The organism is Microbacterium sp. MYb54 (genome assembly GCF_002979515.1).
In the GTDB taxonomy this organism is placed as follows: Bacteria; Actinomycetota; Actinomycetes; order Actinomycetales; family Microbacteriaceae; genus Microbacterium.
The window spans coordinates 1-56,240 of record NZ_PCPA01000016.1 but is presented as its reverse complement, the minus strand read 5'-3'; the positions used below and the strand labels follow the sequence as shown (position 1 = coordinate 56,240).

55 protein-coding genes and 3 tRNA genes (1 of these 58 running past the window's edge) are annotated in these 56,240 nt (G+C 67.5%); 21 read left to right on the top strand and 37 right to left on the bottom strand.

Annotated features, from left to right (window positions below; genetic code table 11):
• The 5 genes from CQ040_RS15600 to CQ040_RS15580 form a co-directional block, all read right to left on the bottom strand.
• A protein-coding gene (locus tag CQ040_RS15600) for an NAD(P)-dependent oxidoreductase (protein ID WP_105528056.1) crosses the window boundary here: on the bottom strand, window positions 1-251 show its start. 391 nt of this gene lie to the left of the window's left edge; the window shows 251 of its 642 coding nt (coding positions 1-251); its start codon is at window positions 249-251; the stop codon falls past the left edge of the window.
• A gap of 21 nt (window positions 252-272) precedes the next feature.
• Window positions 273-1,280, bottom strand: coding sequence for a 23S rRNA (guanosine(2251)-2'-O)-methyltransferase RlmB (rlmB, locus tag CQ040_RS15595; RefSeq protein ID WP_028503336.1), 1,008 nt, complete (start codon window positions 1,278-1,280; stop codon window positions 273-275).
• Window positions 1,273-2,676: a cysteine--tRNA ligase gene (gene cysS, locus CQ040_RS15590; RefSeq protein WP_105528055.1), complete on the bottom strand. Its 1,404-nt coding sequence runs from the start codon at window positions 2,674-2,676 to the stop codon at window positions 1,273-1,275. The genes rlmB and cysS overlap by 8 nt, the downstream gene beginning before the upstream one ends.
• A 9-nt stretch (window positions 2,677-2,685) precedes the next feature.
• Window positions 2,686-3,912, bottom strand: coding sequence for a 2-C-methyl-D-erythritol 4-phosphate cytidylyltransferase (gene ispD, locus CQ040_RS15585; RefSeq protein ID WP_105528054.1), 1,227 nt, complete (start codon window positions 3,910-3,912; stop codon window positions 2,686-2,688).
• A gap of 69 nt (window positions 3,913-3,981) precedes the next feature.
• On the bottom strand, window positions 3,982-4,464 hold the full coding sequence (locus CQ040_RS15580; protein WP_028503338.1) for a CarD family transcriptional regulator: 483 nt from the start codon (window positions 4,462-4,464) through the stop codon (window positions 3,982-3,984).
• 136 nt (window positions 4,465-4,600) lie between these two features.
• On the opposite strand from CQ040_RS15580, the gene CQ040_RS15575 reads away from it, so the two are divergent.
• Window positions 4,601-5,134 carry a DNA modification methylase gene (locus CQ040_RS15575; protein WP_105528053.1) on the top strand — a complete coding sequence of 178 codons (534 nt, stop codon included), beginning with the start codon at window positions 4,601-4,603 and terminating at the stop codon, window positions 5,132-5,134.
• A 77-nt stretch (window positions 5,135-5,211) separates the two neighbouring features.
• Here CQ040_RS15575 and CQ040_RS15570 read toward each other — a convergent pair whose 3' ends face one another.
• Together CQ040_RS15570 and CQ040_RS15565 are read right to left on the bottom strand one after the other, a co-directional pair.
• Window positions 5,212-5,895 carry a response regulator transcription factor gene (locus tag CQ040_RS15570; RefSeq protein WP_028503340.1) on the bottom strand — a complete coding sequence of 228 codons (684 nt, stop codon included), beginning with the start codon at window positions 5,893-5,895 and terminating at the stop codon, window positions 5,212-5,214.
• Window positions 5,892-7,115, bottom strand: a complete 1,224-nt coding sequence (locus CQ040_RS15565) for a cell wall metabolism sensor histidine kinase WalK (RefSeq protein ID WP_105528052.1) — start codon at window positions 7,113-7,115, stop codon at window positions 5,892-5,894. Before CQ040_RS15565 ends, CQ040_RS15570 begins: the two co-directional genes overlap by 4 nt.
• 216 nt (window positions 7,116-7,331) lie before the next feature.
• On the opposite strand from CQ040_RS15565, the gene phoU reads away from it, so the two are divergent.
• Window positions 7,332-8,042, top strand: a complete 711-nt coding sequence (gene phoU, locus CQ040_RS15560) for a phosphate signaling complex protein PhoU (protein ID WP_028503342.1) — start codon at window positions 7,332-7,334, stop codon at window positions 8,040-8,042.
• A gap of 68 nt (window positions 8,043-8,110) precedes the next feature.
• Here phoU and CQ040_RS15555 read toward each other — a convergent pair whose 3' ends face one another.
• Window positions 8,111-8,860, bottom strand: coding sequence for a phosphoglyceromutase (locus CQ040_RS15555; protein ID WP_028503343.1), 750 nt, complete (start codon window positions 8,858-8,860; stop codon window positions 8,111-8,113).
• A gap of 59 nt (window positions 8,861-8,919) precedes the next feature.
• Between CQ040_RS15555 and CQ040_RS15550 the strand changes: the two genes are divergently transcribed.
• Window positions 8,920-9,747, top strand: coding sequence for a class I SAM-dependent methyltransferase (locus CQ040_RS15550; RefSeq protein WP_105528051.1), 828 nt, complete (start codon window positions 8,920-8,922; stop codon window positions 9,745-9,747).
• Window positions 9,748-9,782: 35 nt separating this feature from the next.
• Here the strand turns inward: CQ040_RS15550 and CQ040_RS15545 are convergent, their stop codons facing one another.
• The 3 genes from CQ040_RS15545 to CQ040_RS15535 all read right to left on the bottom strand — a co-directional run bounded on the left by CQ040_RS15545 (window position 9,783) and on the right by CQ040_RS15535 (window position 11,952).
• Window positions 9,783-10,907: a folate-binding protein YgfZ gene (locus tag CQ040_RS15545; protein WP_105528050.1), complete on the bottom strand. Its 1,125-nt coding sequence runs from the start codon at window positions 10,905-10,907 to the stop codon at window positions 9,783-9,785.
• 1 nt (window position 10,908) lies between these two features.
• On the bottom strand, window positions 10,909-11,511 hold the full coding sequence (locus CQ040_RS15540) for an FABP family protein (RefSeq protein ID WP_105528049.1): 603 nt from the start codon (window positions 11,509-11,511) through the stop codon (window positions 10,909-10,911).
• 150 nt (window positions 11,512-11,661) lie between these two features.
• Window positions 11,662-11,952 (bottom strand): hypothetical protein, encoded by a 291-nt coding sequence (locus CQ040_RS15535; protein ID WP_028503348.1) that lies wholly within the window; start codon window positions 11,950-11,952, stop codon window positions 11,662-11,664.
• A gap of 72 nt (window positions 11,953-12,024) precedes the next feature.
• Here CQ040_RS15535 and CQ040_RS15530 point away from each other — a divergent pair, with 72 nt between their 5' ends.
• The 7 genes from CQ040_RS15530 (at window position 12,025) to pstB (ending at window position 20,126) form a co-directional block, all read left to right on the top strand.
• Window positions 12,025-12,708 carry a response regulator transcription factor gene (locus tag CQ040_RS15530; protein WP_028503349.1) on the top strand — a complete coding sequence of 228 codons (684 nt, stop codon included), beginning with the start codon at window positions 12,025-12,027 and terminating at the stop codon, window positions 12,706-12,708.
• 51 nt (window positions 12,709-12,759) lie between these two features.
• Window positions 12,760-14,925: an RNA degradosome polyphosphate kinase gene (locus tag CQ040_RS15525; protein ID WP_105528074.1), complete on the top strand. Its 2,166-nt coding sequence runs from the start codon at window positions 12,760-12,762 to the stop codon at window positions 14,923-14,925.
• Complete coding sequence (locus CQ040_RS15520) at window positions 14,922-15,911, top strand: NUDIX hydrolase (protein WP_105528048.1); 990 nt, start codon at window positions 14,922-14,924, stop codon at window positions 15,909-15,911. The genes CQ040_RS15525 and CQ040_RS15520 overlap by 4 nt, the downstream gene beginning before the upstream one ends.
• A gap of 151 nt (window positions 15,912-16,062) precedes the next feature.
• Window positions 16,063-17,169, top strand: coding sequence for a phosphate ABC transporter substrate-binding protein PstS (gene pstS / locus CQ040_RS15515; protein WP_028503352.1), 1,107 nt, complete (start codon window positions 16,063-16,065; stop codon window positions 17,167-17,169).
• 92 nt (window positions 17,170-17,261) lie between these two features.
• Entirely contained in the window at window positions 17,262-18,212 is a 951-nt protein-coding gene (pstC, locus tag CQ040_RS15510) for a phosphate ABC transporter permease subunit PstC (RefSeq protein WP_028503353.1), read from the top strand.
• Between the two features lies 1 nt (window position 18,213).
• Window positions 18,214-19,317, top strand: coding sequence for a phosphate ABC transporter permease PstA (pstA, locus tag CQ040_RS15505; RefSeq protein WP_105528047.1), 1,104 nt, complete (start codon window positions 18,214-18,216; stop codon window positions 19,315-19,317).
• Window positions 19,318-19,346: 29 nt separating this feature from the next.
• Window positions 19,347-20,126, top strand: coding sequence for a phosphate ABC transporter ATP-binding protein PstB (gene pstB, locus CQ040_RS15500; RefSeq protein ID WP_028503355.1), 780 nt, complete (start codon window positions 19,347-19,349; stop codon window positions 20,124-20,126).
• A gap of 74 nt (window positions 20,127-20,200) precedes the next feature.
• On the opposite strand, the gene CQ040_RS15495 is transcribed toward pstB, so the two are convergent.
• From CQ040_RS15495 to CQ040_RS15475, 5 genes are all read right to left on the bottom strand, one after another.
• On the bottom strand, window positions 20,201-21,085 hold the full coding sequence (locus CQ040_RS15495) for an aminodeoxychorismate lyase (RefSeq protein WP_105528046.1): 885 nt from the start codon (window positions 21,083-21,085) through the stop codon (window positions 20,201-20,203).
• Window positions 21,086-21,257: 172 nt separating this feature from the next.
• The gene (locus CQ040_RS15490; protein WP_105528045.1) at window positions 21,258-21,887 is read right to left on the bottom strand and encodes a DNA-directed RNA polymerase subunit beta; all 630 of its coding nucleotides are present in this window, start codon (window positions 21,885-21,887) and stop codon (window positions 21,258-21,260) included.
• A 29-nt stretch (window positions 21,888-21,916) separates the two neighbouring features.
• The gene (locus tag CQ040_RS15485) at window positions 21,917-22,711 is read right to left on the bottom strand and encodes an anti-sigma factor domain-containing protein (protein ID WP_105528044.1); all 795 of its coding nucleotides are present in this window, start codon (window positions 22,709-22,711) and stop codon (window positions 21,917-21,919) included.
• A complete protein-coding gene (gene sigK / locus CQ040_RS15480; protein WP_181156998.1) occupies window positions 22,708-23,307 on the bottom strand; it encodes an ECF RNA polymerase sigma factor SigK in 600 nt (199 codons plus the stop codon). Before sigK ends, CQ040_RS15485 begins: the two co-directional genes overlap by 4 nt.
• A gap of 31 nt (window positions 23,308-23,338) precedes the next feature.
• A complete protein-coding gene (locus CQ040_RS15475) occupies window positions 23,339-25,051 on the bottom strand; it encodes a cytochrome c biogenesis protein DipZ (protein ID WP_105528043.1) in 1,713 nt (570 codons plus the stop codon).
• Between the two features lie 163 nt (window positions 25,052-25,214).
• Between CQ040_RS15475 and CQ040_RS15470 the strand changes: the two genes are divergently transcribed.
• The 3 genes from CQ040_RS15470 (at window position 25,215) to CQ040_RS15460 (ending at window position 26,837) form a co-directional block, all read left to right on the top strand.
• Window positions 25,215-25,871: a fasciclin domain-containing protein gene (locus tag CQ040_RS15470; RefSeq protein ID WP_105528042.1), complete on the top strand. Its 657-nt coding sequence runs from the start codon at window positions 25,215-25,217 to the stop codon at window positions 25,869-25,871.
• A 134-nt stretch (window positions 25,872-26,005) separates the two neighbouring features.
• Window positions 26,006-26,078 (top strand) — tRNA-Lys (locus CQ040_RS15465).
• A 213-nt stretch (window positions 26,079-26,291) separates the two neighbouring features.
• The gene (locus CQ040_RS15460; RefSeq protein WP_105528041.1) at window positions 26,292-26,837 is read left to right on the top strand and encodes a type 1 glutamine amidotransferase domain-containing protein; all 546 of its coding nucleotides are present in this window, start codon (window positions 26,292-26,294) and stop codon (window positions 26,835-26,837) included.
• Between the two features lie 9 nt (window positions 26,838-26,846).
• Here the strand turns inward: CQ040_RS15460 and CQ040_RS15455 are convergent, their stop codons facing one another.
• The 13 genes from CQ040_RS15455 to CQ040_RS15390 all read right to left on the bottom strand — a co-directional run bounded on the left by CQ040_RS15455 (window position 26,847) and on the right by CQ040_RS15390 (window position 38,167).
• Window positions 26,847-27,362 (bottom strand): CGNR zinc finger domain-containing protein, encoded by a 516-nt coding sequence (locus CQ040_RS15455; protein ID WP_105528040.1) that lies wholly within the window; start codon window positions 27,360-27,362, stop codon window positions 26,847-26,849.
• Window positions 27,363-27,592: 230 nt separating this feature from the next.
• The gene (locus CQ040_RS15445; protein WP_105528038.1) at window positions 27,593-28,126 is read right to left on the bottom strand and encodes a DUF1697 domain-containing protein; all 534 of its coding nucleotides are present in this window, start codon (window positions 28,124-28,126) and stop codon (window positions 27,593-27,595) included.
• Window positions 28,123-28,704 (bottom strand): isochorismatase family protein, encoded by a 582-nt coding sequence (locus CQ040_RS15440; RefSeq protein WP_105528037.1) that lies wholly within the window; start codon window positions 28,702-28,704, stop codon window positions 28,123-28,125. Before CQ040_RS15440 ends, CQ040_RS15445 begins: the two co-directional genes overlap by 4 nt.
• A gap of 67 nt (window positions 28,705-28,771) precedes the next feature.
• Window positions 28,772-28,844, bottom strand: a tRNA-Thr gene (locus CQ040_RS15435).
• A 69-nt stretch (window positions 28,845-28,913) separates the two neighbouring features.
• Window positions 28,914-30,467 carry an alpha/beta hydrolase gene (locus CQ040_RS15430; RefSeq protein WP_105528036.1) on the bottom strand — a complete coding sequence of 518 codons (1,554 nt, stop codon included), beginning with the start codon at window positions 30,465-30,467 and terminating at the stop codon, window positions 28,914-28,916.
• On the bottom strand, window positions 30,464-31,621 hold the full coding sequence (locus CQ040_RS15425) for a DNA polymerase III subunit delta' (RefSeq protein WP_105528035.1): 1,158 nt from the start codon (window positions 31,619-31,621) through the stop codon (window positions 30,464-30,466). The genes CQ040_RS15430 and CQ040_RS15425 overlap by 4 nt, the downstream gene beginning before the upstream one ends.
• Window positions 31,622-31,693: 72 nt before the next feature.
• On the bottom strand, window positions 31,694-32,323 hold the full coding sequence (gene tmk, locus CQ040_RS15420) for a dTMP kinase (protein WP_105528034.1): 630 nt from the start codon (window positions 32,321-32,323) through the stop codon (window positions 31,694-31,696).
• Window positions 32,320-35,190, bottom strand: coding sequence for a type I DNA topoisomerase (gene topA / locus CQ040_RS15415; RefSeq protein WP_105528033.1), 2,871 nt, complete (start codon window positions 35,188-35,190; stop codon window positions 32,320-32,322). The genes tmk and topA overlap by 4 nt, the downstream gene beginning before the upstream one ends.
• Before the next feature lie 78 nt (window positions 35,191-35,268).
• Window positions 35,269-35,598: a hypothetical protein gene (locus CQ040_RS15410; RefSeq protein WP_028503371.1), complete on the bottom strand. Its 330-nt coding sequence runs from the start codon at window positions 35,596-35,598 to the stop codon at window positions 35,269-35,271.
• Window positions 35,598-35,993 carry a TadE family type IV pilus minor pilin gene (locus CQ040_RS15405; protein WP_258131544.1) on the bottom strand — a complete coding sequence of 132 codons (396 nt, stop codon included), beginning with the start codon at window positions 35,991-35,993 and terminating at the stop codon, window positions 35,598-35,600. Before CQ040_RS15405 ends, CQ040_RS15410 begins: the two co-directional genes overlap by 1 nt.
• A complete protein-coding gene (locus CQ040_RS15400; protein ID WP_028503373.1) occupies window positions 35,993-36,190 on the bottom strand; it encodes a DUF4244 domain-containing protein in 198 nt (65 codons plus the stop codon). The genes CQ040_RS15405 and CQ040_RS15400 overlap by 1 nt, the downstream gene beginning before the upstream one ends.
• 73 nt (window positions 36,191-36,263) lie before the next feature.
• A complete protein-coding gene (locus CQ040_RS15395; protein ID WP_105528032.1) occupies window positions 36,264-37,166 on the bottom strand; it encodes a type II secretion system F family protein in 903 nt (300 codons plus the stop codon).
• Window positions 37,160-38,167: a TadA family conjugal transfer-associated ATPase gene (locus CQ040_RS15390; protein ID WP_105528031.1), complete on the bottom strand. Its 1,008-nt coding sequence runs from the start codon at window positions 38,165-38,167 to the stop codon at window positions 37,160-37,162. Before CQ040_RS15390 ends, CQ040_RS15395 begins: the two co-directional genes overlap by 7 nt.
• 404 nt (window positions 38,168-38,571) lie before the next feature.
• On the opposite strand from CQ040_RS15390, the gene acs reads away from it, so the two are divergent.
• A complete protein-coding gene (acs, locus tag CQ040_RS15385) occupies window positions 38,572-40,539 on the top strand; it encodes an acetate--CoA ligase (protein WP_105528030.1) in 1,968 nt (655 codons plus the stop codon).
• A gap of 164 nt (window positions 40,540-40,703) precedes the next feature.
• A complete protein-coding gene (locus CQ040_RS20740; RefSeq protein WP_181157663.1) occupies window positions 40,704-42,458 on the top strand; it encodes a hypothetical protein in 1,755 nt (584 codons plus the stop codon).
• 91 nt (window positions 42,459-42,549) lie between these two features.
• On the opposite strand, the gene CQ040_RS15375 is transcribed toward CQ040_RS20740, so the two are convergent.
• Together CQ040_RS15375 and CQ040_RS15370 are read right to left on the bottom strand one after the other, a co-directional pair.
• Window positions 42,550-43,008, bottom strand: coding sequence for a RidA family protein (locus tag CQ040_RS15375; RefSeq protein WP_105528661.1), 459 nt, complete (start codon window positions 43,006-43,008; stop codon window positions 42,550-42,552).
• Window positions 43,005-43,229 carry a hypothetical protein gene (locus CQ040_RS15370; protein ID WP_028503378.1) on the bottom strand — a complete coding sequence of 75 codons (225 nt, stop codon included), beginning with the start codon at window positions 43,227-43,229 and terminating at the stop codon, window positions 43,005-43,007. Before CQ040_RS15370 ends, CQ040_RS15375 begins: the two co-directional genes overlap by 4 nt.
• Before the next feature lie 89 nt (window positions 43,230-43,318).
• On the opposite strand from CQ040_RS15370, the gene CQ040_RS15365 reads away from it, so the two are divergent.
• From CQ040_RS15365 to CQ040_RS15340, 6 genes are all read left to right on the top strand, one after another.
• The gene (locus tag CQ040_RS15365) at window positions 43,319-45,883 is read left to right on the top strand and encodes a transglycosylase domain-containing protein (protein WP_258131728.1); all 2,565 of its coding nucleotides are present in this window, start codon (window positions 43,319-43,321) and stop codon (window positions 45,881-45,883) included.
• Window positions 45,884-45,927: 44 nt separating this feature from the next.
• Window positions 45,928-46,815, top strand: a complete 888-nt coding sequence (locus tag CQ040_RS15360; protein ID WP_105528670.1) for a metallophosphoesterase — start codon at window positions 45,928-45,930, stop codon at window positions 46,813-46,815.
• A gap of 68 nt (window positions 46,816-46,883) precedes the next feature.
• Window positions 46,884-46,960, top strand: a tRNA-Pro gene (locus tag CQ040_RS15355).
• Between the two features lie 66 nt (window positions 46,961-47,026).
• Entirely contained in the window at window positions 47,027-47,503 is a 477-nt protein-coding gene (locus tag CQ040_RS15350) for a VanZ family protein (RefSeq protein WP_105528663.1), read from the top strand.
• Entirely contained in the window at window positions 47,500-48,255 is a 756-nt protein-coding gene (locus CQ040_RS15345; protein ID WP_105528664.1) for an HAD-IIB family hydrolase, read from the top strand. The genes CQ040_RS15350 and CQ040_RS15345 overlap by 4 nt, the downstream gene beginning before the upstream one ends.
• A 52-nt stretch (window positions 48,256-48,307) precedes the next feature.
• Entirely contained in the window at window positions 48,308-49,150 is an 843-nt protein-coding gene (locus tag CQ040_RS15340; RefSeq protein WP_105528665.1) for a DUF1295 domain-containing protein, read from the top strand.
• Between the two features lie 36 nt (window positions 49,151-49,186).
• Here the strand turns inward: CQ040_RS15340 and CQ040_RS15335 are convergent, their stop codons facing one another.
• The 6 genes from CQ040_RS15335 to CQ040_RS15310 all read right to left on the bottom strand — a co-directional run bounded on the left by CQ040_RS15335 (window position 49,187) and on the right by CQ040_RS15310 (window position 56,148).
• Window positions 49,187-50,446, bottom strand: a complete 1,260-nt coding sequence (locus CQ040_RS15335) for an alpha-hydroxy acid oxidase (RefSeq protein WP_105528666.1) — start codon at window positions 50,444-50,446, stop codon at window positions 49,187-49,189.
• Window positions 50,447-50,456: 10 nt separating this feature from the next.
• Window positions 50,457-51,179: a FadR/GntR family transcriptional regulator gene (locus CQ040_RS15330; protein ID WP_105528667.1), complete on the bottom strand. Its 723-nt coding sequence runs from the start codon at window positions 51,177-51,179 to the stop codon at window positions 50,457-50,459.
• 129 nt (window positions 51,180-51,308) lie between these two features.
• A complete protein-coding gene (locus CQ040_RS15325) occupies window positions 51,309-51,962 on the bottom strand; it encodes a thymidine kinase (RefSeq protein ID WP_105528668.1) in 654 nt (217 codons plus the stop codon).
• Between the two features lie 9 nt (window positions 51,963-51,971).
• Complete coding sequence (locus CQ040_RS15320) at window positions 51,972-53,444, bottom strand: malate:quinone oxidoreductase (protein ID WP_105528669.1); 1,473 nt, start codon at window positions 53,442-53,444, stop codon at window positions 51,972-51,974.
• Between the two features lie 83 nt (window positions 53,445-53,527).
• A complete protein-coding gene (locus CQ040_RS15315) occupies window positions 53,528-54,598 on the bottom strand; it encodes an aspartate-semialdehyde dehydrogenase (protein WP_028503387.1) in 1,071 nt (356 codons plus the stop codon).
• 269 nt (window positions 54,599-54,867) lie between these two features.
• On the bottom strand, window positions 54,868-56,148 hold the full coding sequence (locus CQ040_RS15310; protein WP_028503388.1) for an aspartate kinase: 1,281 nt from the start codon (window positions 56,146-56,148) through the stop codon (window positions 54,868-54,870).
• Window positions 56,149-56,240 lie beyond the last annotated feature (92 nt).

Here is a 56,240-nt window from a genome sequence, read left to right as displayed (position 1 = left end):
AGCGCTTCGAGCGCCCGGTCCTCCATGTCACCACGCGGCGAGAGGGCTGAGACCACGGCATCCGTCCCGACGAACGCTTCCGCGAGCGGCGCGAGGTCGAGAGCAGAGCCCTGCAGGTACGCGGCTCCCGCCACCGGATCGGTCGGCGCCGAACGCGAGATCGCGATCACCGCATGATCTCGGCTCACCGCCTCCGCGACGATGTGGCGTCCGGCATAGCCGGTCCCTCCGAGCACGATGATGCGAGCCATGGTCTGCCTTCTCTCCGTGTGCTACTTCTTCGCGGCGCGGAGCGAAGCGACCTGGTAGAGCGCGACAGAAGTCGCGATGCCGGCGTTCAGCGACTCGGTGGCCGCAGAGATCGGGATCGAGACGATCTGGTCGCAGGTCTCGGAGACCAGACGTGACAGGCCCTTGCCCTCAGAGCCGACCACGATCACGACGGGACGATCGGCCAGCTGCAGCTCGGGAAGCGACACGTCGCCGTCGCCGTCGAGGCCGAGCACGAACACACCCTGCTTCTTGAACTCCTTGAGTTGCGTGGTGAGGTTGGTCGCCAGTGCCACGGGGGTGCGGGCGACGGCTCCGGCGCTGGTCTTCCAGGCGGCGGAGTTGACACCTGCAGAGCGACGCTGGGGAAGGATGATGCCGTGGCCGCCGAACGCCGCGGTGGAGCGGATGATCGCGCCCAGGTTACGGGGGTCGGTGATCCCGTCGAGCGCCACGAACAGCGGCACCTCGCCACGGTCGATGACCTGCTCGAGCAGATCCTGCGGGTGCGCGTACTCGTACGGCGGCACCTTGATCGCGACGCCCTGGTGCACGCCGTCGAAGCCGGCCATGCGGTCGAGCTCCGGACGGGTGACCTCCATCACGGGGATGCCGCGATTCGTGGCGATCGCGAGCATCTCCTTGACACGGTCATCCATCTCGACGCGCTGCGCGATGTAGAACGCCGTCGCGGGGATCTTCGCCCGCAGCGCCTCGAGCACGGAGTTGCGACCCGTGACGTTCTCGGTGTCGTCCCCAGCCTTGGCCTTGGGCGCTCGGTTCGAACCGCCGCCGGATCCCGGACGGCTGCCGCCGGGACGCCCCTTGCCGCCGGACGCCGCGTAACGCTCGGCAGCGGCCTTGCGCTTGCCTGCGGGGTGCCAGGCGCGGTCCTCCGCCTTAGGCGTCGGTCCACGGCCTTCGAGCGCCTTGCGCCCGAGTCCGCCGGTGCCCTTGGTCGGGCCCTTCTTGTTTCCCTTGTTCGCGCCGGGGCGCTGTGGCTTAACCATCGATACTCCAATGAGTTCCGGCCGGAGTGTCCTCCAGCGTGATTCCTGCAGCGGCGATCGCGTCTCGGATGCGATCCGCCGCCGCCCAGTCCTTGTCAGCGCGTGCCTGAGCGCGCTGGGTGATCATCGTCTGGACGAGGGCGTCCAGAGTCCGGTGCTCAGCGAGGTCTCCCCCACTGGACATGAGGTCGTCGAACCCGAGGAGACGGATCATCGCGTCCACCTGGACGAACGCATCCCAGGCCTCCTCGTCCGCTCCGGTGTCGATCGCGGTGTTCCCTCGTCGCACCGTCTCGTGCAGCACGGCGAGCGCCTGGGGTACGCCGAGGTCGTCATCCATCGCGACCGCGAACGCCTCGGGGATCTCGCCGATCCGGGCCTCGTCCGGCGCGCCGGGGAGCGAGCGGCGAACTCGGGCGATGAACGTGCCGATGCGCCCGAGCGCAGCCTCCGCCTCTATCCACGACGACTCGCCGAGGTCGAGGCTGGAGCGGTAGTGTGCGGCGGCGAGCGCGTATCGGACGACCAGCGGATCGTGCGCGGCGAGCACATCGACAGCGAGGGTGAAGTTGCCGAGCGACTTCGACATCTTCTGCCCGTCGACGGTCACCAGCCCGTTGTGCACCCAGTATCGGGCGAATCCGTCGCCGGCCGCGGTCGACTGCGCGAGCTCGTTCTCGTGGTGCGGGAAGCGCAGGTCGAGCCCACCGCCGTGGATGTCGAACTCGGCGCCGAGATAGCGCTTCGACATGGCGGAGCACTCGATGTGCCATCCAGGACGCCCGGCACCCCAAGGCGACGCCCAGGTCGCATCGGCCGGCTCCTCGGGCTTGGCACCCTTCCAGAGAGCGAAGTCCTGCGGGTTGCGCTTGCCTCGGGGGTCGGCGTCCTCCGCCGCCTCCATGGCATCGAGCGACTGATGGGTGAGCGATCCGTACTCGGACCAGGAGCGCACATCGAAGTAGACGTCGCCTGACGCGTCGGGCGCGGGGTACGCGTGACCACGCTCGATCAGCAACGCGATGAGTTCCTGCATCTGCGGCACGGAGGCCGTGGCTCGGGGTTCGTACGTCGGTGCGAGGATGCCGACCCCGGCGTACGCCGCGGTGAACTCCTGCTCCATCCGGTAGGCGAGCGCCCACCACGGCTCGGATTCCGTCGCGTTGGCGAGCACCTTGTCGTCGATGTCCGTGACGTTGCGCACGAAGGTGACACGACCGTAGCGGTGCTCCAACCATCGGCGCAGCAGGTCGAAGCTCAGGGCGGCCCTGACGTGCCCGATGTGGGGGCCGGACTGCACCGTGGGTCCACACACGTACATCGTGATGCTCTCGGGATCGAGAGGCACGAAGTCGCGCAGCGAAGCAGCGCGGGTGTCGTAGAGGCGGAGTGTCACCGCTCAAGCCTACTCGGCGACTGCTGAGCGCCCGCCCCCTGGTGACGATTCCCGATCACGCGGTACCACCGATGCGACCGCGGTCACCGCGATGCCCTCTCCCCGACCGGGGAAACCGAGCCCGTCCGTCGTCGTCGCCGTCACGGATACGGGGGCGGCGAGGACCGCCGACAGGGCCGCCTCCGCCTCCGCGCGCCGAGGGCTGAACCGCGGACGGTTGCCCTGCAGCTGCACCGACACGTTTCCGATCTCGAACCCGGCCTCGGCGAGCAACTCACGGGTACGAGCGAGGAAGACGTCGGCGTGCGCACCCGCATACTCGGGATGAGAGGTACCGAAGTGCTCTCCGATGTCGCCGAGCCCTGCGGCCCCCAACAGGGCGTCGACGATCGCGTGAGCGACCGCATCTCCGTCCGAATGGCCCGACAGCGGCTGCTCCCCCGGCCATTCGAGTCCGGCGAGCCAGAGGTTTCCCTCGCCCCCGAAAGCGTGGACGTCGGTGCCGATGCCCACCCGCGGGATGCCGACACGGTGGGCGGATGGGGCGAGCAGATTTCTGGCGCGCTCGAGGTCTGCCGGAGTCGTGATCTTGAAGGCCCGCTCCGACCCGGCGATGTGCCGCACGGGATGGCCGGCTGCTGCGAACAGAGCCGCGTCATCGGTGTATTCGATCCCACTGGCCAAGGCCGTCGAATATGCGGCTTCGAGCAGTGGCCGCGGAAAGCCCTGCGGTGTCTGGGCCGCGGCGAGCACCGAGCGGTCGACGGCGTCGATCACAGCGCCGTCGGCCACCTTCTTGAGCGTGTCGACGACGGGGAGCGCGGGGATGACGCCGGTCTGCGCCGTCACGGCAACAGCTACGGCATCGATCTGCGACGGAGGCGTGAGCGCACGGGCGGCATCATGGACGAGGACCGTCTCGACGTCACCCCAGAGCGCTGCGAGCCCTGCGGCCACCGACTGCTGCCTGGTCACGCCGCCGGTCACCACACGGCCGAGATCGACTCGGTCACCTGCCGCCGCACGCAGCTCGGTCTCGGCATCTCCCTCGAGGCCTGCCGGCGCGACGACGACGACCTGGGCCGGGGCAGCGGCGAACACGCCGTCGAGCGCATGGCGGAGGACGGAGCGGGCGTCGATGCCGACGAAGGCCTTCGGAGCACCGGCTGCCAGGCGGGTGCCGGAGCCTGCGGCCACGACGATGATCGCTGTGTGCGGGACGGGGAGGATGGTCACAGCATCACGTTACCGGCGAAGACGACGAAAGGCGGATGCCGAAGCACCCGCCTTTCGTCGTGAAAGAACTCAGGAAGCGAGGACCTCGTCGAGCATTGCGCCCGCCTTGTCCTCGTCGGTCTTCTCAGCGAGAGCGAGCTCGGAGATCAGGATCTGACGGGCCTTCGCGAGCATCCGCTTCTCGCCGGCGGAGAGGCCGCGGTCCTGATCGCGACGCCACAGGTCGCGGACGACCTCGCTCACCTTGATCACATCGCCGGAGGCGAGCTTCTCGAGGTTCGCCTTGTACCGGCGCGACCAGTTCGTCGGCTCTTCCGTGAAGGGGGCTCGCAGCACCTCGAACACATTGTCGAGGCCCTCTTTGCCGATGACATCACGAACGCCGACCAAGTCGACATTCTCTGCGGGAACCTCGATGATCAGGTCACCCTGAGTGACATTGAGCTTCAGGTATTTCTTCGCCTCACCCTTGATGATGCGCTCCTTGACCTCGATGATGGTCGCAGCGCCATGGTGGGGATAGACGACGGTCTCGCCAACCTCAAAAAGCATAAAAACGTGTCCTTTCGGCAACCTCAAGGATACCACAGGGGGGATGCGCTAAGGTTCGCGCTCCTCGGGCCACGGGCACCGTCACGACTTACCCATAGAATGGATGCGGATATCCCGCCGGACCTCAGGAGGACCCGTGAAATCGCGCCTTGTTGCGTCTGCAGCCCTCAGCGCCCTCGTTCTGCTCGGCGCCACCGGGTGCACGTTCATCACCCCGCAGTCGACGAAGATCGAGTACGCCGCCTCTGACGGCGTGAACATCTCTGATGCCGACGGTCCGATCGACGTTCGCAACGCGCTCGTCATCGCCAACGAAGACGGCTCCGTCGGCAACTTCATCGCGGCGATCGTGAACCCCACCGACGAGAAGGCGACTCTGACGATCACGGTCGAGGGCCTCGAGCCGTTCGCCGTCACGGTCCCCGCAGAGGGCAGGGTCAGCCTGGGCGCCGACGAGGAGCCGCTGCGCATCGTCGGCCTCGACACCAAGCCGGGCGCGACCGTCGAGATCCACTTCCAGTCGGGCGACTCCACCGGGGTCAAGAGCGAGGTTCCCGTCCTCGACGGGTCGCTCCCCTACTACGCCGACCTGGTTCCTTCCGAGAAGGTCGAAACGCCCCGGCCGACGCCGCTGCCGACCGACACGGCGGCTCCGGCCCCCTCGAACTGACACCACACCACACCGCACCACCGAGAAGAGGCCGGCTCCCCGCGGGGAGCCGGCCTCTTCCGTGTTCGGACCGAGCGTCAGCCCTCGAAGCGGTATCCCAGACCGCGCACGGTGACGAGCATCACCGGCTCGCTCGGGTTCTCCTCGATGCGCGAGCGGATGCGCTTGATGTGGACGTCGAGCGTCTTCGTGTCACCGAAGTAGTCGCTCCCCCATACCCGATCGATGAGCTGACCACGGGTGAGGACTCGTCCGGAGTTGCGCATCAGGACCTCGAGCAGCTCGAACTCCTTCAGCGGCATGTTGATCTGGTCCCCGGCGACCGAAACCGTGTGCCGGTCGATGTCGAGCGACACGCGTCCGCCGTCGAGCACGCGCTCGTCGAGCTCGCTGTCGGCCTGCACGACTCGGCGCAGCACAGCGCGCATGCGGGCGAGCAGCTCACGCGACGAATACGGCTTCGTGATGTAATCGTCGGCGCCGAGCTCGAGCCCCACGACGATGTCCACCTCGGAGTCCTTGGCCGTGAGCATGATGATCGGCACCGCCGAGGTCGAACGGATCTGCCGGCACACCTCGGTGCCCGGCATCCCCGGCAGCATCAGGTCGAGCAGCACGATGTCGGCGCCGCGCTCCCGGAACGCTGCGAGCGCCCCAGGGCCGTCTTCGGCGATCTCCACCTCGTACCCCTCGCGTCGCAGCAGGTATGCGAGGGGATCGGCGAGGTCGGGCTCGTCTTCGACGAGAAGGATACGGGTCATGCTCTCTCTCCGTTTCGAACGCGTGCAGAGGCTGCGGCCTTGGCCGCCTTGCGCACACGCTTCTTCTTGCTCTTCTTGCCCGTGTCGACGTTGTCAGGGGCATCGATCCGAGGAAGCCGGATCGTGAACGTAGAGCCGCGCCCAGGACGGGACCACAGCCGCACCTCACCACCATGACGCTGGGTGGCGTGCTTGACGATCGAAAGTCCGAGTCCCGTGCCCCCTGTGCGTCGGGAACGAGCCTCGTCGGCCCGGTAGAACCTCTCGAAGATGCGCTCACGGTCGGCCTCTGCGATGCCGATGCCCTGGTCGGACACCGCGATCTCGACGACGCCGTCCTCCGCTCGCACACCGACTCCGACGCGGGAGCCCTTGGACGAGTACACGATCGCGTTGGCGATGAGGTTGCCGACCGCCTCGATCAGGATCTGCGCGTCTCCGCGCACCCAGACACCGCGGTCACCACCCCTGGCGAGCTCGACGCCCGCGGAATCGGCCTGCACGACATGGGCTTCGATGGACGAGGCGATCACCTCGTCGATCGAGACGGGACCGACCTTGGTCAGCCCGTCCTCTGCCTGGAGCCGGGACAGACTCATGATGCGACCGGTGAGCTGCCCGAGCCGCCCCGCCTCCGCAGAGATGCGCGCCGCGAAGATGCGCACCTGGGCTGGGTCGTCGGCGGCGGACTCGATGGCTTCGGCGAGAAGACTCACCGCCCCGACCGGAGTCTTCAGCTCGTGACTCGTGTTCGCCACGAAGTCCCGCCGCATCTGGTCGAGGCGCTCCTGCTCGGTGACGTCGCGGATGATCAGCAGCACCAACCGGGCGCCGATCACGCTCGCCCTGGCCGACACCAGACGCGGGTCGAGACTCAGTCCGCCACGGGTGATGCGCATCGATTCGGTGACGGAACCGCCGGCTTCCCTGACGCCACGCACGAGTTGGCGCAGCTCCGGGTTGTCGAGAGTCGAGCCGACCTCGATTCCGAAGCGGGTGGCGGCCTGCGATGCTGCCAGCACCTGACCGGAGGTGTCGACGATCGCGGCGGCGTCATCCATGCTGCGAAGGACATCGGTGATACCGGCCGGAATCGCCAGCGAGGTCTCTTCCTGCACGCGTGCCCTCGCCCGATACGCCCACACCACCAGCAGGGACAGGCCGACGCCGATCACCAGCCCGATGGCGAGCGAAGACAGCGCGAGCTGCGGCAAGGTCATAACCTAAGCGTAGAGTGCGTTCACCGTCTGTCCGGCGGGTTTCCGCGCCCTGGCGGCAACGGGAGAAGTACTATTCACGTGCTGGGCACCGTTCGTTAACCTTCGAAGCAGACAATCGCTTCGGGCTTGTGCGGGAGCACAGACCTGCTCTCGTGCGGACGACCCGCCGTCTCGTGCTGACACAGCCGAGATCCGAATGAAAGGTTGCGCCCCAACATGCGCGAAGTCTTCCACCAGTCCCTCGAGGACCTGCAGTCCCGCCTCGTCGAGATCGCCGACCTCGTCACGGTCTCGATCGACAAGGCGACCAGAGCTTTCGCGACCAGCGACGTCGCCCTGGCCGAAGAGGTCATCGCCGACGACGCGAAGATCGACGAACTGGCCGTCGCACTCGACGAGCAGGCCATCGAGATCCTCGCCCGCCAGCAGCCGGTCGCCCGCGACCTGCGCATCGTCGTCTCAGCGCTGCGCGTCAGCGCGTCTCTGGAGCGCATGGGCGACATGTCGGAGCACATCGCCCAGCTCGCCCGCCTCCGCTTCCCCGAGCGCGCCATCCCGAAGGGCCTCAAGGGCACCTTCGTGAAGATGGGCGAGCTCGACGTCGAGGTGGCTCGCACGCTCTCCGAGCTGCTGCGGACCCAGGACCTGCGCTACGCCGACGCGATCCGCAACGCGGATGACGACGTCGACGAGCTGCACGCCACGGTCTTCGAGAAGGTGCTCAGCGACAACTGGAAGGGCGAGGCGACGGCGACCGTCGACGCCACGCTCGCCAGCCGTTACCACGAGCGCTTCGCCGACCACGCGGTGGCCGTCGCCAAGAAGGTCGTCTACCTCGCGACCGGCGACTGGGCTGTCGGCGAAGACGACATCCCCCTCGCCGTCGAGCAGCAGGAGCTCGAGCAGCAGGAGCTCGGTCACGCCTGACCCGCAGCACGAATGCAGAAGCCCCCGATGCGAGCGCATCGGGGGCTTCTCCGTTCGAGCGGAAGCTCTTACTTCTTGCCCTGGGCAGCGACTGCGGCGGCGCCGGCAGCAGCGGCCTCCGGGTCGAGGTAGCGGCCGGGGCCGGTGGGCACGTTGTTCTCATCCAGCTCGTAGATCAGCGGGATGCCCGTGGGGATGTTGAGCTCGGCGATGTCGTCGTCGCTGATGCCCTCGAGGTGCTTCACGAGACCGCGCAGCGAGTTGCCGTGCGCCGTGACGAGGACCGTCTTGCCGGCATCGAGGTCGGGAACGATCGCGCTCTCCCAGTAGGGCAGCAGGCGGTCGATGACGAGCTTGAGGGACTCGGTGCGCGGCACCTCGCCGTCGATGTCCGCGTAACGGACGTCGTTCACCTGGCTGAACTCGCTCTCATCGTCGAGCACGGGCGGCGGCACGTCGAACGAGCGACGCCAGAGCTGGAACTGCTCCGGACCGAACTCCTCGAGCGTCTGCGCCTTGTCCTTGCCCTGGAGCGCACCGTAGTGACGCTCGTTGAGCCGCCAGGAGCGGGTCACCGGAATCCACAGCCGGTCGGCGGCGTCCAGGGCGATGTTCGCCGTCTGGATCGCGCGGCTCAGCAGCGAGGTGTGCAGCACGTCGGGCAGGATGCCGGACTCTGCCAGCAGCTCGCCACCACGGCGGGCCTCCTTCTCGCCCTGCTCGTTGAGGCGGACGTCCACCCAACCGGTGAACAGGTTCAGTTCGTTCCACTCGCTCCGGCCGTGGCGGAGCAGGATGAGGGTGCGCGTCGCAGTCATGCCGTCAGTTTATCCGCCCAGGGCACGGAGCCAGAGTCGGATGCTGGGAGGATGGAGACATGGCGTCATCTCCCCTCGGTCGGCCGACCCGCGGCACCACGGGGACGAACCGGCTGCGGCGCAACGATCGCTGGATCGCCGCGAGCGATGCCCTGCGCCGAGCATCCGATCCCCTGGTCATCGACCTCGGATACGGGGCGAGCGGTGTGACCGCCTTCGAGCTCGCGACACGACTTGTACGGGTGCGCGGCGACGTCGAGGTGCGCGGTCTGGAGATCGACCCGGCGCGCGTCACAACCGCCGACACCCAACTGGCTGAGGTGCGTGCGGGGCGAACGTCCTTCGCTTCCGACCTTCCGGTCTCGTTCGCCCGCGGAGGATTCGAGGTGCCGCTCCCCGACGGGCGGCGGGCCGCGGTGATCCGCGCGATGAACGTGCTGCGCCAGTATGACGAGAAGGACGTTCCGGATGCCTGGTCGCGCATGGCCGCCCGGCTGGCACCGGGTGGCCTGCTGTTCGAGGGGACCTGCGACGAGATCGGTCGGGTCGCGAGCTGGATCGACGTCGATGCGCAGGCCTCGCCGCTGCGCTTCACCATCTCGCTCCGCCTCGCCGATCTCGAGCGTCCGAGCATCGTCGCGGAACGCCTGCCGAAAGCGCTGATCCATCGGAACGTCGCCGGCGAGCGTATCCACGCGCTGCTGGTCGACTTCGACCGCGAGTGGGATCGTGCGGCGCCGCTGTCGACGTTCGGTGCCACTCAGCGCTTCCTGGCCGCAGTGGCGGCTCTTCGCGATCAGGGGTGGCCGGTGCTCGGCGGACGCACTCGCTGGCGTCTGGGTGAGGTCACGCTTCCCTGGGCGGCTGTCGCGCCCCGCACCGATTGAGCTCAGCTGCCGATCGAGCTCAGCGGCCGATTGCCTCAGTTGCCGGCGCTGCGGGGGTCTGGCGCCGAGGGACGCCGCGAAAGACGCGTGAGGCGCGGGATATCGGCGGTGGCACCGGCATCTGCCGGCACGATCACCTGCTGGGATGCGGCGATGTCGATGCCGTCGGCGCGCACCACGAGGTCGCCGATCGGAGCGCGTCGGGAGAGGATCGCGAGGGCGATCGGACCATCTTCATGATGACGCGCCACCGAGGTGAGGTGTCCGACCTCGTCGTCGCCGGCGAAGACCGGAGCACCGGGCTCCGGCAGGACCGCATCGCTGCCGTCGAGGTGGAGCGCGGCGAGACGGCGCGGAGGGTGCCCGAGGTTGTGCACCTTGGCGACGGTCTCCTGCCCGCGGTAGCACCCCTTGTTCAGGTGCACCGCGCTGCGGATCCAGTCGGACTCGTGCGGCAGGGAGCGCTCATCGACCTCTGTCGTCCAACGAGGGCGCCAGGCGGCCACGCGCAGCGCCTCGGCGGCGAGCAGACCCGCCAGCGCATCGCGATCGAGCGAAGCGGCGAGCGCATCCGCCGCTTCATCGGTCAGGATCGCGACCCGCCAGGCGAAGTCAGCGGCAGGATGCTCGGCGACCTCGGAGTACTGGTGTCCTCCGACGCTGATCCGCTGCCAGGGGTCGGCCCAGACGAGGGGCAGGCCGTTCGGTGCGAAGGGCGCAGCGGATGCTGCTGACGCGACGGTTCCGCCATCGATGTAACCGACCAGCATGAGGTCTGATCGAATGCCGACCGTGGCCTGGGTGCGGAACTTCATCCGGGTCAGCCAACCGGCGAGCGCCTCGGCGTCGCCGGCGTCTGCGATGAGCCAGGTCGACGCACCGTCGTCGAGGACACCGGCTGCGTGTTCGACGCGGCCCTGTGGGTCGAGCACCAGGAGTTCGGTGCTCTCTCCGGGAGCCAGATGCCCCACCGCCTGCGAGGTGATCGAGTCGAGCCAGGTCAGTCGCTCGGGGCCCGCGACCTCGATCACGGTGCGATCGCCGAGGGGGGCGAGAGCTGCGCCATCGGCGAGACGTCGCTGCTCGCGGAAGGCGTCGCCGAAGTGCATGATCAGGTCGCCGTCGGAGACGACGCCGTCGATCTGGCTGAAGCGGGTCATGTCAGACCTTTGCCAGCCGCGCCGAGGCGTGCGAGCGCAGCGGGGTGCCGAGGGCGGCGATGTCCCACGCCCACAGCAGGTGACCGTCGACGAGCCCGTACATGCGCGACGAAGCCGTGTGCACCTTGGCGCCGGCGCTGCGCACGACGGCGTCGGAGCCGATATCGATGCGCGGACCGTTGATCTCGCCGATGTAGAGCTCGAGGGCACCGTCGGAGTGCGCGAGCGAGACCTCGATCGGGAATCCGCCACTCGGAGCGCGGAGCTCCTCGACATCGTCGACCGTGCGCGCGACTGCAGGCCCGGTGGGCGGGAGCAGTGCCGGACCGGGATCCGCTTGCGTCGCCGGGCGCGCGAGCCGCCAGAAGCCGGTCTCGGCGAGCAGCGCCGCAGCCGGGGCACCGTCTTCGGAGAGGAACGTCGCGGTGCCCGAGTAGTTCAGGAAGGGGCCGCCGTCATGGCTGAAGCTGACCCGGTGCGTGAACTCGCCCTGCAGGCGCTCATCGCCGACGGGATAGTCGATGACGCCGGTGCCCTCCCAGACGCCGATCAGCCAGGCGAAGGGGACGAGATCGGCCGGAAGGTCGACGGGCAGTTCGAGCACGATCGCGTCAGCGCTGGCCGCGGAAGAGGTTGCGCAGCACCACTGCCGAGACGAAGACGATAGCGAGGCTCGCGAGGCCCAGCAGGCCGATGAAGAACATTTCGAGCGCCATGAGGTCCATGTGCTCCACCTTACCGCGCCATGCCGCACTCAGGTCGGGATCAGCGCCGCGAGGCCGAAACCGATCGAGACGAGCCCCATCAGCAGCAGGGCGCCGATCACGCTGCCGGCCACCCGGAAGATGAAGCCCTGCGTGCGCCCGTACCGGAGCTGCACGGCGAACGACAGCAGCACCGCACCCCCGAAGCCCACCAGCAGCCACGGAACGCGCCATTCCTCCGGAACGAAGATGCCGATCGCGACGGTCGCGACGAACGCCGCGACCCACACGCCGGCCACACCGACGAACGCGTTGCGTGGTGCGAGTGCTGGATCCGTCATGTCACCATTGTTGCGCATCCGCTCCCGGTATCATGGCGGCACGGCGTCGATCCGCGTCGGTGAGGAGTGCGCGTGGCCCAGGTGCTGGTACTTACCAACGCTTCGCTCTCGGAGCAGGTGCTGCCCGCCCTTGAGTTGCTGAGCCATCGTGCTCGCCAGATCCCGGCGGAGCCGGCACAGCTGGTCAGCGCCCCGGACTACGACGTCGTGATCGTCGACGGCCGTCATGACCTCGTCGCTGCGAAGTCGCTGTGCCGCCTGCTGCGAACGGCCGGCCAGGACGCACCTCTGCTGCTGGTGGTCACAGAAGGCGGCATGAGTGCACTGTCCGGCGACTGGGGGATCGATGACGTCCTCCTCGCCACCGCGGGACCGGCCGAGATCGATGCCCGGCTCCGCCTCGCACTGGCCCGCCGCGACGAGGTCGCCGAACCCGCGCGGGTGCAGGCGTCCGGCGTCACGATCGACGAGCAGTCGTACTCGGCGAAGTTGCGCGGCAGAGCCCTGGATCTCACCTATAAGGAATTCCAGCTGCTGCATTTCCTGGCCACCCACCCTGCTCGCGTGTTCACGCGCGAGCAGCTGCTCAGCGAGGTCTGGGGTTACGACTACTTCGGTGGCACCCGCACCGTCGACGTGCATGTGCGAAGGCTCAGAGCGAAGCTCGGCGACCAGGAGCAGATCATCGGCACGGTGCGCAACGTCGGCTACCGCTTCAACGTCAACGAGGACGAGAGTCTCGTCAACGCCGGGTGACGATCGTCTCCGTTCACACACGCGTCACCTCACGGTGATTAGATGTACCCCATGATCGATCCCGCACTCGCCGACGCCGGCCTCGGTGACGCCGAAGACGACGACTTCGACGCCATCGAGTCGCCCGACTCCCTGCTCCCCGACCACCGCTACCTGGATCGCGAGCTCAGCTGGCTCGCTTTCAACCAGCGTGTGCTGGAGCTCGCGGAGGATCCGTCACTGCCCGAACTCGAACGCGCCAACTTCCTGGCGATCTTCGCGAGCAACCTCGACGAGTTCTTCATGGTGCGCGTCGCCGGCCTCAAACGTCGCATCATGACCGGGCTCGCGGTGCCGACCAACATCGGCCGCTCCCCCGTCGACGCGCTCGCCGACATCTCCCGCGAGGCCCACGCGCTGCAACTGCGCCACGCGGATGCCTGGATCTCGCTGGTGCGTCCCGCCCTGGCAGAGTCGGGCGTCGAGATCACCGACTGGTCCGAGCTCACCGACGGCGAGCGCTCGGCGCTCTCCGAGTACTTCCAAGCTCAGGTCTTCCCTGTGCTCATGCCGCTCGCGGTCGACCCGGCACACCCGTTCCCCTACATCTCGGGCCTGTCGCTGAACCTCGCGATCCGCATCCGCAATGCCCGCACCGGTCGCCAGGAGTTCGCACGCCTCAAGGTGCCGCCCATGCTCCCGCGGTTCGTCGAGGTGCCGGGAGGCGGCGAGATCAAGCGCTTCCTGCGGCTGGAAGAGCTCATCGCCAACCATCTGGGCGATCTGTTCCCGGGCATGGAGGTGCTCGACCACCACGCCTTCCGCCTCACCCGCAACGAAGACGTCGAGATCGAGGAAGACGAGAGCGAGAACCTCATCCAGGCGCTCGAGGCCGAGCTCCTGCGCCGACGTTTCGGGCCGCCGATCCGCCTCGAGATCACCGACGACATGGACGACGTCACGATGGACCTGCTGGTCCGCGAACTCGACATCACCGACCTGGAGGTCTACCGCCTCCCCGGGCCGCTCGACCTGCGGGGCCTGTTCGATCTGTCGCGCATCGACCGCCCCGACCTGCGCTACCCGCCGCATCTGCCGACCACCGCCGTGGCCTTCCAGCCGGCAGGATCGAGCACTCGAGCCGACATCTTCAAGGCGATCCGCAAGTCGGATGTGCTCGTGCACCACCCGTACGAGTCGTTCACCACGAGCGTGCAGGCCTTCCTCGAGCAGGCCGCGCGCGACCCGCACGTGCTCGCCATCAAGCAGACCCTGTACCGCACCTCCGGCGACAGCCCCATCGTGCAGGCTCTGATCGACGCGGCGGAGGCGGGCAAGCAGGTACTGGCCCTCGTCGAGGTCAAGGCCCGCTTCGACGAGGCCAACAACATCGTCTGGGCGCGCAAGCTCGAGAAGGCCGGCGTGCACGTGGTCTATGGCCTCGTCGGCCTGAAGACCCACTGCAAGCTCGCACTCGTGATCCGCGAAGAGGACGGCAAGCTGCAGCATTACTCCCACGTTGGTACCGGCAACTACAACCCGAAGACCAGCCGCATCTACGAGGACTTCGGGCTGTTCACCGCCGACGCGCAGGTCGGCAAGGACCTGACGCGACTCTTCAACGAACTCAGCGGCTACGCGATCGAGAAGAAGTTCAAGCGCCTCCTGGTCGCACCCCTGCACCTGCGCAAGGGCCTCGTCCGACAGATCGACGCCGAACGCAAGAATGCCGAGGCCGGGATCCCCGCGCACATCCGCATCAAGGTGAACTCGATGGTCGACGAGGAGATCATCGACGCGCTCTATCGTGCGAGTGCGGCCGGAGTGAAGGTCGACGTCTGGGTGCGGGGCATCTGCAGCCTTCGCACCGACCTCGACGGCATCAGCGACAACATCACGGTGCGCAGCATCCTCGGTCGATACCTGGAGCACTCGCGCATCTTCGCCTTCGAGAACGGCGGCGACCCGCAGGTGTACATCGGCAGCGCCGACATGATGCACCGCAACCTCGACCGCCGTGTCGAGGCCCTGGTGCGCGTCACCGACCCCGCACACCTCAAGGAGCTCGAGGCCTTCTTCGACCTGGCGATGGATGCCGGAACCACCTCGTGGCATCTCGGCGCCGGCGGTGTCTGGGAGCGCCACGCCGTCGATGCGGAAGGCAAGCCACTGATCGACCTGCAGGATAAGACCATGGGGTTGATCCAGCGGCGCCGTCGCGCACGGGCCGTTCGATGAACACTCGGCAGCTGCAGCTCCCCGCCGACACGACGACGAACTCGAAGTGGACGGACAAGGCGGTGTACGCGGCGGGGGCCGTCGTGTGGCGCCTCGTGGAGGGCAAGCTGCGGATCCTGCTGATCCACCGCACCAAGTACCGCGACATCACCCTCCCCAAGGGCAAGGTCGACCCCGGCGAGATGCTCGCGGAGACGGCCGTGCGGGAGGTGCACGAGGAGACCGGCATCCGGGTCTCGCTCGGAGTGTCGGTGGGCGTGAGCCGCTATCACCTCGCCTCGCAGAAGCAGAAGGTCGTGCACTACTGGGCGGCTGAGGCCACCGATGCCGCGATCCGGGAGTCGACGTTCGTCCCCAACCGCGAGATCGCCGCGCTCGAATGGGTCAGCGTGAAGAAGGCACGTTCGCGTCTGAGCTACCCCGTCGACCTCGAGATCCTCGACTTCTTCTCCAACCTCGTCGACGACGGCGTGCTGCGCACCTTCCCGGTGATCGCGCTGCGGCATGCGAAGGCCACGCCCCGTTCGGAGTGGGACGGGTCGGATGCCTCCCGGCCACTCACCGAACGCGGACGGAAGCAGGCGAAGTCGATCGTCGGACCGCTGCGTGCCTTCGGTGTGCGCCGGATCGTGACGAGTGACGCCGTGCGCTGCGTCGAGACGATCACTCCTCTCGCGCGCGCGCTGGATCGCAAACCCGTGAAGACCGAGAAGATCAGTCAGGACGCGTGGGAGGACGGCGAGTCCGACCTGCGATCGGTCGTCGGCCGCCGCATCCGCGCCGGCAAGCCGACCGTGCTGTGCAGCCACGGCCCGGTACTGCCCGGCCTGCTCTCGGAGATCGCGCTGGCCACCGGGACCATCCAGGGGTCGTATCTCAGCAGTGCGTCGGACCTCGAACCGGCGGCGTTCTCGGTCGTGCATCTCTCTGCCACCAACCCCGGATCCGGCATCATCGCGATCGAGACGCACATCCCCAAGGTCTGACGCACCCTTGATTTCTCGCGGGAGCACCCCAGAGAGTCGCCCGTCGTTCACCTGCCGTTCACCTGCTCGGGAGAGTCTCGTTAACCGTCGCCCATAGCGTCACTGTGTGCCCTGCACCGGGCCCCACCCATTCCAGATCGAAGGATCCACAGTGAAGATCTCCCGAATCGCACGAATCGGCGCCATCGGCGCCGTCGCCGCTCTCGCCCTCGCCGGCTGTGCCGCGAACGAAGGCGGCACCGGTTCCACCGACGAGCCCACCTCCAGCTCCACGGCCGTCAGCGGCTCCCTGGTCGGCGCCGGCGCCTCCTCGCAGCAGGTCGCCATCCAGGCATGGACCGCCGAGTTCCAGAAGACCAACCCCGACGCCCAGGTCGAGTACGACCCGCAGGGCTCGGGCGGCGGCCGCGAGTCGTTCCAGCAGGGCGCAGTCAACTTCGCCGGCTCCGACCGCGCGTTCAAGACCGACGAGATCGCAGCCGGCGGCTTCGGCGCGTGCGTCGACGGCTCCGACCTCATCGAGATCCCGGCCTACGTCTCGCCCATCGCCATCGTCTTCTCGCTCGACGGCGTGGACGAGCTGAACCTCGACGCCGAGACGGTCGCATCGATCTTCGCCGGCAAGATCAGCAACTGGAACGACCCGGCGATCGCCAAGGACAACCCCGACGCCAAGCTCCCCGACCTCGCCATCACGCCGGTGCACCGCTCCGACAAGTCGGGCACCACGGGCAACTTCACCGACTACCTCGCGCAGACCGCGGGTGACGTGTGGACCGCCGGCAGCGTCGAGGAGTGGCCGGCCGACCTCGCCGGCGAGTCCGCCGAGAAGACTTCGGGCGTCGCCAACGCCGTCAAGGGCGGACAGGGCCTCATCGGCTACATCGACTCCTCGCAGGCCGCCGACTTCTCGGCCGTCAACGTCAAGGTCGGCGACAAGTTCGTGCCGCACTCGGCCGAGGGCGCTGCGGCAACGCTCGACGCGTCGAAGATCGAGGAAGGCCGCACCGACGGCGACCTCGCCTTCGCGATCGACCGCACCACGACCGCCGACGGCGCGTACCCCGTGCTGCTCGTCAGCTACCTCATCGGCTGCGCCGAGTACGAGGACGAGAACGTCGCCGCACTGACCAAGGCGTTCTTCACCACCGCGATCAGCGCAGAGGGCCAGGACGTCGCCGCGACCAACGCCGGCAGCGCTCCGATCTCGGACGACCTGCGCACGCAGGCCCAGGCTGCGATCGACCTCATCAAGTGAGCCAGTGACGGTCTCCGGGATGCCTCGCGGCATCCCGGAGACCGTCTGCTCGCGTCAGACACCCGATCTCCACTGAGCAGGAAGCAGCTCCCATGACAGCCACGACCTCGCCGGCGTCGACGCGCATCGTCGCGAAGAAGCGCGCCGGTGACCTCTGGTTCTCCGGAACGGCGGTCGCCGCCGGATCCATGATCATGATCACGCTGGCCGCGGTCGCGATCTTCCTCATCGTGCAGTCGGTCCCGGCTTTCACCGCCACGGCCGAGGATGCCTCGCTCCTCAAGACGAACTTCTGGGATTACGTCGGCCCCCTCCTCTTCGGCACCGTCTGGGCGGCCTTCCTGGCTCTCCTCCTGGCCGTGCCGCTGTCGCTCGGCGTGGCGCTGTTCATCACGCACTACGCGCCGCGGCGCCTCGCCCAGGGCCTCGGGTATGTCGTCGACCTGCTCGCCGCCGTCCCCTCGGTCGTGTTCGGCCTCTGGGGCATCCTGGTCCTCGCCCCCGCTGTTCAGCCCATCTACGTCTGGCTGAACACGAACGCCGGCTGGATCCCCTTCTTCGGCGGTGTCGTCTCGCCGACCGGGCGCACGATCCTCACCGCCGCCATGGTGCTCGCGGTCATGGTCGTCCCGATCATCACCGCCATCTGCCGCGAGATCTTCCTGCAGACCCCCCGCCTCCACGAAGAGGCCGCCCTCGCACTCGGTGCCACCCGTTGGGAGATGGTGCGGATGGCCGTACTGCCCTTCGGCCGCTCCGGCATCGTCTCCGCCTCCATGCTCGGCCTCGGCCGCGCGCTCGGTGAGACCATGGCCGTCGCGATGGTGCTGTCGGTGAGCAAGGCCGTCACGTTCGAGCTGCTCACCTCCACGAACCCCTCCACGATCGCGGCGAACATCGCGCTGACGTTCCCCGAGGCGTACCAGGTCAACATCAACATCCTCATCGCGACCGGTCTGATCCTGTTCGTCGTGACGTTCGTGGTGAACGCTCTCGCACGCTGGTTCGTGAACCGCCGCAAGGAATTCTCGGGAGCGAACTGACATGACCGTTACCGCCCCTGAATCCGCTCGCACGGCGAGCGCGGCTCCTTCCAGCCTCTCGCTCAGCTCGGGACACCTCCCCCGCTGGTCGCCCTGGGCTCTTCTCGGCCTCTCTCTCCTCATCGGATTCACGCCTTTCGCCATCACGGCGCTCGCCAGCGGCTCCGACCTCAACATCGCCGGCTCCGTCGTCTTCGGGGCCATCATCTACCTCGTGCTCATCTACGTGATGTCACGCATCATCGAGAGCCCCCGCAAGGCGCTCGACCGCCTGATCACCGGAATCGTCACCTCGGCGTTCGCGATCGCGATGGTGCCGCTGGTCTCCGTCGCGGTCACCGTGGTCGCCAACGGCCTGGCCCGCTTCGACGGACTCTTCTTCTCGTCATCGATGCGCGGAGTGCTCGGCGAAGGCGGCGGCGCACTGCACGCCATCATCGGCACACTCCTGGTCACCCTCGCCGCAGCGGTCATCTCCATCCCGATCGGCCTGATGACCGCCGTCTACCTGGTCGAGTACGGCAAGGGCGGGCGCATGGCCCGCACCATCACCTTCCTCGTCGACGTGATGACGGGGATCCCCTCGATCGTCGCCGGCCTGTTCGCCTACGCCGTGTTCGCACTGATCTTCGGCCCGGGCGTGCGGATGGGCATCGCAGGCTCCGTGGCCCTGGCTGTTCTCATGATCCCGGTCGTCGTGCGCTCCACCGAGGAGATGCTGCGCCTCGTGCCCAACGAGCTGCGCGAAGCGGCTTACGCGCTCGGGGTGCCGAAGTGGCTCACGATCGTCAAGGTGGTCCTTCCCACCTCCATCGCCGGAATCACGACGGGCGTGATGCTCGCCATCTCCCGCGTGATCGGCGAGACGGCGCCACTGCTTCTCACGGCGGGATTCACCGACGCCATGAACTACAACCTGTTCAGCGGACGCATGCAGACCCTCCCGGTGTTCACCTACTCTCAGTACGCGTACCAGGGCATCCCCGCTGAGGCGTACGTGGAACGGGCCTGGGCCGCCGCCCTGACACTCATCATCATCGTCATGCTGCTCAACCTGATCGCGCGGCTCGTCGCGAAGATCTTCGCCCCCAAGTCCGGCCGCTGAGCCCTCGATCCGACAAGCAAGGAACTGCAGTGTCCAAGAGCATTGAAGTCAACGACCTGAACGTCTACTACAGCGACTTCCTCGCAGTGGAGGGCGTCTCCCTCGACATCCAGCCGCGCAGCGTCACCGCGTTCATCGGCCCCTCCGGCTGCGGCAAGTCCACGTTCCTGCGCACGCTCAACCGCATGCACGAGGTCATCCCCGGCGCCCGCGTCGAGGGAGAGGTGCTGCTCGACGGCAAGGACCTCTACGGCCCCGGCATCGACCCCGTGCTCGTGCGCCGCCAGGTGGGCATGGTGTTCCAGCGCCCGAACCCGTTCCCCACGATGTCGATCAAGGAGAACGTCCTCGCGGGCGTGAAGCTCAACAACAGCCGCATGTCCAAGAGCGATCAGGACGCCCTCGTCGAGAAGTCGCTCACCGGCGCGAACCTGTGGAACGAGGTCAAGGACCGTCTCGACAAGCCGGGCTCCGGTCTCTCCGGCGGCCAGCAGCAGCGTCTGTGCATCGCCCGCGCCATCGCCGTGTCGCCCCAGGTGCTGCTGATGGACGAGCCGTGCTCCGCCCTCGACCCCATCTCGACCTATGCGATCGAGGAGCTGATCGGCGAGCTCAAGAACGAGTTCACCATCGTGATCGTGACGCACAACATGCAGCAGGCGAGCCGCGTGTCCGACAAGACCGCGTTCTTCAACATCGCAGGCACCGGCAAGCCTGGCAAGCTCATCGAGTACGACGACACGACCTCGATCTTCACCACGCCTTCCGTGCAGGCCACTGAGGACTACGTCTCCGGCCGCTTCGGTTGATCTGAAGCGCACGAGGAGCGGGCCCGGGAACTTCGGTTCCCGGGCCCGCTTCGCGTGTCGGCGGCGTCGAGGCCTCAGTCGCGGGGTGAGAGCAGGTAGCGGTTCAGGTCGGCCGTGAGGGTGTGGTCGACCGGGAGGGAGACACCGTCGAGGGCGGTGATCGCCGCGGCGAGGCGGACACTCGACACCAGCCAGGCCGCATCCGCGCGGGCAAGATCCGTCGCCGGGATTCGGTCGTAGCCCACCTCGAAACCCCGGGCGGCGAGGTGTTCGTACACGCTGAGCTGCGTCGTGCCGTGCAGGATGCCGCCGTTCGGTGCCGGTGTGACGAAACGGTCGCCGAAGCGGAGGATCAGCGATGCCGTCGGCGCCTCCAACACGAAGCCGTCGCTCGAGAGGAAGATCGCGTCGTCCGCCCCACGGCGGTGCGCCTCGCGCAGCGCGGCCATGTTCACGGCATACGACAGGGTCTTCGCCCCCAGCAGCAGCCACGGTGCCCGCTCGGCCGCACCCAGGTCGTACCCCCTGTCGAGGGTGACGACGCGCACCCCGTTTTCGCGAACTGCCGAGAAGTCGGATGCCGGTGCCGCCGTCACCCACGCGGTCGGGGTGGGCCCGTGCTCGACGCCACGGCTGAGGATGAGCTTGATCACGGACTCGCCCGCACCGAGCTGCTCTGCCGCCCGATCGACAGCCTGACGCCACTGCACGAGATTAGGAGCCGGCAGGTCGCAGAGCCGAGCCGAGTGCGCGAGCCGTTCGAGGTGCGCGACGACCTCCTGCGCGTGTGCGTCGACCACGCCGATCGATTCGAACACCCCGTCGCCGCGCTGCGTGCTCAACTCGCCGACACTGAGCGCCGGGGCCGCCGCATCCACCTGCGTGAAGGTGTCGCCGTAGTCGGTGCGCTGCTCGTCGGCAGCGACAGGATCGATCATCAGGGCAAAGCGCCGGGTCATGATCCGAGCCTAGAGGGCGGGAATACCCACGGCCGCATCGCGTTACAATTGAACGGCCGGGCCGCATAACCCCGGGCTCCATTTTTTGCCGCTTTGAGCGGCCTTCCGCCGTGAGGCGTTTTTGCGGCCCGGTCTTCTCATGCTCGGGCGATACCCACGACGGCCCGCAGGCTCAGGACAGGGCGTCCGTCCGCCAGAGCACGGCAGCGGCCGCGAGGTCTTGCCCGTAGCTGCTCAGTCGCAGCGCCCTCGTCGTCAGCTCGCTGGCTCGCGCGGGTTCGGTCAACTCGTAGTCGTCAGCGGTGTGAGTCGCCCCCGAAGCCTGCACGCGGCAGAATGCGGCGGCCCGGTCGAGCGCCACGGCGAAGTCACCGCGGAAAGCACCGCGCAGGATCGTGTCGATGAGCGCGACGAGTTCGTCCGGGCTCGCGGGCACAGGTGCCCCGGCGATGACCGCATCCGCCGACCTCAACTCGACGCGCCCCCGGTCGTACAACAGCGCGGCCGTGTGCGGATCACCATGGATCGCGAGCTGCAGCACGTAGAGGCGCCAGAGTGCACCGGGCAGCGTGCGCGAGGGCGCCTTCGACCACAGCTCGGCGATCTCGTCGATCCCGTGCTCGGAGGTGAAGGCCACGAGCCGCTCGGCACTCGCTCCGCTCTCGTCGGCGCGGACGCGAGCGAGCAGGGCGGATGCTGTCGCATGCGCGATACGCGTCTCCTCGGCAGGATCATGCGATCCCACGATGTTGTCGAAGGCACTCGTCGGACGGCGCACAGGTCGGTGGTACTGCTCGGGCATCACACCAGGCTACGCGCGATCCGTGACGCTCACGCCGTGGGGATGACGATGACCGGATCGGAGGTGGGCTGTCCCGTCGGGGATCCGCCGGCCTGCTCGACGGTCACCGCGATCGCGTCACCGGCCTGCATGTCGCCGGCGAGCAGCGCGGTCGCGTCTCCCCCATCGACGTCGAAGACGCCTGCAGAGACCGGGGTGTCTCCCCGCACGAACCAGAGTTCATAGGTCTCGCCCTCACCCGGGCTCGGGATGCCGTCGGCGACCAGTACGACCTTGCCTGTCGAAGGAGACCAGTGCGCCGTAGCCGTTCCTCCGTCGAGAGCGACAGTTGCCTGTGCAGCATCTCCCGCTGCTTCGATCTCCTGCAGGGCGACCACGCTCGCGGGACGATTCAGCTGTTGGTTCAGGGCGACGGCACCGATTCCGACACCGACCAGCACGGCCAGGCATGCCGCGAGGGCGAAGACGGTGCGCGCCCAACGGCGCTGCTTCGGCTTCGGAGTGGATTCGGGCTCGGAGTGGCTCGAGACGGCCTGGCTCTCGTCGACCGAAGAAGCCTCCGCCCCGGCGATGCCATCGGTGCCCTCGCTGCCATCCTGAGGCGTGCCGGCGATCTGCGCGAGCAGTGCGGAACGGATGTGCGCCGGAGCGACCACGGGCTCGATCGGATCGGCGAGCAGCGCTGCCGCGGCCGCATCCGTCTCGATCACGGTCTGCCACTGCGGATGCGCGGCGAGGGCCGCACGATAGCGGCGCTCGTCTTCTGCGGAGAGCGAGTTCAGCGCGGCACCTGCCGCGAGCTCCGCGAACTCCTTCTCGTTCATGCCGTCACCCCCATCGCCGTGCGCAGACGGGTGAGCCCGTCTCGCATCCGTGTCTTGATAGTCCCCAGCGGCGCTCCCACGAGGGCCGCGATCTCGTTCTGACTGTAACCGCCGTAGTACGCGAGGACGAGTGCTTCGCGCTGCGCCTCGGGAAGCCCCGAGAGCGCTTGCACGACCTTCCCTCCCTCGATCCCCAATTCGACCTGTTCCGCGACACTGTCGTGCGCGACGCCGATGTCCTTGAAGCCTGCTCTCACGTCTCGGTCAGCGCTCGACTGCGATGCTCGCACCCGATCGATGGCCCGGCGATGAGCGATCGTCATGATCCACGCTCGTCCCTGACCTCTGTTCGGAGCGAAGCGCGAAGCGGATTGCCAGATCTCGAGAAAGACCTCCTGGAGCACCTCTTCGCTCTGGGCACGGTTGACCAGCACCCGGAGGATGAGGCCGAACACCCGGGAGGAGAGGGTGTCGTAGAGCGCCGCGAAGGCAACCTGATCACCGGAGGCGACGCGGACGAGGAGGTCGGCGACAGCATCCTGCGTCGCCCCGTCCTCTGGAACGTCAAACCCATCGATGACCATCTCCACCAGCATGCCGCATCTCCTCCCCGATCACGTGCAGACGTCACCCGAATGTGAAGGAATAGACCTCGACGCCGGCGGGCACCTCGATGTCGAGAGCGCCTTCTGCGATGTCGCCCTGTTTGAGGAGCTCGTAGGAGCGGGGCGTGCCGTCGATCGCGATGGTCTCCGTAGACCCGTCATCGCGTCGCACCACGATGTCGCCCGACCCTGCGACCACCACCCGGACCTCCGCCGCGTGATATTCGAGGTTGATCCTCCCCTTGTCGCCGTCGGGCGTCGCGAACTGCGTCTCGATCTTCCAGTCGCCGTCGAGCGCGAAGCTGTCGGCCGGCTGGTCCTTCGGGAGCGCGTAGGTGCTCGTCCCCTTACGGTATTCGCCGTCTCCGCCGTAGTTCACGTCCTTGGAGGACCCGAGGAACGTCTCCCGTGTGGTCGATCCCACGTCGGGTGTGTCATCTTCGACATCCGTCGCAGCAGGCAGCTTCACCGACGGGTCCGCGTCCTTCAACAGCTCGCGGATCATGGACTCGGTGGCGGCGTAGTTGCCCTCGCCGAACGAGATGTGACGCACAGTGCCCTCGGCGTCGATCAGATAGTGGGCCGGCCAGTAGCGGTTCCGGTAGTTCGTCCACGTCGACAGGTTGTTGTCGAGTGCGACGGGGTAATCGATACCGAAGTCGCGGGCTCCTGCCGCCACATTGCCGGGATCCTTCTCGAACGCGTACTCCGGAGAATGAATGCCGATCACATCGAGACCCGCGTCACGGTAAGCCTTGTCCCAGGCGACGACATGGGGAAGAGATCGCTGGCAGTTGATGCACGAGTAGGCCCAGAAGTCGATCAACACCACCTGGCCCCGTAGGTCCTTCAGGTCGATGGCCTCGCCGTTCGGGGTGTTGAGCCACTCCTGGATGCCCTTGATCGAAGGCGCGGTGCCGCACGATTCGAGTTGCTCCGCACCGTTCGTGCATTTGTCGAGGTCCTTGTTCTCGTCATTGACCAGCCCACCGAGGTCGAGCGCGTCCTGCACCTGGTCGGAGTCTGCGATCTGCTCCTGCAGCGGCGCCGTGTAGTCGGGCAGCAGCCGCTGCAGGGTCTGCGGCACGTTGAAGACCAGCCCGACGGCGAGCGCGATCATGGCGATGCCTGCAGCGATGCGCAGCCCTCGCTCCTTCGACCGGAACGAGCGGATGCGCTCCACGACGCTGCGCCCGGCGAGCGCGAAGATCAGCAGCGGCACGGCGACGCCGATCGAGAACGAGACCGTGAGCAGTACAGTGCCGACGCCGATCTGTCCGGTGGACCCGGCGACGATGATCGCGGCCAGCACAGGACCTGCACACGGAACGAACACCGCGCCGAGTGCGAGACCGACGCCGAAGCCGCTCCCGCGGTTCTTCACCTCGCGCTGCCCGAACCTCTGGAAGGGACGTTCGAGGATGTGCTGGAAGCGCGGCACGATGAGGCCGACGCCGATGATGATCAGCACCGCGATGCCGACCCAGCGGATGATGTCCTGCGGCAGGTTCAGCAATCCGAGCAGCAGCGAGCCGCCCAGCGTCACGAGCGTGAAGCTCAGCACCAGACCCGCGATCACGAAGTAGGGCCTGCTGCGTCGTGCCGGCACCACTTCGTCTTCGTACCTCGCGGACTGCGCGCCTCCGGTGAGGAAGATCACGGGCAGGACGGGCAGGATGCACGGCGAGATGCCCGTGATGAGCCCGCCGAGCAGGCCGATGATGATCAGGTCCATGAGGTCCCCACTTCTGTCAGGAACTGTTCGCTCCACCCTCGTCATCGGATTGGATCGACCCGTCCGGAAGATTTCTCAGATTCCTTCCATCCGATCCCGGGAGTGCTCCGAACAGATGTCGACGCCACGGAGAGGCCGTGGCTCAGTTCTGAAGGAGCTCGACATGTTCAGCACCAAGAAGAAGGTCACCGCGGCAATCACCCTCGGCCTGGCGAGCGCATTCCTGCTCTCCGCCTGTTCCATGGGCAGCACCACTGCGGACGAGTCGACCGAGCCCAAGGCTCCGGAGACGTCGGAGTCGACGCCCACGGAGATGGACCCGGCGGCCAACCTCGTCGGCCCCGGCTGCGCGGCATACGCCGACGCCGTGCCGGACGGCGCAGGATCCGTCCAGGGCATGTCCCAGGACCCGGTGGCGGTCGCCGCATCGAACAACCCGCTGCTGACCACGCTGGTCGCGGCAGTGAGCGGAAAGCTCAACCCCGACGTCGACCTGGTCGACACGCTCAACGGCAGCGAGTTCACCGTCTTCGCACCGGTGGATGACGCCTTCGCGAAGATCGACCCCGCGACCATCGAGGCGCTCAAGACCGACAGCGCCACGCTGAGCTCGATCCTGACGTACCACGTGGTCCCCGGCCAGATCGAGCCCGCTGACATCGACGGCATGCACACGACCGTGCAGGGTGCCGACCTCGAGGTCACCGGCAGCGGCGACGACCTGAAGGTCAACGGCGCCAGCGTCATCTGCGGTGGAGTCCAGACCGCGAACGCGACCGTGTACCTGATCGACTCGGTCCTGATGCCCCCGGCATCCTAAGCCGGGACTGCCGGGTGGAGGACCCGGCACACGCCCTTCTCGGAGGCAGGGGGAGGAACTCCGGGAAGGATTGGGGCCGTCGGCGGTGCTGTGTCGCCGACGGCCCCTCGTCGTGCGCACTAGACTTTGATGAGGGGCCTCTAGCTCAGTTGGCAGAGCATCGGACTTTTAATCCGCGGGTCGTGGGTTCGAGCCCCACGGGGCCCACCGCATAGGCAGCATCTCGTCAGCCATGGCAGGGGCGCAGCGGACCCACCTGCTGGCGTTCGGCACCAGGTTTCGGGTCTTCTCTCCTGTCCCACCGGCTCGTCCCTGTACCACCGGCGCCTCGCATCGGCCACCCCCTTCACACCCGGCACGGCTCGGGAGAGTGTCGAGTCACCCCCGCACAGCGGGCGACTCTCCACGAAAGGACGAACGATGGCTCTCACCGGAAACCGAGTGGCATTCCTGGCGACGGACGGATTCGAGGACAGCGAGCTCACCAGCCCCTGGGAAGCTGTGACCGCCCAGGGTGCGAGCGCCACCATGATCGCCCCGGCCGGCGCGGCCATCACGGGCAAGAACGGCCACGAGCAGGCCGTCGATCTGTTGGCCTCCGACACGACGGCTGACCAGTTCGACGCGTTGGTGCTTCCGGGCGGCGTCGTCAACGCGGATCATCTGCGCCTCGACAAGGCATCCATAGTCTTCGCTCGCGCCTTCTTCGAACAGCACAAGCCCGTCGGTGTGATCTGCCACGGTGCCTGGATCCTCATCGAGGCCGACGTCGTCGACGGACGCACGCTCACCAGTTATCCGAGCCTGACCACCGACCTGCGCAATGCGGGCGCGACCTGGGTGGATGAAGAGGTCGTCGTCGATGACGGCCTCGTGTCCAGCCGCACACCAGACGATCTGCCCGCGTTCAACGCGAAACTCGTCGAGGAGATCGGCGAGGGGAAGCACTCCGGTCAGACCGCCTGAGATCGATGCTCAGGCACGCGCCCGGTGCCGACGGACTGCCGCGCGATTGGCGCAGCGCACGGAGCAGAAGCGCTGGCGACCGTTGCGGGTCACATCTGCGACGACGTTCGTGCACGGCGCGGCCTGGCAGCGTCCGAGCCTGCTCATCCCCCGCGTGACGAGGTGCAATGACGTGCCGAGGCTGATGATCGCCCTGAGCACATAGGGCAGCGACGGGACGTCGTCGCGATAGTGCAGGTGCCAGCCTTCGCCGTCGTGGTTGGTCAGGCGCGGGTAGGCGGCCGCACCGGCGAGCTGCGCGTTCAGAAGCTGCGCCCTCGCGTCGGGGTCGGCCTCGTCGACGATCAGGAGCCAGTCGTCGATGACGGCCCTGACCTTCTCGTGGTCGTCAGCGGCCGGCGGGAAGGTCTGCGTCATGCCGAGTTCGAGGGTGCGCTCCTCGATTCCGGCGCGGTCTCCCGGCCAATCGTTGGCCAGCGATGCGGCGAGCAGCACCGCATATTCACCGTAAGGGTTGAGATGCATAAGACCATTACATCACGCTGGACACATGACATCGTCGAACACGCTTCCGATCCCCCGCGTCCGCCCCGCCACGAAGACGCACGAGCACGCTTGGCTCGTGGAGTCGCGGCATCCGACGAGCGAGGGCATCGTGCTCTATGTGCAGTGCTCGGGCTGCAGCACCCGTCGTGTCGATCTGCAGCCGCACCCGAACATGCCGCCTCGGGCACTGAGCGCCGAGTCGGGAGGCGTCACTTCGTCAGTTCGATGAGTTTGCGGGTCGTGCGGAGGTTGCGAGCAGTGCCCGCGACCCCCAGTGCACGGTCCAGCACGGCCTTGGTGAGCTTGGTCGAGTGCACGCCGCCGCTGCCGTAGTCGATCCACAGATCATTCCCGACGAGGGCGAGACGCTCTTCCGGGAGGAGTCGCTGCTCCAGCGCCTCCAGCGCGCCGGCCGACGGTGTTCCTGCCAGGAACATCGCGTGCACGAACTTCACATCCCCTTCGGGGAACGGCTGTGCGGACTCGGACGCGACCAGCTGCGCATGGGCCCGGTGGATGACCGGGGTGTCGACGCCGAACTCCTCATGGATCGCGGTGCGAACACCGGCGCACGCGACTTCCGGATGCTTCGGCGTCTCGCAGATGATGTTGCCGCTGGCGATATACGTGGAAACGCCGGCCACAACGGTCTCGGACGCGAGCACCTCGCGGAGCCGTGCCATCGGCACGCTGTTGCGCCCGCTGACGTTCACGGCCCGCAGCAGCAGCACGCTGCGAGTCATGCGCCTGCACTCTCGGCAAGCTCCGCTCCCGCATGGACGAGCTCCGCCAGCGCCGCCTCACTCGGATCCTTCGCGACGCCTGCCACGAGGTCGGTCAAGATGCGGACGTGGACTCCGTGCGCGATGGCGTCGAGTGCAGAGGCACGGACACAGTGGTCTGTGGCGAGCCCCACGACATCGGCGCTGAGCACGCCCGCAGCGGTCAGGATCGCGCCCACGGTCTCTCCCGCCTCCGTCTCGCCCTCGAACATCGAATAGGCGGGTCTTCCCTGCCCCTTGCGGACGTGATGCGTCACGGCAGCAGTCACCAGGAGCGGATCGTATGCGGCCCCTTCGGTTCCCGCGACGCAGTGCACCGGCCAGGAATCGACGAAGTCCGGTGTCTCGGCGAAGTGCCCTCCGTTGTCGCCGTCCGCATCATGCCAGTCACGCGAGGCGATGATCACCTCGTAGTCGGCGGAGTTCGCAGCCAGGAAAGTGGTGATGGCGGTGGCGACCGCGTCACCGCCCGCGACGGCGAGCGCGCCACCCTCGGTGAAGTCGTTCTGCACATCGACGATGAGAAGTGCTCTGCTCATACTCCGAGCGTACGCCGCGGGGAACGGGAAAGGCCCCGTGATGTTCTTCACATCACGGGGCCTTCGGAGCCGCCTGTCAGAATCGAACTGACGACCTTCTCATTACGAGTGAGATGCTCTGCCGACTGAGCTAAGGCGGCGTGCGACGCGTGAGCGGCACGATCACCGATATTACCCTGTCTCGTGCTCGCTCGCGAATCGAGCCCGCCTCACTCGCAGCGGAGGCCGTCTTCGGGCACCACGTCGTCGAGCAGGAACGCTTCGACGGCGTCATCGACGCAGGCGTTGCCCTTGTTGTAGCCCGTGTGCCCTTCGCCGACACGAGTGATGAGGACACCCTCCTCGAGCTGCTTCGCCAGCGATTCCGACCACTCATAAGGCGTCGCCGGGTCGTTCGTGGTGCCGATCACCAGGATGGGCCCGGCACCCTCGGCCTTGATCTCGCCGCGGGTGCCCGTCGGCGGGTAGGGCCAGACCGAGCAGGAGTCGGGGCCGGTCCAGTACGGCGCGATGGTCGGGGCTCCCGCGGCGATCTTGGCATTCGTCGCGGCCTCGGCGGCCGGGTCGTTCTCCACCGGGTAGTCCATGCAGTTGTAGGCGCGGAAGGCCTCGGCGGAGTTGTCGGTGTAAGCCCCGTTCTCACGGCCGTTGTAGAAGTCGGCGAGGAAGAACGCCGAGGTGGGGTCGCCCTGGAGCGCCTCATCGAGCGCCTGGGTGAGATAGCCCCAGCTGTCCTGCGAGTAGAGCGCGGCGATGATGGCCGTCATCAGAGAATCCGCACCCAGCATGCGCCCGTCACCGCTCTTCAACGGCGTGCTGTCGACGCTCGCGAGCAGTGCCCCCAGGTCGGCCATTGCTTCATCGACCGTGCCGTTGAACGGGCACTCCCCGGAATCGAGGCAGTCCTGCATGTAGGCACGCAGCGCTGATTCGAACCCGAGAGCCTGAGTCGCGCCCACCTCGAGTCCGGGAACGGCGGGATCGATGGCACCGTCGAGGACCAGTCGACCGGCCTTCTCGGGGTACAGCTTCGCGTACGTCGCCCCGAGGAACGTGCCGTACGAGTAGCCGAGGTAGTTCAGCTGCTTGTCACCCAGCACCGCGCGGATCAGATCCATGTCGCGGGCGGCGTTGATCGTGGTGATGTACGGCAGGATGCCGTCGCTGTTCGCGTCGCACGCCTCGGCGAAGGACTTGTGCGAGTCGAGCAGCTCCGATTCCCACTCCGCCGTGCCGCGGGCGGCAGACGGGATGCCGTAGAGGTAGTCGTCCATCTCAGGGGCGTCATAGCAGGTCACTGCGGTCGACGCACCGACTCCGCGCGGGTCGAAGCCGATCACGTCGAAGTTCTCGATGAGGTCGGCGCCGACCGCGAAGTCGAGGCTGTTGAGGATCAGGTCGACGCCGCTGGCGCCCGGGCCACCCGGGTTCGTCAGCAGCGAGCCGACGGGTGTGCCCTCGGCGCGGTGCCGAACCACGGAAAGCGTGATCTCGCCCTTGCCCGGATCTTCCCAGTCGAGAGGCGCCGTGACATCGGTGCAGTCGAAGCCGACACCGCACTCCGTCCACTCCAGCTCCTGCGAGTAGAAGGGCAGCAGGTCTTCGGCAACACCCTCGGTGTCGGGGGCGCTGGTCGTCGCCGGCTTCGACGACTGCTCGGGGATCATCGCATACAGACAGCCAGAGAGGGCGACGGATGCAGCGGCCAGGCCCGCAACCACTGCGGCGGCGCGACGGAAGCGGGAAGTCGGTCGATTGTTCACGGTTTCCTCCCGCTCGTGATCGTCACGAGCAAGCTCTCCAGTGCGAGCAGAGGGGCGACGTTGCGCTCCAGTGACTGCCGCGTCTCGGCAAGGTGGTCAAGTACGACAAGAGTACGGGTCTCGGGCCAGGCGGATGCGAGGTCGGCCAGCTCGGGGCGCAATTCGCTGTTGATCAGGCCATCGCCCTGGCCGAACTGCAGCATCACGACGTCTCGGAACAGCGATTGCAAGTCGGTGAGCACACGGTCGATGCCGTCGCGAAGGCTGCGCGTCGCCCGCTTCTTCTGGTCGTCTTCGAGCGCGGACAGCTGGGTGCGCAGTGCCGGTGGAACAGCCTGCCCCTCGGCGATGCCGATCATGCGCAGCAGCGATGCCCGCTCCTGCGCGTCGCGCTCGGCCGTGAGCGCCTTCGCATCCTCCGTCGCTGCCTGGATGATGCGCCCTGCGACATCGACCGCGTCGCCGACGCCACGGACCCCGAGAACCGAGCGCAGAGTCTCGTCTCGCCGACGCCGAGCCGCGTCGTCGGTGGCGAGACGCTGGGCCATGCCGATGTGACGCTGTGCGTGCCTGGCGGCCTGCTCAGCGACACCCTCGTCGACGCCCGTGCGCATGGTGATGAGCCGTGCCACATCGGCGACATCGGGCTCACGCAGTCGCAGAGAGCGCACGCGAGAACGGATCGTCGGCAGAAGATCAGCCTCGCTGGGCGCGCACAGGATCCATACGGTCTGCTCCGGCGGCTCTTCGAGCGCCTTGAGGAGCACATTGGAGGTGCGCTCGACCATACGATCGGCGTCTTCGATCACGATGACCCGGTAGCGGCCGACGGATGGTGCGAAGTAGGAGCGTTCGACGAGACCGCGTGCCTCGGCGATCGTGATGATCACCTTCTCGGTGCGCAACGCCATGACGTCGGGGTGGGTGCCGGCGAGTACCTGACGCATGGCGGCCTCGTCGTCGGGCCTGTCGGCCACCAGAGCTGCCGCGAAGGCGTAGGCGAGCGTCGAGCGCCCCGATCCTGGCGGGCCGGTGATCAGCCACGCATGCGAGAGCGCGGAAGGATCGGATGCCGCGGCACGGAGCGTGTCGACGGCAGCGTCCTGCCCCCACACGTCCGCCCACGGGAACGGGGCGGGAGCGATCTGGGGCATGCACTCAGCCTAATCGGGACTGCCGACACCCCCGCACGGACCGGTGCGCACGTCGCCGACGGATCTCGCCGGTCAGGCGAGCAGCGCGTCGACCCGGGCGCGGATCAGCTCGGCGATCGCCTGCGGAGATGCTGCGGCATCGAGCACGAGGAACCTGGCGGGCTCGGCCTCCGCCAGAGCGAGGTAGGCGTCACGGACACGGCCGTGGAACTCCGACTTCTCAGCCTCCAGCCGGTCGAAGGGCTTGTCGGCCGAGTCGAGACGGGTACGCGCCGTACCCGGATCGAGATCGAGCAGTACCGTCAGATCAGGCAGCGCACCTTCGGCCGCCCAGAGCGAAAGGTCGCGGATCTCGGTCGCGTCGAGCACCCGACCTGCACCCTGATAAGCCACGGACGAATCGAGGTAGCGGTCCTGGAGAACGATGTCACCACGACCGAGCGCCGGTCGAACGACAGTCGCGACGTGGTGCGCACGGTCCGCCGCATACAGCAGGGCTTCCGCGCGTGGTGCGATGTCGCCGCGATGGTGCAGCACGATGTCGCGGATCAGCTGCCCGACCTCCGAGCCGCCGGGCTCGCGCGTGCGCACCACGGTGCGTCCGGCGCCTTCGAGCCACTCCGCGAGCAGATTCGACTGCGTGGTCTTGCCGGAGCCGTCGCCGCCTTCGAGCGTGATCCACACCCCGTGACCTGAGGTCACGAGTCCGTCTTCTCTGCCGCCTTCGCCGCAGCATTCGCGGCGCGGGTGGCCGCAGCCTTCTTCGCTGCCGCGGACCGTGCCGCCGACGTCGCAGCCGTGGCCTTCTTCGCCGGGGCCTTCTTCGCGGTCGCCGTCTTGGCCGCAGGCTTCTTGGCGGCGGGCTTCTTGGCCGGGGCCTTCTTGGCCGGGGCCTTCTTGGCCGCCGCACCGCGCTTGGGGGCAGGGCCCTTTGCACGCTTGTCGGCGAGCATCTGCACCGCGATCTCGAAAGTGATGTCTTCGACGGTCTGACCGCGCGGGATCGTCACGTTCGTCTCGCTGTCGGTGACGTATGCGCCGAAGCGGCCATCGCGGATCCGGATGGGCTTCCCGCTCACCGGGTCGGCTTCGAACTCGGCGAGCGCGCTGGAGGCCTTACGGCCCGCACCGTACTTCGGCTGTGCGTAGATCTCCAGAGCCTGTTCGAGCGTGACATCGAAGATCTGAGACTCGGACTCGAGGGATCGCGAGTCGGCGCCCTTCTTCAGGTAGGGCCCGAACCGGCCGTTCTGCGCGGTGATCTCGTCACCGGACTCGGGGTCGACGCCCACGACGCGTGGCAGGCTCAGCAGCCGCAGCGCGGTGTCGAGGTCGATCTCGTCGACCGACATCGAGCGGAAGAGGGACGCGGTGCGCGGCTTGGGCGCGGTCTCCTTCTTCGCCCCACGCTTCGGCTTGGGCTTGTCGACGACCTCACCCGTCGCCTCGTCGACCGCGGCGTCTTCCGACACCGGGTCGTTCTCCTGCACGTACGGTCCGAAGCGGCCGTCCTTGACGACGACGATCTTGCCGTTCTCGGGGTTCTCGCCGAGCACGCGGTCGCCGGCGACCGGAGCGTCGATGAGCTCCTGGGCCTTCTCTGCCGTCAGCTCATCGGGGGCCAGGTCTTCCGGTACGTTGACGATGCGCGGCTTGGCCTCGGGGTCGGGGTTCTCGGGGTCGGTGACCTCGAGGTACGGGCCGTACTTGCCGAAGCGGAGCGTGGCCGTGTCGGTGATGCGCGTGGAGTTCAGCGCACGGGCGTCGATCTCGCCGAGGTTGTCGACGACCTGGCGGAGCCCGACGTGGGAGTCGGAGCCGAAGTAGAACGACTTGAGCCACTCGACGCGGTTCTGCTCACCTCGCGCGATCGTGTCGAGGTCGTCTTCGAGCGCCGCGGTGAAGTCGTAGTCGACGAGCTCGGCGAAATGCTCTTCGAGCAGCCGGACGACACTGAACGCGAGCCATGTCGGCACCAGTGCCTGGCCCCGCTTGACCGCGTAGCCACGGTCGAGGATCGTCTCGGGGATCGAGGCGAACGTCGAAGGACGGCCGATGCCCTTCTCTTCAAGAACCTTCACGAGCGAAGCCTCGGTGTAGCGCGGCTTCGGGTTGGTGCGGTGCCCCTTCGCCTCAGCGTCGGAGACCGCGAGCTCATCGCCGACGGCGACGGCCGGCAGCGACTGGTTCTCGGCAGCATCCGCGTCGCCGCGCTTCTCATCGCGGCCCTCCTCGTAGGCCTCCAGGAACCCCTTGAAGGTGTACACGGTGCCGGATGCGGTGAACTCGGCGTTCTGGCCATCGGCAGCGACGGCGATCGTGACCGTGGTGGTCTCGTACTTCGCGTCGGCCATCTGGCTCGCGACCGTGCGCTTCCAGATCAGGTCGTAGAGACGCTGCTCATCGCGATCCAGCTCGGAGGACAGCGACGCGGGCGTGCGGAAGGTCTCGCCGGAGGGGCGGATGGCCTCGTGCGCTTCCTGGGCGTTCTTGCTCTTGGACTTGTACACGCGAGGCTTGAGCGGCACCGCGGCATCGCCGTAGAGCGCGACCGCCTGGCTCCGCGCCGCCTGCACCGCCTGGGTGCTCAGCGACGTGGAGTCGGTGCGCATATAAGTGATGTAGCCCTTCTCGTACAGGCGCTGGGCGACGCCCATCGCCTGCTTGGCTCCCATCGAGAGCTTGCGACCGGCCTCCTGCTGCATGGTGGAGGTCGTGAAGGGCGCGTAGGGGCTGCGGGTTCCCGGCTTGGCCTCGACCTTGGTGACCTTGCCGGCTCCGACTGCGTCGACGGCCTTGGCCAGTGCTGCGGCCCTGGCCTCGTCGAGGATGACGACGGCCTTCTTGAGCTTGCCGTTGTCGTCGAAGTCGGTGCCGCGAGCGAGCTGTCCGCCGTCGACGCGGACGAGACGGATCTTGAACGAGGTTCCGGTCGCCGCAGCGGCGGCGTCGACATCCCAGTACTCCGCGGACACGAACGCCATGCGCTCACGCTCACGGTCGACGATGAGCCGGGTCGCGGCGGACTGCACGCGTCCTGCCGAGATGCCGGTCTTGACCTTGTACCAGAGCACGGGCGAGACGTCCCAGCCGTACAGACGGTCGAGGATGCGGCGGGTCTCCTGCGCGTCGACGAGGTCGTGGTCCAGCTCGCGGGTGTTGCCGACGGCGGCCTGGATCGCGTCCTTCGTGATCTCGTGGAAGACCATGCGCTTCACGGGCACCTTGGGCTTGAGAGTCTCCAGCAGGTGCCAGGCGATCGCCTCGCCCTCGCGATCCTCATCAGTGGCGAGCAGGAGCTCGTCGGCGGTCTTCAGAGCACGCTTGAGTTCGGCGACCGTCTTCGTCTTGCGATCGGAGACGACGTAGTACGGGTCGAAACCGTTGTCGATGTCGATCGAGTATTTCCCGTAAGCCTGCTTGTCCTCGGCCGGGATGTCCTTCTTGTCGGCGAGATCACGGATATGGCCGACGGAGCTGAGCACCTCGTAACCGTCGCCGAGGTATCCCTGAATAGACCGCATCTTCGTCGGGGACTCGACGATGACGAGCTTCTTGCCTTCAGCCAAGGGTGCGTCCTTTCTTCGAAGCACACCATACACACCACTGTGTGGGGTTGTTCACAGTGAGCGAGGTAGCACGGGCCGTCATTGTCCCTCGGGAGGCCCGGCACGGGCTCGGGAGACGGCTGCGAGTCCAGCGTACGCCGCCTGCACCTCGACGGTCGCCACGAAGCCGTCGAGGGAGCACTCGGTGAGTGCGGCACCCGCGGCCGCCGCGACCCGCGCGGCGAGATCACACGGCCTCTCGCCGGTGGGAACCGCGCCGCTCGCGGCATCGGCTGCGGCGAGCGCCGCGGCGTCTGCTGCACCCGCAGCACGTTGCGCCGTCACCGACGCACCGCCCACTGCGGCGAGGCCCAGGGACAGCGCGGCCGCGACGGCCAAGACGCCGGCGGCGAGTGCTGACCCGGCCATCAGAGACCCCCGGCGAGCGCGCAGCTCGACGCCCGCAAGGGGATCCGGATCAGCGGCCCGACGGAGACTTCGAGAGACGCCGTGACACACGCGAGGTCGTCCGTGAGTGATGACGACGCCTTCGCACCCGAGACTGCGGCATGAACGACGCTAGCCGCGGCGGCGTGTCCTTCACCACGTCCGAGCACACGCGCCGCGTCGGCGGACGCATCCTGCAGAGCCACTTGGCGTGATGCTGCTCCGAGCGCACCCGCACCGAGCAGAAGTGCCAGCACGACAGCGGGGAGGGCGAGGGCCAGCTCCGCTGAGACGGAGCCTCGGTCTCCCGTGCGGCACGAAGCCCGGGAGACCTCCCCCGGCTCACGCAGAGCCCTCGCCCCCTTCGCGCTGCGCATCACGACACCGTCAACGCCCGCCGCACGAGATCGGTGAGGATCCCGCGGACCTCGTCCGACCGCATGATGACCACCAGGAGCCCGGCGAAGGCCACTGCCGCCATGGTCGTGATCGCGTACTCGGCGGTGGCGGCGCCGGTGTCATCGCCGAACAGAGTCGCAGCGCGATGCCGGTCCAGCCGGGGGATGTCGGTCATGGTGTTCCTTCTTTCTCTGGGATCTTTCTCTGGGATGCCTCGGCATCGGGTGGCGTTGGCTGCATCGGGGCAGTCACAGCGACAGCGGGGTCGAGGCGAGGACGCTCAGCAGCAGGGGCGCGACCCCGAGCAGGAGGAATGCGGGCAGGGTGCAGACGCCGAGCGGGAACAGCAGACGCGTCGAGAGCTTCGCGGCACGAAGCCGCCCCTGCACTCTGGCTGCGTGCCGGTCCTGGGCGGCTGACGCACGGAGCAGTTCCGCTGCGGGCACACCGGCCGCGCGGGACAGATCGAGTACGGCACGCACGCGCTCATCGCTCCCGCCAGACGCGGAGCTATCGGAGACGAGCTGGAGCGCACGGTCGATGGATGCACCACCGGCGAGCGCGATGGCGACCAGCTCCGCTCGCATTCCGGGGGTTCCAGGTGCCGGTCGCGCGCGTCGAAGCAGCCGCCCGGTCCAAAATCGCGCCGCCAGCACGAGGAGCAGGCCGGAGATCACGCAGGCACCGCCGAGCGGGTTCCCGAAGATGACACCGATGGTGTCGAATCCGAGGGCGAACCCGAGGAGCAGGCCGGCGAAAGGCATCCAGAGCAGCAGTCGCGCCGTCCCCGCGGGTTCGGCGAGCGCGATGCGCACGTCGTCGGCAGCGGATGCCGCATCTCGCAAAGCCTCGGCGATCATTCGGAGGACTTCTGCAAGCGGCGCACCCACCGTCGTCGCGATCTCCCACGCGGCTGAGAGGTCGACCCATGCGCCATCTTCAGCCTCGATGGCCGCGAGCAGCGGGACGCCCCGATCGACCCGCTCGATCACGGCGATCGCGTGCGGATCACCGGTATCGGCCAGATGCCGCCAGGCGACGAGCGGCACGGCACCCGCCTGCAGCAGCACGGCCAACGTCTGCACAGAAGTCGCGGCATCGGCCGAGCCGGTCGTCGCTCGCTCCGACGCGCGACGCCGCCGGATCACCACGGCTGCACCTCTTCGATATCCAGTCGGTCGCCCACGATCACGAGCCGCCCTGCTTGACGGATGCGACGGACCCCTCCAGGAGCACGGTCGAGGTGCAGCACGACCGTGAACGCGCTGACCGCCTGTCGGGCGAGCGCGACCGCATCCATCCCGGCGAGCGCGCCGAGTGCCTCGAGCCGGGCGGGAACGTCGCGAAGCCCGCTCGCATGCAATGTGCCCGCTCCCCCGTCGTGTCCCGTGTTGAGAGCGGTGAGCAGTTCGCGCACTTCCTCACCGCGACACTCGCCCACCACGAGCCGATCGGGTCGCATCCGCAGCGACTCGCGCACCAGTCGGGCGAGAGTGATACCCCCGGCACCCTCCAGATTCGCCTGCCTCGCCTCAAGCGCGACGTGATGGGGATGACGCGGTCGCAGCTCGGCGACGTCTTCGATCGTGACGATGCGTTCGGTGGGCGAAACCTCGGAAAGCATCGCCGACAGCAGAGTGGTCTTGCCTGTTCCCGTGCCTCCCGTGATGAGGATGTTCGCCCGTTCGGCGACCAGACCGAGGAGCCAGCTCTGCTGACGTGCGTCGAAGGAGCCGAGGGCGGCGAGCGCTTCGAGATCGGCCGCACGTACCCGGGGGATGCGGATGGAGAGGGCGGTGCCGGTGGTCGAGACGGGCGCGAGCACGGCATGCACCCGGATGCCGGAATCGAGGCGGACATCGACGCAGGGCGCCTGGTCGTCGAGGTGACGACCGCCGAGTCCGACGAGCGCGACCGCGAGGTCGCGGACCTCTCGCTCCGAGGCCCGCCAGCCGACCGCCGGTTCGGCCCCGTGTCCACGATCGAGGAACAATCCGTCCGCGCCGTTCACGAACACATCGGTCACGACCTCATCGATGTGCGCGATGAGGGGACCGAATGCGGGATCCATCCGCAGGGGCTCTGGCGCGGCATCTGCCGCCGCCCCGGCGGGCCGCGATCCTCTGGGTTGGATGACGAAGGAATCAGGCATGACCCGACGGTAGGCGGCACCCCCACGGCGAGGATCCGTCAGCTTCCGGCTGGGCCAGAGGCTGTGCAGAAGACACCCCATCGGCTCGCCGTGCAGGACTTGAACGTGTCCGCAGTCGGCGATGCCAGGGAGCGCTCCCAAAGGAATGGGCGGCATCTCACGGGGGGAATGAGATGCCGCCCACGACGGTCCACGATTGGGGGAATCGGGGCACGCCAAGGCCGGAATGAGAATTCGGCTGTCGTCGAGTGTACGCAAGGCGACCGTCCTGACAAAACCGGCAGGTATACCGACTTTCGGCAGTATGCGATGAGGGGCCACGGGGATAGATTCACCGTGACCAGGTCGTCCCACCCCCACGACCTCGCTCGCAACACCCGTATGCCGCAAAGGAGCGCCTGCCGATGAGCAGCCAGATCGACCACCTTCTCGACGAGACCCGGAAGTTCCCGCCGTCGGAGGAATTCGTCGCCCAGACCATCTCGTCGCCCGAGCTGTACGAACGTGCCGCGGCCGATCGCGAGGCCTTCTGGGGCGAACAGGCCCGAGAACTGGTGCACTGGCACAAGCCGTTCACCCAGGTCCTCGATTGGACCAACCCTCCGTTCGCGAAGTGGTTCGACGACGGCGAGCTGAACGTCGCCTACAACTGCCTCGACAGACACGTCGAGGCGGGAAACGGCGACCGCGTCGCCTTGCACTGGGAGGGTGAGCCGGGCGACTCCCGCCGCATCACCTATGCCGAGCTCACCGACGAGGTCAAGCGCGTCGCGAACGTGCTCGAAGACCTCGGCATCGGCCAGGGCGACCGCGTCGCGATCTACCTGCCCATGATCCCCGAGGCGATCGCCTCGATGCTCGCGGTCGCGCGCCTCGGCGCCATCCACTCCGTCGTCTTCGGCGGATTCAGCGCCGACAGTCTGCGCTCGCGCATCGATGACGCCGGCGCCAAGCTCGTCATCACGGCGGACGGCGGATACCGTAAGGGACGCGTGTCCGCACTCAAGCCCGCGGTCGACCAGGCGCTCTCCGACCGCGGCGACGGCGAACAGCAGACGGTCGAGCACGTGCTGGTCGTGAGGCGCGGCGAGAACGAGGTCGACTGGACCGAAGGACGCGACATCTGGTGGCACGACGCCGTACCTGCGGCATCAGCCGACCACACCGCGCAGTCCTTCCCCGCCGAGAACCCCCTCTTCATCCTCTACACCTCCGGCACCACCGGGAAACCGAAGGGCATCCTGCACACCTCCGGGGGGTACCTGACCCAGGTGGCCTACTCGCACAAGTACGTCTTCGACCTGCACCCGGAGACCGACGTGTTCTGGTGCACGGCAGACGTCGGCTGGATCACGGGGCACAGCTACGTCGCATACGGCCCGCTCGCGAACGGGGCGACCCAGGTGCTGTACGAAGGGACGCCGGACACGCCGCACCCGGGCCGCTGGTGGGAGATCATCGAGAAGTACAAGGTGTCGATCTTCTACACCGCGCCGACCGCGATCCGCTCGTTCATGAAGACCGGGCGCAGCATCCCCGCGAAGTTCGACCTGTCGTCGCTGCGCCTTCTCGGCTCGGTGGGCGAGCCCATCAACCCCGAGGCGTGGATGTGGTACCGCGAGGTCATCGGCGCGGGCAAGACACCCATCGTCGACACCTGGTGGCAGACCGAGACCGGGGCGATCATGGTCTCGGCCCTCCCCGGTGTCATCGCCACCAAGCCCGGCTCCGCACAGGTGCCTCTTCCCGGCATCTCGATCGACGTCGTCGACGAGCAGGGCGTGGAGGTCGGCAACGACAACGGCGGACTCCTAGTGATCACCGAGCCGTGGCCGAGCATGCTGCGCGGCATCTGGGGCGACCCCGAGCGGTACCGCGAGACCTACTGGGAGAAGTTCGAAGACCAGGGCTACTACTTCGCCGGCGACGGCGCCCGACTCGATGAAGACGGCGACCTCTGGCTGCTGGGCCGCGTCGACGACGTCATGAACGTCTCCGGGCACCGCCTGTCGACCGCTGAGATCGAATCCTCGCTCGTCGCACACGAAGCGACCGCGGAGGCGGCCGTGGTCGGCGCCTCCGATGAGACGACCGGACAGGCCGTGGTCGCGTTCGTCATCATCAAGGAGAGCTACCTCTCGGAGCACGACCCTGCGGGGCTCGCCCAGCTGCTGCGCCTCTGGGTGGGCGAGCAGATCGGCGCCATCGCGCGTCCGCGCGACGTGTACATCGTCGGCGAGCTGCCGAAGACACGTTCCGGCAAGATCATGCGACGTCTGCTCCGCGATGTCGCCGAGGGGCGCGAAGTCGGCGACACGACCACGCTCGCGGACACCGCGGTGATGAGCATCATCTCCGCGCAGGTCAAGTAGCAGTCGTATCCGCGAACGGCGCGGTACCCAGCCCTCGACTTCTCGAGCGTGCGGGTACCGCGTCGTTGATGCGAGCGGGATGGAGAGACCGATGTGTGGACTTCCTCCATACTGAGATCGATCCCCTGAACCGGAAGGCCTCCCCCATGCCTCGCCCTCCCCGAATGTCTCCGTCGACACGCGCCCGTGCAGATGCGGCCCGACTGCAGATCGCCGGCGCGATCGCCGCTGTGACCGGCCTGACTCTGCTCGCACTCCCCCTGCCTGCCAACGCCGTTGAGCCGACGACATACCCGGTCACCATCGACGTCAGCATCGATGACGGCGCGTCGTCGGCCGCACTCTCCGGCGCGAACGTCATCATCCGCACCACCGATGGATCGGATGCCGTCGTGGCGAGCGGAACCACCGGCTCCAACGGAACCGTCACTCTCGACGTCGCGGGCGAGCCGACGAGCTACATCGTCGATGCCGTGTGGCCGGGAGCGCTCGGTGACCTCGAAGCGACAAGCGCGCGCAGGGAGTTCCTGCTCGGGAACCCTGCCCCTGTCTCCGTGCCGCTGCGCGGAACCTTCGGCACGGTGACGGGCGTGATCACTGCCGCGATGGGAGTCGATGGCGGTGTCGTCGTGATCTCCAGCGGCGGTGTCGCCGTGCAGCGGATTCCTCTCGCGGCGGGCGGCGGCTTCACCTCCGGAGCGCTGCCCACCACCAGCGCTGAAGACTACGCCGTCTCGCTCGTCCCTGCCGCCGGGTTCGAGCTCGCCGCACAGCAGCCCTCCGGGAGTCGCCCCTTCTCGGTGCCGGCTGGACAGTTCGTGTCGATCGGCCGTCACTTCGACGTCGTGCCTCAGGGGGCGACACCCACGCCGACCCCCACCCCGACACCGACACCGACTCCCACTCCGACTCCGACCGATCCGGTGATCGTCTCGCCCGTCACCTTGCCCGCAGGGGCAGACCTCGGCACCGCGATCGGGGCCAGCAGCGAGTCGCAGCTGACCGCACTTCTGGCCGCGACGGCCGGCGCCGACAACAACCCGGTCCTGGTCACCAACGAGCTGAACCAGGTACTCGGATTCGCGCAGCAGCCCACCCCTCAGCAGGCGCAGCAGCTCAATCAGGTGCTGTCCCCCATCGCCACACGCACTCCGGCACTCACCGTCGACTCGATCGGCTTCGCGTCGATGGACATCGAGACCGCGCTGATGATGGTCCAGCGCAACAGGACGACACTGCTCGACCAGCAGCTCGCCGCACAGATCGAAGGCGTGCAGCAGCGCAATGGTCTCATCGGAAAGCTCAATGACGCCCGAACCGCTCTCAACGCCTACATCAAGTCCCCCACCGACGCCGGCCTCGCTGCAGCGAAGACGGCTCTCACCGCCACGGGGGTCAACCACCCGTTCCTGTCCTCTTCCGCTGAGACGGGACCGAGGCTCGCGAGCGAAGCGGTGGCGACTATTCCGGGCCTCCTCGATGCACTGTCGAACAGCCAGCAGATGGACATGCTGCGGCTGCAGTCCCTCACCAACAAGCGCAACGAGGCCTTCGACATCATGACGAACTTCGTCAAGAAGATGCAGGACAGCCGGACGAGCATCATCGGGAACATGCGCTCCACCCCGGTCGGGATCGGGACGGTGCAGTGGGACGGCGGCACGATCACCGACCGTTTCGACCTGACGAACGTGCCGAACGGCCAGCACCACCTCATCCTGAACTTCGCCGAGGAAGGGACGACTCTGGTCGCGGATGCGGCAGTGCAGCGCGGGCGACTCGCAGCCACCGGCGGCGAGCTCACCCCTGCGCCCTGGATCGGTGTGGGGCTGGTGGCGCTCGGCCTCGTCGCCGTCCTCGGCGGGCCGGTGCTGCGTCGCCGTGGAGTCGCTGCCGCCTCCCGCGAAGCTCTCGACTGATCGGCACTCTCCAAGACGTGAAAACGCGCCTCCCCGCTTCGGGGAGGCGCGTTTCGCGTTTCAGGACGGCACCGGATGCCGCGATTCGTGTTCAGGCGAGGATGAAGGCGACCTCGACCTCGACCGGGCTGCCGAGCGGGAGCTCCGCGACGCCGACGGCCGCGCGGGCGTGGCGTCCGGCATCACCGAAGATCTCACCGAGGACTTCGCTCGAGCCGTTGATGACACCGGGCTGACCGGTGAACCCGTCGGCCGAGGCGACGAAGCCGCCGACGCGGAGCACACCCACGATGCGGTCGATGCCGCCCGCGGCATCCGCTGCCGCAGCCAGGGCGTTCAGGGCGCAGGTGCGTGCATAGGACTTCGCGTCCTCCGCGGAGACCTCGGCTCCGACCTTGCCGACGGCAGGAAGCGCACCCTCGACGAAAGGCAGCTGCCCCGAGGTGTAGACGAGTCCACCGTGCACGACGGCCGGGACGTAGGCGGCGACGGGGGCGGCGACGGGGGGCAGCTCGATGCCGAGTTCGACGAGACGGGCGGCGATGCTCATGCCTGGCCTCCCTCGAACTGCCGGGCGGCCTGTTCTGCGGCCGCGAGGCCGGCGTTCGTCGACGCTTCAGAGGTCACGGGGCGCTTCAGATACGCGACGAGTCCGCCCTCGGGACCCTGTACGACCTGCACGAGCTCCCAGCCCTGCTTGCCCCAGTTGTTGAGGATGGCTGCCGTGTTGTGGATCAGCAGCGGCGTGGTGAGGTACTCCCACGTGGTCATGGCACTCCTGTCGATCGGGGCACGACACCGGAATTCCGGGGCGAGCTCGTCAAAGGCGGTATTCAGGGAACTCCCCTACGATCAAGCGTATGCCCCAAAAGAATCGCACGGTGAGAGGCGTGCTCGGCGGTCTCGTCGGGCTCGTCGGTCTGAGCGCTGTAGCCGGTCTCCTGGTCACCGCCAGCGTCACCCCCGTCCTCGCGATGACCGGCCTCGCCGGCACCCAGGCCCTCACCCTCTTCGACCAGCTCCCGGAGAGCCTCAATCCGAGCACGCCGATGGAGCAGTCGACCATCTACGCGACCGCCCCGGATGGATCGACGGTCGAACTCGCCTCGTTCTACGAGCAGAACCGCGTCCCGGTCACCTACGAGCAGGTCTCTCCTTCGCTGTACGACGCGATCCTCTCGAGTGAGGACAAGAACTTCTACAGCCACGGCGGCGTCAACATCGGCGCCACGGTGAAGGCTCTGGTCGACAACGTGCGCGGCACCTCCAGCCGCGGTGCATCGACGATCAGCCAGCAGTACGTGAAGAACGTGCTCATCCAGAAGTGCGAGCAGGAAGTGGACACCAGCTCCGAGACGTACTCGGAAGACCTCCAGCAGTGCTGGCTCGACGCGACCAACGCGACCGGCGCGAAGGGCATCGAGCGCAAGCTGCAGGAGATGCGCTACGCGATCCAGATCGAGAAGGACTTCTCGAAGAACGACATCCTCCTCGGCTACCTGAACATCGCCAACTTCGGTGGGACCGTCTACGGCATCGAAGCGGCCGCGAACTACTACTTCTCGACGACGGCGGCGAACCTCACCGTCGCGCAGTCGGCCACTCTCGCCGGTATCGTGCAGAACCCCAACACGTTCCGGATCGACAAGCCGGAACAGGGCACGGCCACCAGCGCCGAGGGCGTCGCGCTGAACACCGCCGCGGACGGCTACTCCCTCACCTTGGACCGCCGTCACTACGTGCTCGGCCGCATGCTCGCCGACGGCAAGATCACTCAGGCGCAGTATGACGAGGCCGACGCCTCTTTGATCACGCCCGCTCTGAACCCGCCGACGCAAGGCTGCGCTGCTGCGGGAACGAGCGCGTACTTCTGCCAGTACGTGAAGTCGATCGTGCTGAACGACAAGGCCTTCGGCGAGACCGCGCAGGAGCGGACCGACCTGCTCCGCCGTGGCGGCCTGAAGATCTACACCTCCCTGGACTACCGCATCCAGAGCCCCGCCGCCGAGAAGATGTCCGAGGTGGTCCCGGCGAACGCCGACAACCAGTACTTCGGCGCTGCCGGCGTCTCCGTCGAGGTCGGCACCGGGCGCATCCTCTCGATGACGCAGAACACGACATTCACCGAGACTCCCACCGACGACCAGGCCTACACATCTCTGGTGTTCGCCGGCGACAAGCAACACGGCAACTCCGGTGGCTTCCAGGTCGGCTCGACTTACAAGCTCTTCACTCTGATCGACTGGCTGGAGAAGGGCCACTCCGTCAACGAGGTGCTCAACGGAACCGTACAGACGAACCTGAAGATCCCCGTCTGCGGCGCCAAGCAGAACACCAACACCAAGGAGATCGGCAACTTCGGCGGTGGCGGTGGCAGCACCGGATCCGTGCTCAACTTCACGAAGAACTCGCTCAACAGCGGCTACTTCGCGATGGCCTCGAAGCTCGACATCTGCGACATCAACCTGGTCGCTGACCGCATGGGCGTCACGCTGGCGAACGGTGACAAGGTCACCGACGAGAACGTCCCCTTCGATGTCCTCGGGCCGAAGAACATCTCCCCGCTGGCCATGGCGAACGCCTACGCGACCGTCGCGAGTGGCGGCAAGTACTGCACGCCCCGCGCGATCGATCGTGTGGTCGGCGCCGACGGCAAGGAGCGCGAGCTGCCCGCATCGTCGTGCACCGATGGCGTGCTCCAGCCCGAGGTCGCAGCGACCGCAGCCTTCGCCCTGCAGAGCGTGATGGGCGGCGGTGGCACCGGATCCCGGGCCAACCCGAACGACGGGACGCCCCTGATCGGCAAGACCGGTACGCACGACACCTGGTCGACCATGATGATCGAGTCCAGCACCAAGGTCGCGACCGCCGTCTGGGCCGGCCGCTGGCAGGGCCAGGAGAACATCTACCGTAAGAGGGCCAACGGCTGGAACCTCAACGACATGCGCTATCCGGTGGCACAGGCGGCACAGGCCGCAGCCAACGACGCCTACCCAGCGGGCGCCTTCCCGAAGCCCGACGGCAAGCTGACCCGACAGCAGCTGGCGACGGTTCCGAACGTCGTCGGCAAGTCGGTGGAGGAGGCGACCGCGATCCTGAGGGATGCGGACTTCCAGGTCTCCGTCGGATCAGCGGTGGACAGCGATCTCGCGGTCGGTCTCGTCACAGCCCAGGACCCGAATGGGGAAGCGGCGGTCGGGGCGACCATCACCCTCACGACGAGCAACGGACAGGGGACGACCGTTCCGGCGAATCTGGCAGGAATGTCGAGAGCCCAGGCGACAGCCGCCCTGGGGGGAGCCGGGTTCACATCGATCGAATTCGACAACTCCTGCAACCCGCCGACGGCAGTCGTGAGCAGTTCCGACCCTGCCCCCGGAACCGCGACGAGCAAGGCCACAACCGTCCGAGTGACGTGCCAGTAGGCGCGCGCCGCACGGCACACCCGGCCCTCATCGCGCTCGGCGCGATGGGGGCCGTAGGTGCGGCCGCAGCTGTCTGGGGAATCGGCATCGAGCGATACCTGTTCACGGTGCGCGAGGCCACGACACCAGCGCTCCCCTCCGGTTCGGCACCACTGCGAATCCTGCATATCTCCGACGCGCACATGGCGCCGTGGCAGCACCGAAAGCAGGACTGGCTGGCGTCGCTCGCGGAACTCAAGCCCGACCTCATCGTCAACACCGGCGACAACCTCGGACATGAGAACGGCCTGGACGGCATCCGCCGCGCCTTCGCCCCTCTCGCAGGCATCCCCGGCGTCTTCGTGCACGGATCGAACGACGTCGCAGCGCCGTCGCCGCGAAACCCGTTCCGCTACTTCCTCGGCCCCTCCAAGAAGCGCCATGAGCCGGCTCTTCTCGACACGGATGCGATGGACCGGTATCTCACGGACGAGCTCGGCTGGACGGGCCTGAACAACGCCGCCGCACGGCTGATCATCGGCGGCACCGAGGTCGATCTCTTCGGTGTCAACGACGCCCACCGCGACTGGGACCGCCTCGCTGAGCTCCCGGATGCCATCGCCGCGCTCGGACCCCGCACGGCCACGACTCCGGTGCTGGGGGTGACACACGCGCCGTATCAGCGCGTGCTCAACGGCTTCACCGATCTCGGAGCCGACGCGATCCTCGGTGGCCACACGCACGGCGGTCAGGTCTGCCTCCCCGGATTCGGTGCACTCGTGGCGAACTGCGACATCCCCCTCAAGCAGGCCAAGGGGCTGAGCACGTGGTCGCACGACGGCCGCACCGTGCCGCTCAACGTCAGCGCCGGGTGCGGACACTCCATCTACGCACCGGTGCGCTTCGCATGTCGCCCCGAGGCGACTCTGCTCACGCTCACCGCACGGAACTGATCGTCGCCGCGTTTCGGCGCTCGATTCGGCGCGGGGAGCATTTCCCTGTAGACTCGGAGGGTTGCAAACGGGGTGTGGCGCAGCTTGGTAGCGCGCTTCGTTCGGGACGAAGAGGTCGCAGGTTCAAATCCTGTCACCCCGACCAGTGACACCGGAAGGCCGCCCTCAGGGGCGGCCTTCTCTGTACCGGGTTCGCGTACGAAGGGAACGTATGAGCTCTCTGCTCCCGCCGCCGCGCCGTTTCACTCGTGCTTGGGCTCTCGTCCTCGGCATCCCGTTCCTGGTCGGTCTCGCCGCCTTGACGCTGACGCCGTCGAAAGTAGAGCAGTCCATGCCGAATCTGCTCGATCTCGTCCTCACCGCTGCCCACCGTCTCGGCTGGGATTCGCTCGACTTCACCCGCCTCGAGATCATCGCGAACGTGCTCGTCTTCGTGCCGGTCGGCATCCTCGCCTTCCTGCTGATCCCTCGTCGGGTCTGGTTCCTCGCCCTTCTGGTCGGCCCGCTGCTGTCCGTGGCGATCGAGACCTCACAGCGCCTGGCCCTGCCCCACCGCGCAGCGACCCTGAACGACATTCTGGCGAACTCGACCGGGGCTTTCCTCGGCGTGGCCTTCGCCGCGCTGTGCACCCTGCTGTTCGCCTCGCGATCCTCCCAGCATCCACCTCCTAGGCTTGAGACATCATGACTGCGCCCACACTCGTCGCCTTCGATCTCGATGACACGCTCGCTCCGTCCAAGGGACTGATCGACCCGCGGATCGCATCATTGCTGCGCGCCCTCCTGCGCACGGTCGACGTCGCCATCATCTCCGGCGGGAACGAGGCTCAGTTCCGCTCGCAGGTCGTGGCGCGCCTCGGCGACGCGGATGCTGCCGACCTCGCGCGACTGCACCTGCTGCCGACCTGCGGCACACGCTACCTCCGACACGACGGCACGGACTTCACCTCCGTGTACGCCCACGACCTCAGCGACGCGGAGAAGCAGGCAGCGCTCACGGCACTGCGCGAAGAAGCGGAGCGCCTCGGGCTGTGGGAGACCGAGCCCTGGGGCGAGATCCTCGAGGACCGCGGCTCGCAGATCACCTTCTCGGCGCTGGGCCAGCGCGCCCCTCGTGAAGCGAAGCACGACTGGGACCCGACCGGGGCGAAGCGCGAGGCACTGCGCGACGCTGTCGCCGCACGCCTCCCCGGCCTCGAGGTGCGTTCGGGTGGTTCGACCTCGATCGACATCACCCAGGCCGGCATCGACAAGGCCTTCGGGATGCGTCAGCTCGCCGAGCGCACCGGCATCGCCCTCACCGACATGCTCTTCTACGGTGATCGTCTCGACGAGGGCGGAAACGACTATCCCGTGCTGGCGATCGGCGTGCCCTCGGTAGCCGTCGAGGGCTGGGAAGACACCGCCGACAAGCTCGATGCCCTGCTGCTGACGCTCTGACCTCCGCAGTGTCGCGCGACGCGACGTCATAGGAGGGTCCTAACATGGCGTCATGGACGCCCTGCTCATCGTCGTCATCGTCGCCGCAGTCACGAGTGCTGCGTGCTGGCTTCTCTCGCTGATCACTCGCGACACCTCCTGGGTCGACCGCGCCTGGTCGATCGTCCCGGTCGCCTACGTCTGGATCTTCGTCGCCGGCGCGTTCGCGAACGGCGACGGTTCCGCGCGCGTGGTCCTGATGGGTGTGCTCGCAACCGCTTGGGGAGCACGCCTGACATTCAACTTCGCCCGCAAGGGCGGCTACACCGGCATGGAGGACTACCGGTGGGCGATCCTGCGCAAGCGGATGCGTCCCTGGCAGTTCCAGATCTTCAACCTGCTGTTCATCATCGGCTATCAGATGACGCTGCTCGTGCTCATCACGTTACCCACCGCGGTCGCCGCGCAGCATCCATCCGCCCTCACCGGGTGGGATGCGCTGTTCATCGCCGCGTTCCTCGCGTTCCTGCTCGGCGAGACGATCGCCGACCAGCAGCAGTGGATCTTCCACCAGCGCAAGAAGCAGGCGGGCGGCACTCTCGCTCCGGGCTTCGCAACCTCCGGGCTGTTCCGTTACAGCCGCCACCCGAACTTCTTCTTCGAACAGGCGCAGTGGTGGGCGTTCTACGCTATCGGCGCCACCGCTGCCGTGACCGGTGGCGCCGGTGTCATCGGCGGGGTGCTGAACTCCACCATCGTCGGCGCCGCGCTGCTGACCGTGCTGTTCATCGGCTCGACGATCTTCACCGAGTCGATCACCGCATCGAAGTACCCGGCATACGCCGAGTACCGCCGCACGACCTCGATGCTGTTCCCCTGGCCGCCGCGCGCCCGCGCCGTCGCCCCGCAGTCCTGAGGCACATCGGATCGTTCGGCGCGGGCGGCGTCTCGGTCAGAGAGCGCGTGCCTCGGCGGCTGCGCGCATCACCGGCACCAAGCGCGTCAGCTGGGTGACGTGGCCCGGCTCGAGCTCGGCGAGCGAGGCGACACCCAGCAGTCGCATCGTGCGCTCGATCTCACTGCGCAGGATCTCGATCGTGCGGTCGACTCCCTGACGTCCGCCGGCCATCAGGCCGTAGAGATAGGCGCGTCCGATCAGCGTGAAGTCGGCCCCGAGGGCTGTGGCCGCGACGATGTCGGCACCGTTCATGATGCCCGTGTCGATCATGACCGTGAAGTCGTCGCCGACGGCCTGCCGCACCTGGGGCAGCAGGTGGAACGGGATCGGTGCGCGGTCGAGCTGACGGCCGCCATGGTTCGAGAGCACGATGCCGTCGACGCCCGCATCGCGCAAGCGCAACGAGTCCTCGACGTTCTGCACGCCCTTGATCACGATCTTGCCCGGCCAGATGTCGCGGATGACGGCGAGGTCGTCGTAGCTGATCGTCGGGTCCATCGCCGCATCCAGCAGCTCTCCCACCGTGCCGCCGGTGGTGCTCAACGAGGCGAACTCGAGCTTGGGCGTGGTGAGGAAGTCGTACCACCACCAGGGCCGCGGAATGGCGTTGATGATGGTGCCGAGCGTGAGCTGCGGCGGAATGCTGAAGCCGTTGCGCTTGTCACGCAGGCGCGCACCGGCCACCGGGGTGTCCACCGTGAACTGCAGGGTGTCGAACCCCGAGGCGGCAGCACGACGGGTGAGCTCGTAGGAGATCTCGCGGTCTCGCATGACGTAGAGCTGGAACCAGTTGCGTCCGTGCGGGTTCGCAGCCTTCACTCCCTCGATCGACGTGGTGCCGAGGGTGGAAAGCGTGAACGGGATTCCTGCGGCCGCCGCGGCTCCCGCACCGGCGGTCTCCCCCTCGGTCTGCATCAGGCGCGTGAACCCCGTCGGCGCGATTCCGAACGGCAGAGCGGATGGACCGCCGAGGATCTCGACGCTCGTGTCGACCGTGGGAGCCGGGCGCAGGATCCCCGGGTGGAACTCCACGTCCTGGAAGGCCTGGCGCGCACGGGTGAGCGACAGCTCGCCCTCTGCAGCTCCGTCGGTGTAGTCGAAGGCAGCCTTCGGCGTGCGGCGCTTGGCGATCAGACGCAGGTCGTCGATCGTCAGAGCGCCCTGCAGCCGACGCTTGCGACCGTCGAGCTCGGGCTTCTTGAACTTCATGAGCTCGAGGAGTTCGACGGGATTGGGTACCTGGCGCTGCACCATGATGTGCCTCTCAGTTCTGGGGGTCGATGTCACGGGTGAGGCCCGCAGACGTGTAATAGCCGGTGATGTGCGTGTGGACGAGGGATCGAGCGGTCTCGGCATCGGCGGCATCGATCGCGGCGACCAGAGCGTGGTGCTCGGCGCGGAGCCGGGTGGCCATCGCGTCCCAGTCCGGGATCGCAGAGACACCCGCCTGCACGTACGACTCGATCGAGGAGCGCAGGCCCGCCATCATCGCGGCGATGACCGTGTTGCCGCTGGCCTCCGCGAGCGAGAGGTGCAGCTGCGCGTCGAGGGCGAGGAACTCCGCCGGTGCGAGCCCTGCGGCATCCATCGCCTCGAGCAGCTGATGGGCACGGGTCGTGTCACGATCCGGAGAAGACGCCATCGCAGTGACGACCGCGTCTTCGAGCACGAGTCGGGTGCGTACGACATCGTCCAGCGGGAATCCCTGAGCTGCGACCTGCAGCCGCAGCAGTGCCGACATCCCCCCGGTCGGGGTGGCGATGACGATGGCACCCGACTGCGGTCCGGAGCCGGTCGCCGTGCGGATGAGCCCCATCACCTCGAGGACGCGGAACGCCTCGCGCACGCTGGAGCGGCCGACTCCGAGCTCGGTCGCGAGCTCGCGCTCGGACGGCAACCGATCGCCGGGTCCGAGTCGTGCGTCGAGGAGGTCGCGCTCGATGTGCTCGAGCACGAGTCGCCATGCGCGCGCGGGCTGGTCGGTCATCGATCCTCCTGTGGTCTGACCACAGGCTATCGGGTGTGGTCAGACCACGCAAACAGGATGCGTTCGCGCACGACTGCGCGACGGTTCCCACCGACCGGAGGGCGGCGGGAACCGGCGAGCCGACCAGGCTCAGCCCAGGCGTCCGCCGGACTCCTCGAGATAGCAGGTACCGCAGAGCGACTCGTATGTGGTCAGCTCGGGTGATGCCGATCCGGTCGCACCCTCATCGATCGCGACCTGGTCGCCGTCGAACACGAAGCGTCCGCCGACGACGCGGCCGTTGAACACGGCCTTGCGCCCGCACCGGCAGATGGTCTTGAGCTCCTCGAGCGAGTGCGCGATCGCCAGCAGGCGCGCGGATCCGGGGAAAGCGTGCGTGAGGAAGTCGTTGCGGATGCCGTAGGCGATGACCGGGATGCCGTCGACCACCGCGATGCGGAAAAGGTCGTCGACCTGGGCCGGCGTGAGGAACTGTGCCTCGTCGATCAGCAGGCAGGCCACGTCGCGTGGCCCCTCGGGGAGCAGCTCGTCGTCCGACGTATGCAGCATGCGTCCACGGTGCTCGGCGAAGATGACGCGCGCGTCGTCTTCGGGAGCGATCAGGAAGTCGACAGGGCGCGTCACCCCGAGCCTGCTCTCGACCTCCGATGCCCCCTTGGTGTCGATCGCGGGCTTCGCGAGCAGCACGCGCTGGCCGCGCTCCTCGTAGTTGAAGGCGGCCTGCAGCAGTGCGGTCGACTTGCCCGAATTCATCGCGCCGTAGCGGAAGTAGAGCTTCGCCACGGTGCCGCCTCAGACGTTGATGCCGAGGGCGGCTGCGGTCGCTTCGGTCGACTTCTCCGCGAGCGTCGGGTTCTCGTTCAGCTTCTCGCCGAACGTGGGGATCAGGGCGCGCAGCTCAGGTTCCCAGCTCGGGTACTCCGCGGGGAAGCACTTCTTGAGCAGGTCGAGCATGATCGGAACGGCGGTCGAGGCTCCGGGAGAGGCGCCGAGGAGTCCCGCGATGGACCCGTCGGCGGCCGCCACGACCTCGGTGCCGAACTGCAGGATGCCACCCTTCTTCGGGTCCTTCTTCATGACCTGAGCACGCTGACCCGCGTCGATGAGCGTCCAGTCCTCATCCTTCGCGGTCGGCATGAACGTGCGCAGGCTGTCGACCTTCTTGGCGTGGTTCTTCAGCAGTTCGCTGACGAGGTACGTGATGAGGTCGGGGTTCTTCACGGCTACCTGCAGCATCGGCAGCAGGTTGTGTGCGCGGACCTGCGACACAATGTCGAGCATCGAACCGTTCTTCAGGAACTTCGGGCTGAACGTCGCAAACGGGCCGAACATGAGCGAGGCCTCGCCGTCGACGACACGCGTGTCCAGATGCGGCACCGACATGGGCGGAGCGCCGACCGACGCCTGCGAGTACACCTTCGCCTTGTGCTGCGAGACGACCGTCGGGTTGGTGGTCTTGAGGAACTGTCCCCCGATCGGGAAGACGCCGTAGCCCTTGATCTCGGGGATGCCGGAATTCTGCAGCAGCTTGAGAGCCCAGCCACCGGCACCGACGAACACGAAGCGCGCCCTGACCTCGTTCGGCGTGTGGCCGATGCTGTTGCGGTACTTGACCAGCCAGGTGCCGTCCTTCTGCTTCTTCAGGCTGCGCACCTCGTGGTTCGTGCGCAGCGTGACGCCCGAATCGGTGAGGTGATCGAAGAGCTGGTGCGTCAGCGCACCGAAGTCCACGTCGGTGCCTGCGGGAACGCGGGTCGCAGCGAACGGCTCGCCCTTGACTCGCTGCTGCATGAGCAGCGGCGCCCACTTGTTGATGACGCGGGAGTCTTCGCTGTACTCGATGCCGGCGAACAGCGGCTGCTTCTTGAGTACCTCGTAGCGGTTCTTGAGGTACGCGACATCCTTCTCGCCGCGCACGAACGTCATGTGCGGGGTCGCGTTGATGAAGGTCGACGGCGCGTCGAGCACGCCCTTGTCCACCAGCGAAGACCAGAACTGGCGGCTCTGTTGGAACTGCTCGTTGATCGAGACGGCCTTGGCAGGATCCAGCGGAGCATCGCCCTGCTGCGGCATGTAGTTCAGCTCGCACAGAGCGGCGTGCCCCGTGCCGGCGTTGTTCCACGGATTCGAGCTCTCCTGAGCCACCTCGGAGAGTCGCTCGAAGGCGACGATCTTCCACTCCGGCTGCAGCTCGTGCAGGAGAGTACCCAGGGTGGCGCTCATGATGCCACCGCCGATCAGGACGACATCGACGTTTTCAGTCACCGAGCCAGTCTAGTTCGCGGGCGCGCCATCGCAGACCATGGGGCCTGGTCCGACCAGACCGCTTCCACATGGCGGGGATACCGTCAGGCTATGACCGCCAGGCGCTCTGCCAGGATCTCGGCGATCTGCACAGCGTTCAGTGCTGCGCCCTTGCGCAGGTTGTCGTTGCTGAGGAACAGCACGAGCCCCTTGCCCTCGGGCGCGGACTGGTCGGCACGGATGCGACCGACGAAGCTCGGGTCTTTTCCTGCGGCCTGGAGCGGCGTGGGAACCTCGTCGAGCACGACACCGGGGGCGGCGCTCAGCACTTCGCGCGCACGCTCAGGCGTGATGTCGCGGGCAAACTCGACGTTGATCGAGAGGGAGTGCCCGGTGAAGACCGGGACGCGCACGCAGGTGCCCGCGACGCGAAGGCCCGGGAGCTCGAGGATCTTGCGGCTCTCGTTGCGGAGCTTCTTCTCTTCGTCGGTCTCGTTGTCGCCGTCGTCGACGAGGTTGCCGGCGAAGGGGATCACGTCGAACGCGATCGGTGCGATGTACTTCTCAGGTTCCGGGAAGTCGACCGCCGAGCCGTCGTGCACGAGACGGAGAGTGTCACCCTGCGCGAGCACTCCCTCGACCTGGCCGAGGAGCTCCTGCGCACCGGCGAGACCCGAGCCGGAGACGGCCTGATAGGTCGACACGATCAGACGCTCGAGGTCGGCCTCGGCGTGCAGAGCCTTCAGCACGGGCATCGCAGCCATCGTGGTGCAGTTCGGGTTCGCGATGATGCCCTTGGGGCGCTCGTCGATCGCGTGCGGGTTGACCTCGCTGACCACGAGCGGCACCTCGGGGTCCATCCGCCAGGCGCTGGAGTTGTCGACGACCACGGCACCTGCCGCGGCGAAGCGCGGAGCGTACGCGCGGCTGGCTGTGGCGCCGGCCGAGAACAGGGCGATGTCGATGCCCGCGGCATCCGCCGTCTCGACGTCTTCGACGATGACCGTCGCGCCGCCGTACTCGATCGCGGTGCCAGCCGAACGTGCGGAGGAGAACAGTCGCAGGTCGCGGATCGGGAACGACCGCTCGGCGAGAATCTCGCGCATCACGGTGCCCACCTGGCCGGTGGCGCCGACGATGGCGACGGAGAGTCCTGATTCGGAGATGCGGGTCATGATGTTCCTTGGCGTCGTGCGGTACTGCGTACGAGGCTTCAGGCGCGGCGTCGGGATGCTGAGGCTGCGCCTGGCGCCGGTGTCAGGGTTTCGGCGAGTCTACCGCGCTCCGATGAGGGCACGGGCCACCGGCATCCGCGGCGTCGGCGGTGGCGTTCGGGCGTGAGAACAGGCCATCACGCGGCATCAGGCGGATGCTGTGCGTGATGGCCTGATCCGGCGTGACCGCCTGATGCGGCGCGGGACAGCCGGCGGGACGAGCGTGCGGCTCAGCGGCCGGTGCCGGCGTGGATCGTGGCCTCGGCGTCGCCGTCGAGGCCGTAAGCGGTGTGCACGGTGCGTGCGGCCTCGGTCAGGTCGGTGTCGCGCAGCACCACCGAGATACGGATCTCGGAGGTCGAGATCATCTCGATGTTGATGCCGCCGGCCGAAAGCGCCTCGAAGAGCGTGGCGGAGACGCCCGAGTGCGTGCGCATGCCCGCACCGACGACCGACAGCTTGCCGATCTGGTCGTCGTGGATCAGGTTCTGGAATCCGACCTCGGTCTGCTCTCCGGCGAGGGCCTTGAGCGCTGCCGCAGCATCCGCCTTGGGCACGGTGAAGGAGATGTCGGTGCGACCGGTGGCCGAGACGTTCTGCACGATCATGTCGACGTTCGCACCCGACTTGGCGACGATCTTGAAGATCTCCGCGGCCTTGCCCGGCACGTCGGGCACACCCGCGACCGTGATCTTGGCCTGGCTGAAGTCGGTGGCGACCCCGGCGACGATCGGTTCTTCCATGACTGCTCCCTCGGCTTCGCGAGGGTTCTTCATACCCTCGCCCAGAACGTATGTGCCCTCGGCCGACGAGAAGGTCGACCGAGCGTGAATGAGGACGCCGTGACGGCGTGCGTACTCGACGGCGCGGATGTAGAGCACCTTGGCGCCGTTGGCTGCGAGCTCGAGCATCTCCTCGCTGGAGACGTGGTCGAGCTTCTGCGCCTTCGGGATCACCCGCGGATCGGCGGTGAAGATGCCGTCGACGTCGCTGTAGATCTCGCACACGTCGGCGTCGAGGGCTGCGGCGAGGGCGACAGCCGTGGTGTCGGAACCGCCACGACCGAGCGTGGTGATGTCACGAGTGTCGCGGTTGAAGCCCTGGAAGCCGGCGACGATCACGATCGCTCCCTCGTCGAGAGCTTCGCGCAGACGCACCGGAGTGACGTCGACGATGCGCGCGGCACCGTGCTGCGAGTCGGTGATCATGCCTGCCTGGCTACCCGTGAACGAGCGCGCTTCGAAGCCCATCGAGTGGATCGCCATGGCCAGCAGCGCCATCGAGATGCGCTCTCCGCTGGAGAGGAGCATGTCGAGTTCACGCGGGGCGGGAATCGGCGCGACCTCGTTCGCGAGGTCGAGCAGCTCGTCGGTGGTGTCGCCCATCGCGCTCACGGCGACGACCACGTCGTGGCCCGCACGACGCGTGTCGACGACGCGCTTGGCGACGCGCTTGATGCTCTCTGCGTCGGCGACAGACGAGCCGCCGTACTTCTGCACGATGAGGGCCACGATCACTCCCTGGGATGACGGGCGGATCCGCCCACGCTCATTCTACGATCGGCGCGTATGCCCCGCAGCGCATGTGACACCCCCCTCCCCCT

Coding starts and splice junctions, on each gene's coding strand:
- rlmB (WP_028503336.1), bottom strand. CDS start 1,280: ATGGTTAAGCCACAGCGCCCCGGCGCGAACAAGGGAAACAAGAAGGGC.
- CQ040_RS15580 (WP_028503338.1), bottom strand. CDS start 4,464: ATGCTTTTTGAGGTTGGCGAGACCGTCGTCTATCCCCACCATGGCGCT.
- CQ040_RS15570 (WP_028503340.1), bottom strand. CDS start 5,895: ATGACCCGTATCCTTCTCGTCGAAGACGAGCCCGACCTCGCCGATCCC.
- CQ040_RS15565 (WP_105528052.1), bottom strand. CDS start 7,115: ATGACCTTGCCGCAGCTCGCGCTGTCTTCGCTCGCCATCGGGCTGGTG.
- phoU (WP_028503342.1), top strand. CDS start 7,332: ATGCGCGAAGTCTTCCACCAGTCCCTCGAGGACCTGCAGTCCCGCCTC.
- CQ040_RS15555 (WP_028503343.1), bottom strand. CDS start 8,860: ATGACTGCGACGCGCACCCTCATCCTGCTCCGCCACGGCCGGAGCGAG.
- CQ040_RS15550 (WP_105528051.1), top strand. CDS start 8,920: ATGGCGTCATCTCCCCTCGGTCGGCCGACCCGCGGCACCACGGGGACG.
- CQ040_RS15545 (WP_105528050.1), bottom strand. CDS start 10,907: ATGACCCGCTTCAGCCAGATCGACGGCGTCGTCTCCGACGGCGACCTG.
- CQ040_RS15535 (WP_028503348.1), bottom strand. CDS start 11,952: ATGACGGATCCAGCACTCGCACCACGCAACGCGTTCGTCGGTGTGGCC.
- CQ040_RS15525 (WP_105528074.1), top strand. CDS start 12,760: ATGATCGATCCCGCACTCGCCGACGCCGGCCTCGGTGACGCCGAAGAC.
- CQ040_RS15520 (WP_105528048.1), top strand. CDS start 14,922: ATGAACACTCGGCAGCTGCAGCTCCCCGCCGACACGACGACGAACTCG.
- pstC (WP_028503353.1), top strand. CDS start 17,262: ATGACAGCCACGACCTCGCCGGCGTCGACGCGCATCGTCGCGAAGAAG.
- pstA (WP_105528047.1), top strand. CDS start 18,214: ATGACCGTTACCGCCCCTGAATCCGCTCGCACGGCGAGCGCGGCTCCT.
- CQ040_RS15495 (WP_105528046.1), bottom strand. CDS start 21,085: ATGACCCGGCGCTTTGCCCTGATGATCGATCCTGTCGCTGCCGACGAG.
- CQ040_RS15490 (WP_105528045.1), bottom strand. CDS start 21,887: ATGCCCGAGCAGTACCACCGACCTGTGCGCCGTCCGACGAGTGCCTTC.
- CQ040_RS15485 (WP_105528044.1), bottom strand. CDS start 22,711: ATGAACGAGAAGGAGTTCGCGGAGCTCGCGGCAGGTGCCGCGCTGAAC.
- sigK (WP_181156998.1), bottom strand. CDS start 23,307: ATGCTGGTGGAGATGGTCATCGATGGGTTTGACGTTCCAGAGGACGGG.
- CQ040_RS15475 (WP_105528043.1), bottom strand. CDS start 25,051: ATGGACCTGATCATCATCGGCCTGCTCGGCGGGCTCATCACGGGCATC.
- CQ040_RS15470 (WP_105528042.1), top strand. CDS start 25,215: ATGTTCAGCACCAAGAAGAAGGTCACCGCGGCAATCACCCTCGGCCTG.
- CQ040_RS15460 (WP_105528041.1), top strand. CDS start 26,292: ATGGCTCTCACCGGAAACCGAGTGGCATTCCTGGCGACGGACGGATTC.
- CQ040_RS15455 (WP_105528040.1), bottom strand. CDS start 27,362: ATGCATCTCAACCCTTACGGTGAATATGCGGTGCTGCTCGCCGCATCG.
- CQ040_RS15445 (WP_105528038.1), bottom strand. CDS start 28,126: ATGACTCGCAGCGTGCTGCTGCTGCGGGCCGTGAACGTCAGCGGGCGC.
- CQ040_RS15440 (WP_105528037.1), bottom strand. CDS start 28,704: ATGAGCAGAGCACTTCTCATCGTCGATGTGCAGAACGACTTCACCGAG.
- CQ040_RS15425 (WP_105528035.1), bottom strand. CDS start 31,621: ATGCCCCAGATCGCTCCCGCCCCGTTCCCGTGGGCGGACGTGTGGGGG.
- CQ040_RS15410 (WP_028503371.1), bottom strand. CDS start 35,598: ATGGCCGGGTCAGCACTCGCCGCCGGCGTCTTGGCCGTCGCGGCCGCG.
- CQ040_RS15405 (WP_258131544.1), bottom strand. CDS start 35,993: ATGCGCAGCGCGAAGGGGGCGAGGGCTCTGCGTGAGCCGGGGGAGGTC.
- CQ040_RS15400 (WP_028503373.1), bottom strand. CDS start 36,190: ATGACCGACATCCCCCGGCTGGACCGGCATCGCGCTGCGACTCTGTTC.
- CQ040_RS15390 (WP_105528031.1), bottom strand. CDS start 38,167: ATGCCTGATTCCTTCGTCATCCAACCCAGAGGATCGCGGCCCGCCGGG.
- acs (WP_105528030.1), top strand. CDS start 38,572: ATGAGCAGCCAGATCGACCACCTTCTCGACGAGACCCGGAAGTTCCCG.
- CQ040_RS20740 (WP_181157663.1), top strand. CDS start 40,704: ATGTCTCCGTCGACACGCGCCCGTGCAGATGCGGCCCGACTGCAGATC.
- CQ040_RS15375 (WP_105528661.1), bottom strand. CDS start 43,008: ATGAGCATCGCCGCCCGTCTCGTCGAACTCGGCATCGAGCTGCCCCCC.
- CQ040_RS15370 (WP_028503378.1), bottom strand. CDS start 43,229: ATGACCACGTGGGAGTACCTCACCACGCCGCTGCTGATCCACAACACG.
- CQ040_RS15365 (WP_258131728.1), top strand. CDS start 43,319: ATGCCCCAAAAGAATCGCACGGTGAGAGGCGTGCTCGGCGGTCTCGTC.
- CQ040_RS15360 (WP_105528670.1), top strand. CDS start 45,928: ATGGGGGCCGTAGGTGCGGCCGCAGCTGTCTGGGGAATCGGCATCGAG.
- CQ040_RS15350 (WP_105528663.1), top strand. CDS start 47,027: ATGAGCTCTCTGCTCCCGCCGCCGCGCCGTTTCACTCGTGCTTGGGCT.
- CQ040_RS15345 (WP_105528664.1), top strand. CDS start 47,500: ATGACTGCGCCCACACTCGTCGCCTTCGATCTCGATGACACGCTCGCT.
- CQ040_RS15340 (WP_105528665.1), top strand. CDS start 48,308: ATGGACGCCCTGCTCATCGTCGTCATCGTCGCCGCAGTCACGAGTGCT.
- CQ040_RS15335 (WP_105528666.1), bottom strand. CDS start 50,446: ATGGTGCAGCGCCAGGTACCCAATCCCGTCGAACTCCTCGAGCTCATG.
- CQ040_RS15330 (WP_105528667.1), bottom strand. CDS start 51,179: ATGACCGACCAGCCCGCGCGCGCATGGCGACTCGTGCTCGAGCACATC.
- CQ040_RS15315 (WP_028503387.1), bottom strand. CDS start 54,598: ATGACCCGCATCTCCGAATCAGGACTCTCCGTCGCCATCGTCGGCGCC.